This is a genomic window from Rhodohalobacter sp. 8-1 (genome assembly GCF_038150125.1).
Lineage (GTDB): Bacteria > Bacteroidota > Rhodothermia > Balneolales > Balneolaceae > SW132.
Genome location: NZ_JBBVMF010000010.1, coordinates 1 through 57,671 on the forward strand (window position 1 = coordinate 1; position 57,671 = coordinate 57,671).

The following is a 57,671-nucleotide window of genomic DNA, read 5'->3' on the forward strand; positions in this document are numbered from 1 at the left end:
CTTGAAAGCTAAGAAATTCAGGGCGTCCTCTTTTTTATAATACCTACAGGAAAGTTTGTGGGTACATAACATAAACCAGTTTACAGCTTTTCATGCAGTCTCATCAAGCCAGTGGAGTCATTCAGCAGATAACACTAGTCATTTATATGATATGATTGGACAAAGTTTGTTGCTTTTAAAGATTCTTCACAAAACGGGAAAACACCGTTTTATTCAGAATGACCATAATTCGGCTTGAGGGCAGGGCGGCGTGACGACAAGACAATACAAAAGATATGAATGTATCCACGCCGCCCACTTATTACCCTATGAGCCAGTCATCCTGATCAAGCCATTGTAGTTGATGGCGCAGAGAAGGATCTGTAAAAGCAAGAACCTGTTCTTTGGTACAAATTGAACATGTTCTAAACGATTCTCCACGATTTTTGCCATCCACCCACAAACTTTCCCGTAGAACCGATATTTAAGATATCATAGAAACAGTTTTAAAAGCGGGCCCGCTTTTTGTACCAAGCTGATTTAACAACAAAAAACTATGATTGCCCCTCAGGTAACACTTTATTCGCCGGATCGTCACCCACAACAGTCATCCAGGGACGCACTGTCCAGCTTTCAACGATACCGTTTTTTACATAGGGATCTTGTTTTGCAAATTCTTCTGCGCTATGAGGCGAGTCACTCTTGAAGAGTAGATAGGCCTGGTCGGGCGGATCCTGGAGCGCCCCGCCAAGTACAAGATCTCCATTTTCGTGCGACTCCCACGCAAGTTTGAGATGTTCGTCTCTGTGTTCTTCCCTTTTTTTGAGGTAATCGGGTGACAAGTCGTAAATTAATAAAAAGTGCATATCAGGTTGTTTTAGTTTGATGTGAGTTCGTTCTTTCATAATAAACTTAAGCATTGAAAAGGGATAAAAACGAATTTAAACCGGATCTTTTACTGAAGATCAGCATTTAATTGAATACATTTGTTGCTTCCGAAAATTAAAGAAATTCAGATTATGCAGGTTTATTTAAACGGGTCATACGTTGAGCACACTGAGGCTAAAGTATCTGTCGGGGACAGGGCGTTTGTATTTGGGGATGGAATTTATGAGGTCATCCGGGTGGTCAACGGGCGCTTTATTATGGAAGACGAGCATATGGACCGGCTGGATGAAGGACTCGCGGGATTGAAGATCGACCTAAGTAAAGAGCAGCGTGATCAGGTTGCTGATATTGGCCGCAAGCTGGTTTCAATAAACGGACTGGAAAATGGACAGGCAAAAGTCTATATCCAGGTCACCCGGGGATCGGCATGGCCACGAACGCATACATTTCCTGATTCGCCTGTTGAACCTACAGTATATCTCGCGGCAGAACCTTTTACACCCCACAAAAAACTCCATGAAGAGGGCGTCGATGCCATCACGGTATCTGATGTGCGCTGGAGCCGCTGTAACCTTAAGACCGTGAACCTGCTGCCAAACACACTTGCCAAGCAACAGGCGAGAGATGCCGGCGTAAACAGCGCCGTGATGATTCGCGATGGCGTGATTACAGAGAGTCCAAACGCAAATATTTTTGGAGTGAAGGATGGGGTTCTGAGAACCTATCCCGCATCAAATTATATTCTGAGCGGAATCACGCGGCAAGCAGTGATTGCCATTGCAAAAGAAGAAAATATTGAGGTGAATTTACAGCCGATAGGAGAGCATGAACTCTACGAACTGGATGAGCTCTTTTTTACCGGTACTACTACTGATATTCAGCCGATAAACAGGGTTAATAACCGTGCAATTGGCCCCGGAAAACCCGGGCCGGTTGTTCAAAGAATTCAGACGATTTATAATGCGAAATTGGCGGGTGGTTAATAGATATATATCGATGTGAATATATTTGCCCCATAGTAGACATGGTATTTTTAGTTGCTGAACCAAGTTTGAAAGCAATCATTTGTGTTATTAGATAGGACAACATGTTTTGCTTTTACAGATTCTTCATAAACCGGAAAATCACCGTTTTATTCAGAATGACCATAATTGGGCAAAGATGGAGGGCGGCGCGAAGAAATAGCGAGTTAAAAAAGCTACGACTCAACCCACGCCGCCCGCTTGTTATACCATGAACCTGTCATCCTGATCAAGCCATTGTAGTTGATGGCGCAGAGAAGGATCTGCAAAAGCAATGGCTTACCACTTGAATTATTATTTAATCATGTTCAGTGCGCATGTTCACTAATTTTGCTGTGAACAAGGCGAAGGGGAAATTGTGGGGAAGGGTACTGAGGTACCCTGAGTAAACCATTTTTGCTTCCACGCAGTGCACAGCTAAATTTCGCAGCCATAAGAGACACTTAAATTTGAGCTATAATCAAGTTTCAATACGTGCATTATTATTTACTAAACCCTTATGTTATTCCTTTTCGTGAATGATCCGGGTTAACACACCTTCCCCGATTCCGGATCAATATAGCACCCGTCCCCACTCAGGCTGCGCTGCCATTTGAGATCCGCTTCGAGCTCCTGAAGCCAGCTTTCGATCTCGTCTTCTCCTGAAATAATCGTATCGCCATCTTTTATTTTCGGAAGGTCATCATCATCTTCGTCGGAAATTTCAGTTTTGTAAGAGAGAATCAAATCCCCAAACCGGGATTCTATCTCGCCTGCTTTCGGATCGTCAGGTTTTCTGATAAGCTTGATCATAGTGATAGTACCTTAACAATTATTTGTTCACATGCTTAACATTTGTCTGAATAACAACGTTACAACCTGAGTTCAATTATCAACAAATGAAGGGGGTCTCACTTATATTCTGAAGATTTAAATAACTTATGCCCCGGGAAAGTTATTGGTTACGTATCATAATTCTTTGTGCAATTTCTCATAAAGTCTCATCATGAAAGTTGGGTCATTCAGTAGATAATATTAGTCATTTATGTCCATTCGATAGAACAAAATATGTTGCTTTTACAGATTCTTCACAAAACGGGAAACCACCGTTTTATTCAGAATGACAATGATTCGATTAAGAAGTAGGGCGGCGTGATGACAAGTCGATATTGAAAACCGACTAATGAGCCAACGCCGCCCATATTCCTCCCAATGAATTCGTCATCCTGATCGAGCCATTGTTTTTAATGGCGTAGAGAAGGATCTGTAAAAGCAATTGTCCTACATGCTGTCATATTTTTTTCGTGTTCTAAGGGAGTGTTCATAAATCTTTTCATCAGCCAACTAAATTTCATGTAAAACAAAAATGATTAATCGAACTGAAGTCTGCAAACCTCACTCCATCAAATAATAAATCCCTTCCCCTGGCCCGACCGGCATGCCAAACCCAAATATGAGCAGGTAGAAGAGAATGATCCACCCAATCAAAAAGAAGATACTGTAGGGCAGCATCATAGCAATAATGGTTCCGATGCCAAGATTTTTATCGTATTTATTGGCGAACGCGAGGATCAGCCCAAAATAGCTCATCATTGGGGTGATGATATTGGTAACCGAATCGCCGATGCGGTAGGCGGCCTGGATCACTTCGGGGCTGTATCCGATCAGCATCAGCATGGGGACAAAAATGGGCGCTGTAACCGCCCACTGGGCCGAGGCTGACCCAAGCATCAGGTTTACGGAACCGGATATGAAAATAAATCCAATGAAAATGATCGGGCCGGTCGCTCCCATGGTTTGTAAAAACTCCGCGCCTTTCACGGCGAAGATCTGCCCGAGGTTGCTCCATCCAAAATAGGCGACAAACTGGGCGGCAAAAAAGACAATCACGATATACAGGCCGAGTGTTGACATCGACTGGGCCATGCCTTCTATGATATCGCGGTCATCTTTCATCGTTCCCACAACTTTACCGTATATAAATCCCGGAATGAGGAAACAGATAAAAATCAGGGCGACGACACCATTTAAAAATGGGGAATCTTTCCAGTCGCCCGTTTCGGGATTTCGCAGAACACCATTTTCCGGGACGATGGTCAGCGCCAGGATGCCGAACATCACCAGGATAGAGACGCCGGTCCACTTGAGCGCCCGTACTTCTCTGGGTTGCAACGGTTCCATGGAAGCCTCATCAGATACATCCTCCATTGCCATGCTTTCGTCGTAAGTTCCGAGCTTGGGTTCAACAATCTTTAGCGTGACAAAGGCTCCCAGTGCAGTAATTAGAAACGTGCTTGCGAACATGAAATAGTAGTTGGCGGTTGCCACTACCGAGTATTCAGGATCTATGAGCCTGGCTGCCTCCTGTGTGAGACCGGCAAGCAGCGGGTCGATGGTCCCCAGCAGGAGGTTGGCACTGTAGCCCCCGGAAACGCAGGCAAATGCACAGGCAAGTCCGGCCAGGGGATGACGCCCCATTGAGTGGAAAATAACGGCAGCCAGCGGTACAAGCACGACATACCCCATTTCCGACGCCGTATTAGAGATGACCGCTGAAAAGCAGATCGCAATCGTGACGAGATTTTTTGGGGTTACAATGAACCGGTAGATTCGCATGGGAATTGCCGTCAACCCCGTGCCAATTTCTCCTTCAGGTTTGAAAGATGCAGCTTTCAGAACAATGCCCCGAATAACGGCGCTGATCAATCCTGAATGTTCCGCCACCCCTACACCGAGCAGTGCGACCAGAACCACTCCGAGCGGGGCGAAATTCGTAAAATTATCAACCATATTCTCCACGATCATCCGCAACCCTTCGGCATTGAGTAAACTAACGGGACGAATAATACCATCAGGTGCCCGGCCTGATGAACCTTCCGGACGCGGATCGGCAGCGCTCCAGTCGAGCCATTCGGCAAGGCCGCTGAGCAGTATTACGCCAAACGCAAAGAGTGCAAATAGGGTGACCGGGTGCGGGAGCAGGTTGCCCAGCCATTCAACAAAATCAAGAAATCGCGTAAAGAGTGTTTTTTTGTCTTTCGGCCCGGGCGGATTGGGATCCTTAATTTTGGGGTATTCACTCATTGGGTGTCTGGTTATTAGGGAATACGGTTGGTTTATTGGTTGTTTGGGGGGGGGGGGGGTAACTTGATATGGCCTTAGCTATCGCGTAATTAATATGCTCTGTTTTGTTGCAAGCAGGAGGTTAATATCAGTCGTCATCCATTCAAATTTTGCTTCAGTTATTTCACGGTGATCATTTAAGAAAAATATCTAAATTGGGATGAGACGTTATGCTGCGCGAGAGCTGCGAGCATCCCCGGGTTGAAGCAGCAGCCGTATTTGAGCCCCGAGAAGTGTTCCCATGCCGCCAATGAGGCCGCCGATGAGGGCTGTAATTAATATGACAAGCCAGCTTTGGCCGACGCCGAGCATCTCGGCCATTCTGCCGGAGAGGATCGATTCATTTGCAATATCAATGTAGAGGGCCTGTACGGCCCAGGCTGCGGAAAGTGATATAAATCCTGTAAAGAAAGCAATGGCCGACGATTCGAAAAGCGTGGCGCCCAGGAGAACGGCAGGAATGAGGAGAGTCCACCAGGGAAGAAAAAGGGTGACAATCCAGAAAGAAAAAAACAGGAGTGTGAAGTTGCGCATGATTGATACCTGGTTTTGTAGCTGTTTCGAACCTAATGAGTATAACGGATTGCCGGCATTTCTGAAATAAAAATTATGTTGTCGCGGCCGATTTAATTTTAGCAGCACCTGTCTGATCGAATTTGTAGCACACTAATAAAAATCAAAATTTTTTCAGAAATCGTAAACGAAACCGGGTGTTGACTGGTTGTTTAAAGTGAAATAGTTTTATATCAAACAATAAATAAAAATAAGAAGCAGAATGAGTGTAATCGAGAAAATAACTGACGTATACGATCACGTTCAAAATGGAACTGCAATGGATGCATTTGAAAAGTATTATGCAGATGATGTTGTAATGACTCTTGAAGACGGAACTGAAGTGAAGGGCAAAGATGCCAACCGTGACCGTGAAAACGAATTCTTTGGAAGTGTTGAATCATTTAACGGAATGGAAGTTGTGGCGATCACGTCGAATGAAGATGATGAAACAACAGCTGTCGAAAGCTGGATGGATATCACCTTTAAAGGCGCGGATGAACCTACGAAACTTGAACAGGTAGCCACCCAGCAGTGGAAAGATGGTAAAATTGTGGAAGAACGATTTTACGGAACACAGCAAGGGTAACGGCTGCTGAAATCAAAAATAAATCAGAGCCCTTCGGAGACGGAGGGCTTTTTTTATGTCCGGTCTCTGGCAAGTCTGTATGCACGATGTATTTAAAAACAAAAGTCATCACAATACTTAAAACCACTAATTGAGTGAAAAAGCCTGAAGTGCCCCTGCAGACAATAAAGGCTACGTGCATCGATATGGGGGGAGATATCATGTCGTGTTCAAAAAATGATCGGACCGTATCCCGCGCGATGGTTTTAAAAGCATTGTTTATAATTTACCCGATAAAGGTGTTCTTTTTAACTATATGAAGTAATAAGATCACGAAATAGATCCTGCATAAATTATTGTTTTTAATTACTAAATCAATCATTTTAAACTGGCAATTACGTCTGATAAGAAGAACAATGTAGAGCAAACCCTCTGGTGAGTTTCTTCGAATGTTATTGTGCTTCAATTCATTAGCATATATGATTTTAATCAAAAAAGTAATCTTAAGAGAATAAAATAATATGGAAGCGATACAGGACATGGATCTAATAGAAATTGTGACGACATATGGAATGAATCTGGTCTGGGCAATTCTAACGCTTGTTATTGGATTATGGGCGGTGAAAATTGTGGTTCGGGGTTTCCGCAAGGGACTTGATAAAGGTGAGACGGAGGAGACGCTGAAGACGTTTTTAGCCAGTATTATTTCAATCTTTCTGAAAGTTATGGTTTACATTACCGCACTTGGTATGCTGGGTGTGGAGATGACGTCATTTATCGCCATTCTAGGTGCCGCGGGCCTGGCCGTAGGACTTGCCTTGTCGGGTGCGCTGCAAAACTTTGCGGGCGGCGTTATGATTCTGCTTTTCAAGCCGTTTAAAGCCGGTCATTATATAGAGGCCCAGGGCCATTCAGGTACGGTTCGAGAGATTCAGATTTTTTCCACTATACTTAAAACACCCGACAACAAAACGATTCTGATTCCAAATGGAAAGCTTGCCAATGATTCCATGATCAACTACTCGGTAGAGGAAAAACGCCGGGTTGAGTGGACTGTTGGGATTGGGTACGGAGATGACATTGATAAAGCATATGACGTGATTGAGCGGCTCTTATCAGAAGATGATCGCATTTTGAATGATCCTGAACCGTTTATGGCCCTCAGGGAGCTGGCGGATAGTTCTGTAAATATTGTGGTTCGGGCATGGGTAAATGCAGGCGATTTCTGGCCCGTAAATTTCAGGCTCAATGAGCAGGTGTACCGAACGTTTGAAGATGAAGGACTTAACATTCCATATCCTCAGCACGATGTTCATCTTCATAAGGAAGAGTAAGCCGCTGATATAAATATTCCTCCGGCGCAGTGCGGCATCCGCCGGGGAAATAATGTCTTTTTTTGGGAATGGTAAATTCATATAGAATAAACCGGAGCTTTTAAGAACACTAACCGATTTCAATATGTCCGCATCTCAGTTAAATTGTGGCAGTGAACTTTGGCAGATAAATATTAATTTGCGTTGGTTGCATTAATCAACCCCTGAAGGTTTACAATCTGATGTTTACTTAACGATAAAATGTCGGGCTGCACATTGGCATGTCACATTATAAGCGGGAAGTACTTTTGGGCTGAATAACACCAGATAAATTCAGTAAAATCTAAACGATCCTAAACACACGACTATAATGGACTTTTTGAACGATCTAACCGGTAATTCTGATGCGCTAACCGCATTTTTTATCACACGGGGAATGAGCCTGATAGGCGCTGTTATTATTCTGATAATCGGGTTTACGATAGCCGGGTGGGCTGCGAAGCGTGTAAGAAATTCGGTCTTTAAATCTGAAAATTTCGACGATACGCTTGCTCCCGTCTTTGGACAGACAGTAAAAGCCGTGATTTTAATTGTGACACTGCTTGCGGTGCTCGGGCAGTTTGGGGTTGAAACCGCAAGTATCATCGCCATTTTGGGTGCCGCCGGTTTAGCGGTTGGCCTTGCGCTACAGGGAACCCTGAGCAATGTAGCTTCCGGTATGATGCTGCTCATCCTCAGGCCGTTCAAGGTAGGTGATGTCATTGAGGTAGCAGGGACGTTTGGGGTTGTTGATGAGGTCGGACTTTTTACGACTGAAATGCACTCGTTTGATAATATCGGAATAGTGGTGCCAAACTCACGCGTATGGGGAAGTGAAATTCAAAACTTAACACAGTTCGACACCCGCAGGTGCGATCTTGAATTTGACATTTCTTACACGGTCGATATGGATAAAGCCATTGGACTCATTAAAGATATACTTGATGCTGACGATCGGATTCTGGACGAGCCGGAGCCGCTTATTGCCATATCGGCACTAGATGACAGCTCTGTGGTGATACGGGTTCGCCCGTGGACTGCAACATCCGATCTCTGGCCGCTGCGATATGATCTCATCAAACGGGTAAAAGAAGTGTTTGATGAGAATGATATCAGCATTCCGTTCCCGCAGCGCGATGTTCACCTGTTTCAAAATAATTGATTGGAGCCCTTCAAGGGTTTTTGCAAAGCGATCCATTCCGGGCGAACCTTTGGTTGCTTGGTGGGTTATGAGCCGATTGCCTTCATTAGTCATTTTGAATAGAGAATCATACATCACAATCGTCGTCATCATGCTACACCCGGGCGTTGCATCTCCCAATCTTGCCCGATCTGTAGACACTCCATTGGCAAACCCAGACCATTGCAAATATGGCCGATCGTGGGTCTAAGCCCGCGATGACGAGTCGTGGTTGGATTCCAGCATACATCGTTCTCAAAAGCTTTATACTTGAACTATATCACTTTCTTTTTATAGAAATTACAAGCTCATAGAAAGTTGATGAATTGACTACATTTTTTATACTACCGATTACAGATTGGAAAAAGTGTTTTTTTGAGCAGCTTTCAAGGATTTAAAAGCTCGGCTTCAACCAATATACCTCCAATTGTTCTGTCACTGCTTAAATGGTGTTTCCCCGCTCAACTACGTTAAAACTTCGTAGAGCAGGCTTTTGAGGCAAGATTAGCGGCTACCGAAGACAGTTTTTAAAATGCTGTTTTCAGGCTAAAATAGACGTTTTCAGTTTTATGAACACATGACTTATCGTCTGCCCAAATACATCCGGTTTCGCGCTTGCGCGTAACAAAAAGTCCCGACAGGGGCGGTCGCTCAGTAGCCCGTACCCGAAGGATCACTATGTGACAAGCGCCGTGGTTTTTCCCAAAGTAGGGATGCCTCCGGCGTCGGCGCGCAGTGCGGGGTTAAGACGAGCAGATAAACCAAGCGCCCCGAGGCGGATGATTCTGCAGAAGAAATGGATTCAATCGAAGGGGCCAAGAGAAATCTAATCCGTGGATTCATCATGGTCTGAGTACGTACTTTTGAGATTTAAAATTACCTGGTGCGCCGTACATAGCCCTCTACCCCCCAAAACACATGCTACCCGTGGTCAGGAAAACGTATCCTGTCACCTCCAAAATGATGTTGCCCCGCTTTTTGGGGTAAAATTAGCGGCAACCAGTGACAGATGCCTAACGTGGCGTTTTCTCCTCATACTTTCCCCTACTATTGTGGGGACAAGTGGACCGCCACCCCGCAGGAGCGGGACTAAAAGAAGAAAGTATGCATGCCGAAGGCATCCCTACGGTAAAACTCCCGCCTGCCTACCGCTGCTTTAGCGCAGGTTGGCTGTGATGGCTTCTGGGCACGGTTTGCCCGCACGGGTACACTTTGAGAATGCTCACCTTGTGAGCGCCCAAAGTGATTTCTCCCGTGCCTGTGCCCTCCGAAGCCTTGGCGCAGTAAGGGCTGTGGTGCACCATAGGCACAGGCAACCCATGCTAATCCTCCACCCATCAAGGCCGGAGGCCCTTTTCCTGATCGGATCACCGGAGTAGTAAAATGAATTATTTCTGGATTCTCAAAATAGAGTCGTCTGTTTTGGGAATTAAAAATCGCTTAAGATGACATTTTTGAGTGTCACAATGTCGAACTCAGGTGCGAGTTATGTCGCCGTTTTTGGACAGCCTTGGTTGAAATTCGGTTGCCATTTTGGGCGCACTTTCATTCACATCTCCATCAATCAAGAATAAAAGAGTGCCCAAATACGTATGGAAATGAAACGCATTTATAGAAAAGTTGCTTCCATACTGAATGTTGATTAAACTTCTGTTCTTAAACGCAGGCGATACGCCGTAAAGTGCAACCCTAAAAGACACGTCTATTTTGTCTGAAGAAAAACAAACGCCCGAATCTGAATCATCACATCTGTTTGAATCTCCCTTTGCGTACGTAAACCAGCAGGGAGACATTATGCTGAAGGAAACACCCTTCTTCAAAGAGAGAAAAATTACAACAGTTGATCCCGACTCTGTTGAAGACCAGGTTAAAGCCCTCGAAAATGCCTTTGAGAATGTAGAGGCTAAAGCAGATAATTTTTTTGAGCAGCTAAGTGAGGCGGAAAATCTTGATGCTGATGAGGTCCGGCAGTCGTTTAGCAAGCTTAAGGAGGACATCCTGGAGTCTGATGCCATTGGAGATTTTGAAACCCTTATTAAAGAATCGCAAGAGCGGCTGGAAAACTTGTTGAAAGAACTCGAAGATTCCGGTGAGGCTGAGGACGAGCCCACCACACAAGAGGATACAGAAGAGACTGAAGTTACGGCCGCAGCGTCTGATGTTTCTGTGGATGAAACAGAAGAAGAGGTTACCGAGCCCGAAGCAGTTTCAAAAAAATCGGACATTGTTGATGCAAAACCGGGTGAAGAAGAGCCGGCCGAAGAAGAAACGACCTTGGAAAAAACGGCTGTGGAAGACACCGAAGAGATTTCTGAAACAGAAGCCTATTATAAAGAATTGGCTGAAAAAGCAGAACAGCTGGTAGACGTCAGCGACTGGGCATATGTGTCGATGGAGTTCGATAATATAGATACGAAATGGGAAGAAGGGCCCGATCCTGAAGGTGTTGATATTGACGCCTACCGGAAAACCATTGATGAGAAGCGCGAGGAGTTTGAAGAGAAAAAGCGCGCTCATTATGAAGAGAAAAAACGCCAGCGTGAAGAGAATCTCAAAAAGAAAGAGAGCATTCTCGATTCACTGGAGAAGATTGTTAATGAAAAACAGTGGACGGCCACACGTGAAGTCGGGAAGCTGAAAGGCCAGTGGGACAGGGTAAAGTCAGTACCGGCTGAAAAAGAGGAAGAACTCGAAAAGAAATTTAATAAGCTTTTAAGCACGTTCGACGATCATAAAGTAGATCGCCTGGTGAAGAAAAAGCAGAAAGAGGAAGATAACCTCACCGGCAAGCTTGTGATCCTGGAAAAAATGGAGGCATTCGTTAAGGGACTTGACGAAACGTCGGACTGGGACGAGATGGAGAAAGAGTTTGAACGGCTCGCTAAACAGTTCCGGAAAATAGGACGCGTGCCTGTCGAAAAAAACCAGGAAATCTGGAGCCAGTATCATGAACTTCAGGACACATTTCACTCCATGCGCTTCAAGCACGACAAGGAGTATCGCGAGGAAATCGAGAAGTACCTGACGCGGAAGCGTAAGCTGATTGATGAAGCGGAAGCGCTGATTGACTCGGATGACCTTGCTGATGCGGCCAGGAAAGTGAATAAACTTCACCGGCGCTGGAAAAAAGCGGGAAATCTTCCTCAAAAAGATGAAAATGACTTGTGGGACCGGTTCAAAGCAGCCACAGACGCATTTAATGAGATGAAGTCTGAGAATATAGATCAGCTCCGGGAACAGGAGCAGGAGAATCTTGAGGAGAAACAGAAGCTGATTGAGAAAGCTGAAGAGCTCAAAGATTCCGAGGACTGGGAGCAGACCCACCGTGACCTGCAAAGCCTGATGGACAAATGGAAGAACATCGGGCCTGTGCCCAAGCGTAGTTCAGGCAAGATCTGGAAGAAATTTAAAGGTGCGATGGATCATTTTTACGACCGTCGCCGGGATCACTTCAAAGAGGTGAAAGAAGAGCGCAAGGATAATCTTAAAGAGAAGGAAGAGGTGCTGGGTAAACTTCGTGAATTGAGAGATCATGAAGATCCGATTGAAGCGGTGAATCTGGCAAAGCCGCTGCAGGAAGAGTTCAAAAAAGCCGGTTATGTCCCCATCAAGCATAAAAACAGAATGTGGAAGGAGTACCGCGAAATTTGTGATGTGATTTACGACCGGTTCAGGGCAGCTAAAGCGGCCGTTGATGTGGTTGGCCGGGAGAACGTGGAGAGTTTTTCGGCTGATGATATTGCCGATATCAGGAAACTGAACAGTAAAGCGGCAAGCCTTCGAAAAGAGATTAAAAAAATGGAGCAGGAACTAATCCAGCAAAAAGAGTCATTAAGCTATTTCAAGCCGCGTGGGGGAAGTAATCCACTGCTTGACCAAGTGAAGGAAAAGGTCGATAAAGCAGAAGAAGAGATTATAAAAAAGGAAGAAAGGCTGGCAGAGCTTGAAAAAGAAATAGACTTAATAAAGAAGGATGGAGCATAGTCTGCGCGTCGGTATACTGCGCAGGTTCACTGCCTGAAAAAGGAGCTGCGTTTGTCAACAGATAGTTTGCGAAAAATTTTTATAACCGGCGGCACTCAATCGCACGGCTTTAGCGAGGCGTGCGAAGCAGTAGGGAGATCAAATGTGCAGCTGTGTTCTGATGGTGATCAGCTCGACAGAAAGCTTTCAACCGAACTGCCTGCAGCCATTATTATTCATGAGTCGCAAATCCGGAATCTGCCGGTTTATCTGGATGAAGTACTTACCCAAAAAACCGGGCGTCGTTTTATACCAACAGTTGTTCTGAGCAACGATGTTACATCATCAGCTGAGCGGTTTGATCAATGCCTCTTTCCTGCCAAAATTATTGATGAGAACGACGGAACTGAACTATCGGAGTTTCTAACTAAAGCTGTTCAGCCTTCTGTGAAGGTGAAATTTTGGGGTGTCAGGGGATCCACGCCGTGTCCAAACAGTGAAAACATCCGGTACGGCGGCAACACAAGCTGTGTGGAGATAGAAATTCCCGGCTACGACAGGAAACTTATCCTGGATTCGGGGACAGGCATCAGGAATTTGGGCAATTACCTCGAAACGTATACAGAGGGACCTATCAACGCAGACCTGTTTATAACGCACCCTCACTGGGACCACATTCAGGGATTTCCATTCTTTTCGCCCATTTATAAAAAAAATAACTCGTTCCGCATTCGAATGCCGGAGCAGTACCGCGGAGGGGCAAAGGAAATATTGGCGGGTCATCTCACGAAAACATTTTTCCCGGTCACACTTAGCATGTTTGATTCAGACCTGGAGTATATCACCCAGGAAGAAGAGCCGGTTACGTTTGGCTCCGTACAGGTTGATTACCTGGTAGCGAATCATCCCACAAAAACAGCGATGTACCGCTTTAAGATTGCCGGCTACACCATTATTTATGCCCCCGACAACGAGCTCCCGATGGATACATCACCGCTTCGATATGTTGATCGGTTTTGCGACTTCATCCGTGATTGTGATCTGTTGATACACGATGCCCAGTATGACCTCGATCTGCTGAAAAACCGTGAGGGATGGGGACATTCAGCCTGGGAACGGGTACTGGAACTGGCAAAAGAGAGTGGCGTAAAGCGACTCTACCTGACACATCATGATCCGGATTCATCAGACAAAAAACTGAAACAGCTTTCAGAGCGACTGAATTTGTACAAAGAAGATACGTTCCGTGAGCTTGAGCTGGCCCGGGAAGGCTTAGCGGTTAGTCTGCCGGTGGATATAAAATCATTTAGTTGAAAAAACTTCCTCATATTTTGATCAAATACAGCCATTCTGACCCACCCCAGCCCTCCCTGTTGCGCCCTGACGGGACTTGACAAGGAGGGAGCTAATATGAATCATTCTGACTGAATGCTTAGAATGGATCAATTTTATATCACAAATTCTAACAGTCTAATGGGGCAGACTTGTAATACAAGTTGTCGAATAAGAGTATAGTTCGTGCCAGATTTAAAGATAAATCCGTATGCCAAGACCACCATTCACGTCAAAAGACGTTTCTGGGACGAGGTCGAGTAGCGGGGCCACTTCAAAAAAGGTCGCAAGTCGGGTATCAGGAATATTATATTGAAGCCCGATCGGAATTCTTGCTCCGAGACGCGGATCGTCTGCTACCTGAAGTCGTGCGCCAAGCCCGTAATAGAGCGCGAGGCTGCCGCTCTCGACATCCATCCAGTTGTGAAACAGATAATCGGCATGAAGGTGAAGCGAGCCGTTATCGCCAAACGACCATGCAAATCCTGCATCAAACGCTGTTCTGTCTGACTGCCATGCCTTCAGGCTGATACCGGTTGGTTCACCCAGAATTACTCCAAGTTCCGTGTTGCTGTATCGGCTTTGAGCGTCGGCAGTGGAAGAGAGTGAAAAAGCCAGGATTATTGTCAGAAGTAATGAAATCAGAACTGTTTTTTTCATGAAAATATATATGATGGAATTTAATTATCAGTTTAAAAGTCTTGTATGCAGAATATACTATGTTTGTTCCATTTAACGACATTTAGGTTGTAAGAATTCAGACCTGACAGCATTTCCGCGCTTTTTGCGGACTTCTGTCAGCGTCGCCACGTAGCTCGGGTCGCTGACCCCGAGAAGGGTTGTAAGTCAAAAAAAACCAAGATTTCAATTTCCTCTTGGGGATAGTTGATATCCACAGTGGCAGATGGGTTTTGATCGTTTTTAAAAAGCTTAATTTACGCACGGGTTCTGTAGAAACATTGCATGTCTGTTCTTAACTGTGCGAGGATTTGGTTCGGGGTGAATTCACGAAATCGGTCTGAGAATTGATATCAAATAGACATGCCATGTTTATATCTCTGAATAAAATTGGGAACCACAACTCAACGCTGACAGATCCAGTAGGTGCTCAGGTTGTTTGATACAATCGTGACGATTTCCGGGAATTTTCTGTTGATATTGGTGCAGGATTACCTGATTGTAAGCCATGGAAAAAAATCTGTTGATGATATTTATTAAGAACCCGGTAGAGGGAAAAGTGAAAACCCGTCTTGCGGCATCCGTCGGGAGTACCAATGCGCTTCAAGTCTATAAAAAGCTCCTCAGACACACACAGGATGTTGCCATACAAGTAGATTGTGATCGCCAGGTATGGTACTCCTCCATGATTGACCGGCGCGATTCGTGGAATACCGATCTGTTTGACAAAAAATTGCAGCAGGGTGATGACCTGGGCGAGCGAATGTCGGTTGCATTTCGGAAAGGGTTTGAAACCGGGTATAAAAATGTTGTCATTATCGGGAGCGATTGCCCTGATCTTACGCCGCAACACATCGATAAAGCGTTTGAAGAACTTGAATCTAACGACGCGGTGATCGGCCCGTCAAAAGATGGCGGATACTATCTGCTGGGGCTGACAGGTGTTCGTCCCGAGCTATTTAATGATATCGCCTGGAGTACGCCGGAAGTTTATGAGAAAACAACAGAGCTTTTCGGCCGGCTCGAAATGTCATTTTCTACCCTTGAGATACTAAATGATATCGACACGCTTGAGGATCTTAAAAAAAGCGGACTCACGCTGCCATGAACCAGTTCCAGTTAGTGAAAGAAGAGCAGGGTGAACAGGTGAAAATCAGTATTGTGATACCGGCTTTGAATGAAGAGAGCAGGATCGGCAGGCTGGTTGAAGAACTACGCCGATTGGAGAGCCCCCGCTGCTATTTTCATGAAATTATTGTGGCAGATGGAGGCAGCACAGATGCTACACGAAGGGAGGCGGAGCTGGCCGGAGCCGTTGTCATTAAGTGTAAACGAAAGGGCCGCGCTGTTCAGATGAATGAAGGGGCTGCAAAAGCCACGGGTGATATTCTCTATTTTCTTCATGCCGATACCGTTCCGCCCGAAAAATTTGATACCTTAATTGCTGAAGCAATTGAAAATGGAGCCGGAGCGGGATGTTTTCAGCTTAGGTTCTCTAACAATCACCCGGTGCTGCGATTTTATGGATGGTGCACACGGTTTAAAACAACAGTTGTTCGTTTCGGAGACCAGTCACTGTTTGTTACATCCGAAAATTTTCGGAAAGTTGGCGGGTATGATAGCCGCCTGATCGTGATGGAAGATCAAAAAATAGTCAGTGATTTAAAGAAACAAGCCAGCTTTGTTGTCCTCGATGAGGCTGTAAACACATCAGCCCGCACCTACGAAAAAAATGGAGTGATTCGACTGCAATTTATTTTCGGAATGATTGTGATACTCTATTATTTTGGAGCGAAACAGGATACGCTGGTTCATCTCTATAATTCCTTGATAGAACTGTAGAATTCCGCGTTACCGAATTGTAAAATCACGCGGACACAGGAAGAAGTTCTCTTTTTTTATTTGTACTTTCTTGCCTGTCAAAAAATAAATGCTTTAGCCCTGTATATGGTCACCATCCGATACGGATTCGCAATAATAGTTCTCTCTTTGCTCGTTCCAACTCTCAATGCCCAGTTTCTTTTTGAGCGGGATGCTACAGATATTAATCAGCTTGGTCTGTCAATCACAAATGTTGGGATTGTCGGGAAAGCCGATGTTCGAAATAACCCCGATGCCGGGCCATCGATGCGCTTTCCTATCAATTCCGGTACGGAGCACCTGTTTGAGGCAGGGTTGTGGATTGGCGCACAAGTAGAAGGCGGCCTGAGGCTTACAACAGCTTCAGTTACGAATCCATCAGGTTACACAAGGGGTCAGGCGGGTTATGAATTTACGCCCGATGGTACGCTTCGGTTTGAAGGCCCTGAAACCGGGCTGGGAATTAGTGATCAGGATATCATTGCAAATTATACCGACAGAAACATAATCATCCCCGGAACAAATCAAACCATTGCCGGACACAACGATCCGCTATACGCAGATGTGACACAAACAAGCCTGAATTGGGCGTTTCCGTTTACAGAGAATTTTTCAATTATCCGAGTCGACATCACCAATAATAGCCAGATTCATTCCGGTGATCCTGAAGGTTTTACATGGGACAGTGTGTATGTGGGTCAGTACGCCGATCTTGTAGTCAGAAACGTATTTACCACACAGGACCAGGGCTCTGCTTTCTTCAATAAAGGCGGTCTCGGCTACCTCGATAATCTTTATACAACATATGCGTTTGATGCCGGTTCAAACGACAGCCCGAGTATTAATACATATGGAGGCATTACGGTTCTTGGTTCTGAAGTGACCAATTCTGATACTGGTGAGACCGTATTTTACCACCCTATGAATCCCGAAGTTGAAGATTTTGGACTTGGGTCGCCGTTGGTTGACCCAAGCTATTGGCTGTTCAGTGCGGGAACCGGTGTTTTTCAGGGCCCAAATTCGGATCAGCTGCGATATGACAGGATGAGCCGCAAATTTCCGCTGGATGAAACAGAGCCGGCGGCCAGTGAGACAAATCGCGAGCGACTTCGTACCGACGGGCAGCAGTCGCAGGGTAACTATATTTCAATGATTTCCATCGGGCCGTTTAGTGATGTTGCCCCGGGTGAGACCATTTCTGTTTATTTTGGATTTGTTGCTGCAGAAAAACCATCAGACTTTCAAGGTATATCAGGAAAGCCGGTTGATAATGAGGAGTCGCGCGCACCACTTGTGGAAAGCATTAACTCTATGTTTCGGGTGTTCCTCGGCGAAGATACCGACAGTACAGGCGTGTATACCGATGAGAAAGATGTGAACGACAACGGCCGGCTCGACCGCTTTCGGTTCCCCACACCACCAAATGCCCCCAATTTCAGGGTGGAGCTCGAGGCGAGTACAGCAACAGTTTACTGGGATAGAAGCGCAGAGGAATCTGTGGATCCCGTGACAAACGAACAGGATTTTGAAGGATATAAAATTTACAGAACCGACCTGGGCGATGATCTCAATCCCACACCGCGTGTGATTCGGGAGTATGATACGCCCGGTAATGATGTAGGGTTTAATACCGGCTTTAGTGAAGTTAGGCTTGATGACCCGGTTACGTTCCCCGGAGACGATACTGAGTATTGGTACCGGTTTGAGGTAGACGGTCTTTTGAGCGGCTGGCAGTACCAGTTTTCGGTGACGTCATTCGATTTTGGGAGCGATCAGTTTGCTATTGAGTCACTCGAAACAAGTGCAAATCAAAACGCGGTGCGGGTGTTTCCGGGCACACCGGCTAATCAAAATTTCCAGGATGATGACAACAGGGACCATAAAGTGGGGGTTTATCCCAATCCTTACCGCGTGAACGCAGCCTGGGATGGTGGTACGGAGCAGACCCGAAAAATAATGTTTTTTAATCTGCCCGAAAGAGCCCAGCTTCGCGTGTATACGCTAGCAGGTGAAATAGTGGCGGAAAAAAATCACACCAGCGATGGCATAGGAGATATTGAGTGGTACAACCAGTTTAGTTCTGAAGACCGCGTGCTGTCGGGCGGAGAACTTGCGTGGGACTTGCTGTCCGAAGCAAATCAAAACTTAACAACAGGGTTATATCTCTACTCTGTGAAAGACTTAGATTCAGGCCACGTGCAAACCGGTAAGTTTGCAATTATTAAATAATCTTTTAACTCTAATTCAAACCAATACAACATGAAAAAAGCGTTACAACTACTACTTAGTATGCTGTTACTGATCGGCTTTTTGTCGATTGGCAATGCAGCAGCACAGGATGCGGAGCCACAAGATGTGACTATCCGTGATTTGAATACATATGACAATCTCGAGAGCATTGATCAGATCGAAGACCACCCACTGGGAGGCGAACTTGTAAGATTCACGGCAGTTGTGGTGAGTTATCCAAAAACATCTGGTTTAGCATCATATACCCCTCCTACCGGCGATGAGACCGTTGGCAGTATATCAAGAATACATATATTTGTGACTGATACAACTGCACTGAATGATCCTCAGGGCCGCGATGGAATGTCGATGCAGATTGTTCAGGGAAGTGGTACGGACGCATATGCATCTGTAGAAAATCTGAATCGCGGAGATGTAATTACCGTAACAGGCCAACTTTCTTTTTTCAGCAATGTAGCCCAGTTTGTTGTGTCTGAAATTGAACAGAATTTAGGAAACGCAGGTAATCAAATTGACAATCTGCAAGAGTATGCAACTCTCCTCGACCCAATTGAAGTGTCACCAGCTGATTTCCACACGTTAACCGGACCAAATGAAGTTGCCTTAAATTTTGACGCGTATCAAAAATATCAAGGCGCTTATGTGCGCATCTCAGACGGCACTATGGCGAACTATGGTGGATCTTTAATAGATGGTACCGATATCGTTGGCCGCCCAAGCTACACTGTAAACAAAGATGGTGCTTTTGTAGCAAACAGAGATATCGGGTTGCGATATCGAAATGATACTGCGGATGAGCAGGAGGGATACAAGCAAGGATTTAATTTCATTCGGGTTCAGGAAGATGGATACTTTCGCCGTCCACCCTTAGGCTCTGCTGTAAACATTAGTGGCTTCCTGGTCATTGATGATTTTACTGATGGGTTCTCTTACTCTACAGGGGGTGGATTAAATATCTCACCTATGGAAGACGGTATTCTATGGCTTACCAATCCTACAACAGGTGACGCAACCAGGCTTGAAAACGGTGTGTCTGACGGTGGGAACTTCACATGGCCCGTTGATTTTGAATTTATAGCAGCTCCTCCACAAGTTGTAGACGTTTCGCTGACTCCAGAATCAACAGGCGGTTCTTACACCTCTGATCAAACCGTTACGGTTACCGCTATTGTTGCAGCACCTGAAGATAATCCAAGTGTTACAATCGACTCAGTGATTGTAAATTATACAACAGCCTCTGCAGGAACGCAGCGATTGGAAATGACCGACACAGGTGGAGGCAACTACACAGTAGATCTGCCGCAGCTGGTTGATTTTGAAGCACCGTCGCTTTTCGTGCAGGCATATGGAAGCAACGACCTTGTAGGACGCTTTCCTCTATCAGGTTCAATAAGTTTCTTTGTAGATGGTGGAGCTATTACATCTATTGAGACTATACAGAAAACAGGGGACGAGCTCGATGGGCCGAGCCCAATTGCCGGCATATTGGACCTTACCTATAACATTACCGCAACAGTTGTATCAACAGCAGCGGACGGGGTGATTTCAGTTCAGGATGGAACAAGTCCATGGTCAGGGGTTTTCCTTGCACTTGAGTCATCAACAGCGGGTCTTCAGAGAGGGGACGTTGTAAATATTACAGGTGGAACTGTGCAGGAGGCCACTGTAGCTAACAACTCTATTACCTACACCTACCTCGAAGACGTAGAGCTGTCAGTAACTAGCTCCGGAGCCGATTTAACAGCAGTAGTTCCCAATATTACAACTAATGAATTCAATGCTCCGGTTGATCCCGGTGAAGCATGGGAAGGAATGCTGATTCGATTTGAAAATGTGCGAATGACAGATGACCTTGGCTTTGGTGAAGTTGAGCTAACAACTGTAGAAAACGGCATTCTTCAGCAAGAAACAATAGCGCTGAATGATGATACCCGTGCAGGCGCAATTGGTGAGACGGACTTCCCTAACGATTTCAATCTGCACGCCCGCCTTGGTAAAGACCTTGCTTCAGTAACAGGTATCATAACCTATACATTTGGAGCGGCGAAAGTGATTCCGAGAGAACTCGAGGATATTACCGGAGACAATTATACTATTCCCCGGCCCGAATTCAACCTGGTTTCACCAGCAGACAGTGCTGAGGTAAATGTTCTTGACGTATCTGAAATCGTTGTTGACTGGCAGTCTCTGAACCCACGGGATTACGACTTTGATACGGTCACATTCGAATGGGTGCTTTATGATGAAGATTTAATTGAATTGGATGCTTTTACGTCAGACAATGATGGATCGGATTCACAAATAACACTCTCGGCTGCTGAAGTTGAGGGCGTACTTGATGTTCTTGGCGTAATGCAGGGCGAAGGCATTACCGTGAACTGGAATGTAAGAGCCATCGATGCCACGGATACAGTGGCTGTTGCATCTGGATTCGATTTCGACACGCGTGAGACGAATACAATTTACCGTGCACTAACTCTTAACCGTGGTGAAGTGACATCCAATGAAGAACTTGGCGGTTTGCCGCGAACATTTGACCTTGAGCAAAACTACCCGAATCCATTTAACCCAACTACACAAATCAATTACGCTGTACCTGAGCAGTCTGATGTCCGGATTGAGGTGTACAATGTGATCGGGCGACGGGTAGCTACACTTGTTGACCGCGAAATGGCACCAGGCAATTACACCGTAAACTTTAATGCGTCGTCGCTGTCAAGTGGTATGTATTTCTATCGTCTGAAAGCAGGAAGTACGCTTCTGACAAAGAAAATGACGCTGATTAAATAAAAGTTTGATTGACCTGACAGCGTCGCCGCGAGCAGCGGTGTCCTGTCAGCGTCAATGATACGATGACATAGTGAACCGGAATAGGAGTCATCCCGCACTTGATGCGGGATCTCCCAACTTTGTTCGAGATATATATCTTGCTAAAGAATTAAATCCTTTCACAAGGAATAGCAGATCGCGGGTCTTCCGAAGGGATTTCTTGGGGGAAAGCCCGCGGTTACCTAAGAATAAAATTATGAACCGACGCTGACAGAAATCCGGAAAGGTACCGGGCATGTACTGCTAAAGCTGCACCTGCGGCTGTCAGGTCTTAGAATTATTTTATTTCCTGAATCGGGGACGGATACTCCCCGATTCTATTCTTTTTTATTTTACTTGACCGGATAGATAAATAAACCTGATGCAAACAACTTTACGTGTTCTGATCCTAACGGCCGCCGCCGCACTTTTGCTGAATTCGTGCGATACATCGCTGGATGGAAATCTTAACGAAAATCAGCCTCCGAATACATCTTTAACGGTGGATAATATTGAGGTTGATGAGGAAAACAGGCTGTCGAGTCGTGTGAATATATCCTGGTGGGGAGATGATCCCGATGGCTATGTGGATGGCTATGAATATGCCATTTCAGATGTATCAGAAGATAACTGGCGTTTCACAACCCGAACAGACAGTGTGTTTATCCTGCCAATATCACCCGGTGAAGATATCGAAAATGTTCTATTCGCCGTTCGGGCTATAGATAATGAGGGCAAAAGAGATCCCGATCCGGCATCGATTGAGTTCCCGCTGAGAAATTCAAAACCGGTAACCGAACTAAATACGCTGGAGCTCCCGCCTGATACCACGTTTTCTATCGCAAGCTTTGGCTGGTCAATATCTGATCCGGACGGACTTCCTACCGTTCAGCGAACAGAAATTGCCATTAATGACAGTATAAATGGCTGGGTTGAAATTCCAATTGAGGCTGAAGATCAGCAGGATCTGTTTATCTCCGTTGATATTAATCAGGATGGGGAAAGTGAGGGAACTGCAGATGTTTATCTCGGCCGAAACTATCGCGAAACAAATATTCAGATCAGCGGATTTCAGTTCGATCAGCTTAATACCGTATATGTACGAACCGTAGATGCTGCACTCGCCGAAAGCGAGATACAGAGTTATGAATGGTATCTTAAGCGGCAGACCTCCAATGTCCTTATCCTTAACGATGACGCAAGTTCATCCAGCAACGAAAATTTAGAGTTCACGCTGTCAAAACTTTCCGGAATCAATATAGCAGCCGACGTAATTGATATTAGCGGGGGTGAGGGATTTGGTTCGAATGGTATTGTACCACTCAGTACATCATTTCCAAGGATAGTTAACCCAACTCTGAACCGCGCATTGGCGCAATGGGATCACATTTACTGGGTGTCTAGTTCACTTCAGCGAAATATAAATTACGCTCCTGAAATATTGGGACTCTTCTTTGACAATGGCGGGACGGTCTTTTTCAATGCACTGTCACGGGTTCAAAGCAGCACGAATCCCTTGCTCAATTTCCTGCCAATTCAGCGATATGTATCAATAGATGCAACAAGGGGAGAAACTGGATACCAGATTCGCGACTCTTACGAGGTGAGGCCTTTAGCTGGTGGCCCGTTAATGACGTATCAAGGAGGTTTAAATAACGGAATTTGGCCTTTTATTCCTTTTAATGGTGAAGATGCACTTTATGAGGCTGAACTTTTAAAGAGAGGTTTTTTCCCCGGTGGCCTTGAAAGATATGATGGCCCAAGTACAATTGCAGCCATTAATCCCGAAGGAAACTTAATCTTCTTTGGTATCCCAATCATTGATTTTAAAGATGATGGGCAGGAAGATAATGTTGAAGCGATGCTTCAGGAGCTACTGATTAACCGACTTGGATTTACGACACAACAGTAAGGATCGGACTATGACATTTTTAAAAACCACTCTATTAGTCACATTAAGTATTCTCGCTTTTGCAACGGCGGCTTATGCGCAAGACCGGGGAACGATTGCCGGCACAATTACAGACTCTGAAACAGATGAAACCATACCCGGTGTGAACGTTATTATCAGGGGCACGACATTTGGTGCGTCCACCGACATCGATGGCGAATATACAATCAGTAACATACGCCCGGGCGATTACACAATAGAAGTTAGTTTTATAGGGTATGAACGAACCATATTTACCGGTATTGAGGTGAATGCGGGTGAAACAACGGAGTTGAATGCAGAAATTTCACCGACCACGTACGAAGCCGAAGATGAAATAATCGTGGTTGGTGAAGCTCCCATTTTTGATGTGGAAAAATCAACATCCAGTTCCGTTATGAGCCGGCAGCAAATTGAAGCGGCTCCCGTCAGGCGAATTGACGACGTGGTTGGTATGCAGGCCGGGGTCATTAAAGATCCAACCGGTATTTATATTAAAGGTGGCCGCGCGTATGAAACAGGGTTTGTAGTTGATGGCGTATCGGCACAGGATCCGCTGGCCGGTACCGGGTTTGGTCTCGATCTCGGCTCGAATGCATTCAGTAGTGTTGAAGTAACAACAGGTGGTGTCGGGGCCGAATATGGTGATGTGACATCGGGTGTGGTATCGGTTCAAACACGGGATGGCTCTGAAGACTATGAGGGTTCCATCAGCCACAAACGCGATAATTTTTTTGAAGATAATAACCGCCAAAGCAATTTCTACACGGATAATTACGAATTAACACTTGGCGGCCCGGAACCCATCACCTCAGAAATTCTTCCGCTTGCTGGTCTTGATATACCCGGAAATCTCTATTTCTACTTTACCGGCCAGATATCATTATCGAACGAATTTACTAAAACATCGGCCGACCAGGTTCAGAGTTCAATCGTAGGGACCAACCGGCTTTCTCCGCGGCAAGACAACCGCTGGAACGGGATGATGAAACTGACTTATCGCATTAAGCCCGGCATGAGGCTTGAAGGAGCCTACCAGCGGTCGCTGACGGTGAATCAGAATACACGGATGCTTCAAATTACGGGAAGCGATGTACAAATCCGGCCGGGATACCAGTTTCCATTTCAGGAAGATCTGGATAACGCAAACACCTACACGCACGACAGCAACCTGTCGTACCTGAAATGGACGCAAACCATAGATCAGTCATCATTTTATGACATCCAGGTCAGCCGGCTGTTCACACGTCTGCGAGCCGATGCCAACGGCCGCGACTGGCGCCCTGAAATTGTGGACGGCGAATTTGATCCGGAAAGTATTCGGACGTTTCCGGCGCAGGAATTTGAGGGTACCGACGGATATACCTACACTCTGCCTGGTTCAGGATTCATCAATAATGGCGGAATAGCAACGCTCTGGCACGATCACTTTGCTGAAGAAATAACGGTTCAGGGTTCATATAACAAGTTTTTTGCCGATCGATCGAACCAGATCACCATCGGTTTTCAATCAAAGTTTAACGATTACCAGTGGATTGATATCACACGGCCGTGGATTGGGGCCCCGATTGAAATTGCTCCCGGTGAATTTTCAGAAACATCTCGTGTAGGTGAACGGTTTGATGCATGGCGTGTGAAACCTAAACGCGGTGCAATTTATGTAAACGATAAGATTCGCTATCGAGGCCTTATAGCCGATATTGGTGCTCGATTTGAATACTGGGCTCCGGGAAAGTATGTGGATGATCTGGTTGATAACCCACAAGCACCGATCCCGGACTTTATTCGTGAAGGGTACAAAGAAGACACCCAAAAGCTGTTTGGTCAGCGATTTAAGTTTCGTGTGTTGCCAAAAATCAGCGTGAGTTTTCCGGTGCGTGAAAACCAGGTCCTGTTCTTCAATTATGGTCACTCATCACGTATTCCCCACCCTTCATATGTGTACACAAGCCTGGACCCGTTCTATCAAAACCAGGCAACATTTGCCGATTTGGGAAATCCGAACCTGAATCCCGAAGTAGACATCTCCTATGAAATTGGTCTCCGATACCAGATTACGCAGGATGATGCGCTGAATGTGACGGCATTCTGGAACGATAAATATGATTTTGTGACGACCCAGCAGATACGTGTTGAGGATCCGACCGGGCGTCCTGTAAACCGTGCATTTCGAGTGAATGGAGATTATGCACGATCACGCGGTTTAGAGGGAACTTATATCAAACGTCTGGGCAACTGGTTCCAGGGGCAGCTCGCAGTTACCTATTCACGTGCCGAAGGATTGAGTTCTACCAACAATGATAACTTGCTTGCCATCAGCGGTCAGCAGAACATCGGCGCAAATGTAGAAACTCCGCTTGCTTGGGACCGTCCGTGGGATGTGAAAGCGAATACCACATTTACCTATGACAGGGCTGAAGGCATGTTTGGTGTGGACGCACTAAATCAGCTCCGCCTGTTTTTATCTGCTGTATGGAGAAGCGGCATACGATACACGCCTTATGAATTCCAGGGATTTACCAGTAACCCGGTGACAGGTGCCAACGACTGGCGTCCCAATTACCAGCAGGTTCAGGATCCTGCGGCACGTTTTAGCGAAGTAGGCCCATCGTGGTTTTACATGGATTTAAATCTTCAAAAGTGGTTTACAATTAGCGATGTGCGAGTCAGTGGTTTTCTTGAAATCACCAACTTATTCAATAATGATAATTCAGCTATTGTAAATCCTGTGACCGGAGAAGCGTATAAAACGGACTATCCCGAATCGCAGGAAGCGTTGATTGCGCTCAGAGATGATCGTTCGTACGATCTTCCAAATACGGCCCGTGATCCAAGATATCAGGATCCGAGAAATGGCGGTATCCCGGCCTACTTAAACCCGGCAAACTTTCTACAGCAGCGACAGATCATGTTTGGCCTGTCCGTGAATTTCTAAACGATTGTTCATGAATAATTTTTCAAAACAGATAACAAAAATAGCGACAGTTCTGATTGTCATTGCATCTGTATCGCTTACGGAATCTATGGCTCAGAGCCTTATTCCCAGTTTTGGCGGTGCGAGATCGGGTACATCAGGATTCCAGTTTACAAAAATTGCCGCTGATGCACGGAGTTCAGGCATGGGCCTTTCAAATGTGGCCGATGCCATGGATGCATCAAGCCTCTACTGGAATCCCGGGCTTGCCGGCCAGATAGATTCGCCGGAACTGATGCTGGGTCACACAGAGTATTTTGCTGATATCTCCATGGAATATATGGCGTATGTTCACCGCGTTCGTTCGTTCACGTTTGGAGCAGCAGTTCAATACCTCAACTCGGGTGAAATGGTTGAGACTACCGAATTTGACCAGTTTGGGACCGGCCGGACATTCAGAACCGTCCATGCAGCCATCGGCCTGACGGCAGCCCATGAAGTTACAGAGCTCTTCAGCTACGGACTCACAGTACGCTACTTAACCGAACGGATTGAGGAAGTTGAAGTAAACACAGGCTCGATTGATTTTGGATTCTTCTACCGAGTGGGTGATACCGGCCTCAGGTTTGCAGTTGGGCTGAATAATTTTGGGTTTGACGGAACACCTTTTGGCTCTACCCGGCGCCTGACGCTGGAGGGTGAACAAACGGAAGATGAGTTTGAAGATGTATCACTGCCTACCCGTTTTATTCTTGGGGCGGCTTATGATGTGTACGAATCAGATAACCTAAAAGCTGTGATTACGGGACAGATTACCAACCCAAGTGATAATGCCGAGCAGCTCAGTGTTGGCGGTGAACTTGGGTATATGGATCAGTTTTTTATAAGAGGCGGATACCAGTTTGGGTTTGAAGAGATTCAGCTGCCGAGTGCAGGGGCTGGAGTAAAGGTGCCATTTGCCGGACGCCTGATTGCTGCTGATTACTCCTTTAGCCCATACGAACGACTCGGGAATCTGCACAGAGTTGCACTGCGAATTTTGTTATAGAATATCATGATTATGATTGGAAGGAAAACCATCGTTATTAGTTTATTTTTGTTGATTGCACTCGGGTTTTACGGGTGTGACAATATTTTTGGGTCAAAAGATAACTCAACTACTGAAGAAATTTTCGAAGAGGGGAGAATTGATCCAACCCTCGAGCAGACCGACGGATACGCTGCCCTCACACCCTTTTGGGGGGATTTCAATGCGCCCACGGATGTGTTTGTAGGGTTTGATGGATTCGTTTACGTAACAGATGCCGAAGGTGTTCACGCTCTTGATCGCGCCGACCTGGCTCCGCGCCGAACGATTGAACTGCCCGGAGCTGTATCTGTGACTCAAGACAGGCTGCTAAACCTTTACGTGACTGCCCGCTATGACACTGTTGTATCAGAGCTTCCTGGTGAACGTGGTGATCAGACCTGGAATTTACCGGCCGTCTATAAAATTAAAAATCTGAATGGTGCAGGCGAGATTACGTATGTTGATACGCTTATTCATCCGTTTGCTGATAACAGCCGAAATACTACGGCACTGGAACAGTTTAGGCTGGACCGTTCGAGGGGCGATAATGATGAGCTTGTTGAATTTACAGGTGTTGGCGTACTCAGAAACAATAATATCTACATTTCAAGGCGCGGTCCCCGAAATAATCTGAATGTTATTGAAGCACCTGACAACACTGTTTTAGAATTTGTTCCGCAACTCGAAAATGGCGAACCAACAGGCAAAATGAACAACAGTAACCAGTTCCAGGCACTGAATCCCGGAACACCGTCGCTGACAAGCGCTATTAACCTGAGTGATATCACAACATTTGTGAATCCACCACAACGGGATGTCTTTCCGGAAAACAAGAATTTCCTGATGTCACAAGGTGCATCCAATCAGAGTATTGCATTTCGGGTATTGCAGGTTAATGTTGTTGAAACACCCAGTGGAACTGAATTCCAGCCAAATCAAAGCTTCCTGGAGCGGGATACCTCAAGGACTGATGGGTTTTTGTATGAAGAGGGAAAGTTTGAAGACCCTGCAGGCCTTGCCGTAGCAGGTGATCAAACAGGGTATATTTTTGTTGTAGACAAAGCTCAGCACAGACTATACCAGTTTAAGCCGAATGGGCAGGAAGGAATAGATCCCCCGCCGGCTGCCGTTGATAGAAGCCGTAACCTCATCGTCTCGTTTGGAAGTTTGGGCAACGGTCCGCGCCAATTCAACTCTCCCAGTGGCGTGGCCTACTATGATGAAATATTATATGTAGCAGACACCGGTAACAACCGGATTGCACGTTACAAGCTTACGACCGATTTCGAGTAAGCCGCGCTAAGAACATTTGATGATATTCTAAAACCCAATCGTTATCAACGGTTGGGGTTTTTTGTTGATAGTGTTGATTATATGTTAATCCCTGAAAATTCTCTTGCGGCCGGGTAATGGAAAGTTTAGAACTGTTTTAGTACATTCTTGAAATAATCTTCAGAATAAGCTTTCAGTCATGAGATTCTATTTTACTGTTTTCTTTGTGGTCTTCATATACCTGGCTGGCTGCTCGCCGGTTGACAAACTTCAAAAATATAAAGAAGGAGAAAGCGCCTGTACAGCAACTCTTGAAGGTCATTTGTTTGAAACGGATAAATGGATTGGCGATGCCCCTCTGCTTGTTGAGCGATCCGTTGGGCGTAATTTTGAATACAGAAAAGGGAGAATTCTTGAGCTTTCCGAAGAGGGCGTTATGTTTGATGAAGACCGCAGGAGTATGGCAAATAATCCGGAACCTGAGTTTTACAAGTATGATGATTTACACAGCCTGATTGACTCAACAGGCACGGTGATTCAAGGAGAATATCCCGATTCAAGGCTACGTACGGATTACTATGAGTTTTATCTAAGCGAGATCGGTTCAGGCAATGATCCGGTTATGTTCAGGATTGAACCTGACAAGCCATTCCGCTACTGCATTGATTCCGGTGAATATGGCCTTCAAACTGTGGTTTGGAGGAGACAGGACGGGACCTCAGATATCTCATCACCGTTTTATATGCCGGGGCATTCAATCGTAGTTGAAAAGGGCATGGCAAATTACATTGGCAACATCTACGTAAACCATTCAGAGCAGCATGAGTTTGCCAATCACTATAAATTCCATATGGAAGCACATGAACGGCCAAACAGTGGATTTTATATTTATGGTCAGGGTAGTAACGCATTGTTTCTTGGAATTGCCAGCACTATATTTTCTGAGTTAATGAGAGAGCGGGGCATAGTTTCAGTCCTTGACGTACAGATTGTTGATGACCTGGGTTATGAATCAACCACAGGGTATCCCGTCAGGTTTACTGAGTTGTATTGAGCCACCTTTCTAGTTCTCTCCTCCCTGCATCGAAATGTACTCCGCCTGTAGGCGATAGGCGTTAGATCTACATCGAATATCAAATATCGGAAATCACAAATCATTAAATCATAGAGAGCAGCCATTCACGCCGGATGCCACAGGACCCACCTCTGCGAAATCGCTGGACGCGATTGTCGCTGTCCCCTTCGCCGAATGGGAGTAATTCAGATCAAAAATACGCACATCGAAACACTTACAAATCGTTAAATCATGGGAGAAATAAAATACATCGCATGTTTGGACGGGGCAGAGGTATAAGCGCTCACTTAAAAATGATGAACAATATAATTATTGTTTCAATGTGTCTGGGACTGCCCAAAAGGAGCGCGGTATTGCGAAAAGTTATCCATAACGTCATCCCGGATCCGAGATCTTCTGATTTCAATGAATGGATATCCCGTCCCTCTGCTTCGGAATGACGCTCTTATTGGACAGTCTAATTCTGCGAAGTTTCTCAACTATCATTACAGTAAGCACTTATGGAGGGAGGCGTTAGATCTACATCGAATATCGAATATCGGAAATCACAAATCTTTAAATTATAGAGAGCAGCCATTCACGCCGGATGCCGCGGGACCCACCCCTGCGAAATCGCTGGACGCGATTGTCGCTGTCCCCTTCGCCGAATGGGAGTAATTCAGATCAAAAATACGCACATCGAAACACTTACAAATCGTTAAATCATGGGAGAAATAAAATACATCGCATGTTTGGACGGGGCAGAGGTATAAGCGCTCACTTAAAAATGATGAACAATGTAATTATTGTTTCAATGTGTCTGGGACTGCCCAAAAAGAGCGCGGTATTGCGAAAAGTTATCCATGACGTCATTCCGGACCCGAGACCTCCTGATTTTAATGACTATATATCCCGTCCCTCTACTTCGGAATGAGCTCTTATTGGACAGTCTAATTCTGCGAAGTTTCTCAACTATCATTACAGTTAGCACTTATGGAGAGAGGCGTTAGATCTACATCGAATATCAAATATCGGAAATCACAAATCATTAAATCATAGAGAGCAGCCATTCACGCCGGATGCCGCGGGACCCACCCCTGCGAAATCGCTGGGCGCGATTGTCGCTGTCCCCTTCGCCGAATGGGAGAAATAAAATACCTCGCATATTGGGTCGAGGCAGAAGTGGGGGCCGAAGATTCTCACAACATCCGAAATGAAATAGTATCTTAAGATGTTTTCGGGCCGTGTGCGTATCTTGTGCATGATTCAACATCAAACAGAACTATTTTGATAAAAACAGATATCCTGGTTATCGGTTCCGGTATTGCCGGTTTAAGTTTTGCCGTGAAAATGGCTCTCTCCAAACCTGAAAAATCAATTACCATCATTACAAAAGATGTGCTCATCGAAAGTAACACCAAGTATGCGCAGGGCGGTATTGCGGTGGTAACCGATTTTCTGAATGATGATTTTGAAAAGCATCGCCAGGACACACTCATTGCGGGTGATGGACTGTGCGATGAGGAAGTGGTGAAGATTGTGGTAGAAGAAGGACCGGAACGCCTGCGTGAAATTGTGGATATGGGTGTCAGGTTCGATAAAGATCCGGATGGTGAGTACCAGCTTGGAGTTGAAGGTGCACATTCGGCGAAGCGGATCCTGCATCACAGGGATATGACCGGCTATGAAATTCAGCGATCACTCGTCAAGAAAATCAGGACGCTTGATAATGTAGAGATCCTGGAGCACCATTTTGCGGTTGACCTGATCACACAGCATCATTTTGGTGAAAAAGTAACCCGCAGACGGAAAGACACAAAATGTTTTGGCGTGTACGTGATGAACCTGAAAAATAACCAGGTGATGAAAATCTCGGCGGGTGCTACCATTCTTGCATCAGGCGGGGCCGGGCAGGTTTATGACCTCACAACCAATCCACAGGTTGCCACCGGCGACGGGGTGGCGATGGCATACCGAGCCAAAGCAGAAGTGAGCCACATGCAGTTTATCCAGTTTCACCCTACAGCGCTTTACGGCAGCAAAGGGGATCGTGCCTTTCTGATTTCAGAGGCGGTCCGGGGCTTCGGGGCAATTCTGAAAACCGGCGACAGCAAACCGTTTATGAAAAAGTATGATGAACGCGGATCACTGGCATCACGGGATATTGTGGCGCGTGCCATAGATACCGAAATGAAAGCCCGCGGAAAGGAGCATGTCTATCTCGATTGTCGCGATCTGGATATGGAAGAGTTTAAATCACACTTTCCTACGATTTACGATACATGCAACGAGTATGGTATTGATGTTGCTGAAGACATGATTCCCGTAGCTCCCGCCGCTCACTATATGTGTGGCGGGGTTGAATCCGACGAGTGGGGCAGAAGCACAATCAGCCGGTTGTATTGCTGCGGCGAAGTGGCACAGACCGGACTGCACGGAGCAAACCGCCTTGCATCGAACTCGCTGCTTGAGGCACTGGTGTTTGCCGATCGATGTTTTAAAGATATTATTAAAAACCTGGACATTTACGAGCCTCTGCCTGACTTGCCCGACTGGAAAACCGAAGGCACCACCGCCCCTAAAGAGTGGGTGCTGATCAATCATAACCAAAAAGAAGTTAAGCGGCTGATGAATAACTACATCGGAATTGTTCGCTCAAACGAACGTCTGAAGAGGGCTGAAAAGCGCCTTAAGGTTATTTATGAAGAGACTGAAGAGCTCTACAGAACGACTACGCTGTCTCCGCAGCTTGGTGAATTACGCAATATGATCAACGTATCCTGGCTGATTATACGACAGTCGATGGAGCAGAAAGAGAATCGTGGCACGTTTTATAATATTGATTTAACCCACCACTCTCGCTCTCCTCTCCCTCCGTCGTAAACCACTCCGCATGGAGGGGAGAGGCGTTAGTTCGAAAATCAAAAATCGGAAATCTTACAAATCGTTAAATCAGGGAGAATTCGATGGTTGCCTTGTAGAATGATCTTGGATGTATAGCCATAACGATTTTTGATTTTACGATTTTGTTTGGGATGGGTGTTGTATTGATAGAGCATTGGAATAAAGTAAATTGGACTGGTATAGACAAGACGTTTAAAATTGTAAATGTGCTATTCGATGAACCCGGCGAACCCACCCCTCTGTGTCTCCCCTCCCTACCGCGCAACTGCACGCGCCATGGATGGGAGAGGCGTTAGATCGGAAATCAAAAATCGGAAATCGTACAATTCTTTAAATCAGTGTATCTCACTGGTCCGCCACAGAAATAGTCACAGTCAGTGGTTCGGAACCGCCGAGAGATTTTACGAATAAAGTGGCCTCGGAACTGCCGGTACTGCTGCTATTCCGGGTTATTTCTATCGGAATTTGATGTCCGGGAGTTAGTACGAATGGCGTTTTCATCGGTAAATTAATAGTAAAATCGCTTGTATTATCTAATTGAATGTACTCGATTAAACTGGCCTGATTCCCGTTTTGGCTGCTGAGTGTGAGTTCTTGACTGCCAGAACTATTTTCAGAAAAAACGATCTTTTCGGATGTAATAGTGAGTTCGGCTTTTGTAAGCGGATTATCAGGAATATCGGGGTTTTCTTCAGACGAGAAAATTTCAAATGACGTTAGTTCGGGGCCCCCACCGCGATCACCGCTACCTGCGCCGGTAACGATCATATTATCGAAATAGATGGCCTGGGTACCATGACGCCCACGCTGTAAAGAGGGCAGGGATTCCCATGTTTCAGTCGACAAATCCAGAATCTCCACTTCGTTGTGTGCAGTTTGCTGAATTCCGCTTTCACCACCAATAATCAAAACATGTCCGTTGTGAACAGCTGCCGCAATACCAGCCCGTTCTGTTGGAATATCACCTTCGGGTGATGAGAGTTCAGTCCATTCTCCGGTTTCAAAATCATAGACATTTGTCTGCTTAACCGTTGTTTCAAATCCACCTCCTTCATATCCTGAACGACGTCCGCCTGCTACGACTAATTTGTTATCTGCGACTGCTGCGTGAAGATGATCACGTGCTCTTGGAGCGTTTGGAAGTTTTCTCCACTCGTTTGTTTTAGGATTAAATTCATCGAACCAGTTTACCCAGCCGGATGTATGACCGTTAATGATGCCGCACACCAGATAAATCTTGTCGTTATATACAACCGCTCCGGCTCCTCCTCTTCTCCGTTCGGCTGGAATTTCCGGCCCGATGGCCCATTCATCCAGAACAGGATCATAAATAAGAATATGCGAAAGCGATGTTTCATATGGCCAGCCGCCGGTCATTGCTCCAACTACGTATACAAGACCATCTAATTCCACCACCTGGATATGATGAATTTCAAATGGTGGTTGAGTGCCTTCCGTCCACTCTTTTGCTTGGGTATCGTAGATATCAATCGCTTTCAATCCTCGGCCGCCTATCAGAATAATTTTATTGCCGGCTTTTACAAGGGCATTTTCATGACGCTCGGTTGCATTTCCTTCAGCTTCAAGCGGATGCCAGTTATAGGTTTGTGCATTTAACTCATGGGTGAATGTGAGTATAAAAACGAAAATGAGTGGCAGAGAGATAAATAAAAATTTCCGGGACATAAGTATATGGGTCAATGGTGTTTATCAGAGTATAGTCATTTAAAAGAGCAGCTTAAAATCTGGGTCGATTTTAAAATTGAGGTTCTACCGGAAAGTTTGTGGGTTGATGGCAAATATGTGAATAATTGCTAAGAACATGTTCAAAATTTCCCCATAATATCGGCTATTGCTTTTCAAGATCCTTCTCTTCGCCATCAACTACAATGGCTCGATCAGGATGACACGCTCGTTGGTTCGTGCGGGGGCGGCGTGAGCACATTCGTCATTTTCAATATCGCATTGTCATCACGCCGCCCGACATCCCCTGCCGAATCATTGTCATTCTGAATAAAACGGTGGTTTTCCGTTTTATGAAGAATCTGTAAAAGCAACATATTTTGTTCTATCAGATACTTGGGTTATCCTTCTGAATAACTCATTTAGTCTATTGAAACTGTGCTTCGGATTATTTCATGTACCCACAAACTTTTCGGTAGAACCAAAATTGAGTTAACAAGTATCTGATATAAATGAAGACTAAGGTAATTCTCTCCCAATAATTTAACTGGCAATGAAGATCACAATTTTACATGTTCCAGGTGAGATTTCAGCACATCGGCCAGCACCTCTGCGGCTTTATTGACCTCATCGGCGGTGGTGGCCGGGTCGAAGGAGATGCGTATGAATTGTTTGGCTTCTTCCGGTTCATATCCCATAGCCAGCATAGTGGCAGAGGGTTGTTGTTCGTTTATCTGGCAGGCGCTTCCTGTAGAGATGCCGACACCTTTTTGGCTGCACTGCAGCATCGCAAACTGGCCTTCCATGCCCTGTACCCTTAAACCGCAAATATAGGGCGAGGATTGTTCAGGGTCTCCTTCAAACCGGGCGGCATCACCACAGTGGCTGCGCAGCTGTGTGATGAACCGCTGCTTCAACCTATGCACATGTTCTAAGTTTTCTTCGCGCTGCTGATCAAGTTCCCGAGCGGCAGCTGCAAATGATACAACAGCAGGCACATCCACCGTACCAGGGCGAAACCCATGCTCCTGGTTAGTCTCCGGAATAAATGGAGTCCACCGAACCCGGGGATGAATGTAAGCGGCTCCGAGACCTTTGGGCCCATGAATTTTATGGGCGGAAAGACTGATGGCATCAAGTCCCCATTCTGCGGGTGACACACCGAGCTTACAAAAACTTTGTACGCAGTCGCTGTGAAATGCAGCGGGGTGGTTGCAAAGACGCTCTCCGATTTCCGACAGAGGGTTGATCGCTCCGGTCTCGGAATTTACGTGCTGAACAGATACAAGCACCGTGTCAGGGCGAATTTCATTCTCCAGTTCATCCATGTTGATGACACCGTTGCCGGTACTCGAAATAAACGAAACTTCAAACCCATGATGCTCTTTCAGCCAATTGAAGCTGTTTCTTATACAGCTGTGCTCGGCCCGTGAAGTAATAATGTGCCTGCCCTTTTCACGGTTTGCCATCACGAGGCCGTAAATTGCCAGGAATGCGGCTTCACTGCCGCTGCCGGTGAAATGGAGTCCGGTTGGCGAAACACCAATAATAGAAGCCAGCAGTTTTCGTGACCCTTCCAGCGCACCTGAAGCGTTTGACCCCTCATCATGCAGGCTGTTGGAATTCGCAAAAAATTTCTCTGCAGCTAGTTGGTAGGCGTCGATAGCGGTGGAACTCATCGGGGTGGTAGCGGCGTAATCAAGATAGATCATCAGTAGAGTTGAAATTAATCTAAAGTGGTTTAATTTCCCGACCCTCTGGGTTGGAAAGATAAAAGTCCCCCTTTGAAGGGGGAAGCGAACGGAGTGAGCTGGGGGATGACTTTCTGAGACTTAAAATTGACCATGGGTTGATTCTAAAGTATAAATGATCATCCCCCATTGCCCCCTTCGAAGGGGGACACTCCAAAATAAGCTTTGTATTTGTCAAAAAGTTATGTGTTAATTGGAAATAAAAGAGCGATCGACAGAATGTGTCAGGCCAAGTGTTGCCGATATTAAAATCAGGTAAAATTTACGTAACTTTAGTATCAATCTCATTTAACAACATGCATGAAGCATCGCTTTGATTACTCATAACAACAGTAGTTTTAATCCGCCCATTCTCTCTCTGAAACAAACTCTTCAGTCAGGTTTTGAAGAGGATTTTGGCTTTGGTGATATCAGCAGCACTATTTTGCCGGATAAGCTCATCAAAGGTGAATTTATAGCGAAAGCGGACGGGGTGATCTCTGGTGTTGATTCGATCCTGCTGGGATATCAGATCCTCGATGAAACTGTGGAAGTACAGCACATGGTGCATGATGGTGATCATGTTGAACAGGGAGACTGTATCGCAAGGGTCGATGGATCGGTCCGCGCACTGCTGACCAGTGAGAGAGTGATTCTAAATATTTTGCAGCATCTCAGTGGAATTGCTACAAAAACGTCTCTTGCAGTAAAAGAATTAGAGGGCAGCAGAACCCGTGTGTGCGATACACGTAAAACATTGCCGGGTTTACGTGCTCTTCAAAAATATGCCGTACGTTGTGGGGGTGGATTCAATCACCGGATGCGGTTGGATGACGGGGTGATGATTAAAGATAATCATATTGCGGCGGCTGGATCGATCTCGAAAGCGGTTGAACTGGCCCGAAAACAGGCTGGATTAATGGTGAAAGTTGAAGTGGAGTGTGAAACGGAGGCCCAGGTAATGGAAGCGATTGATTCAGGCGCAGATATCATTATGCTGGACAACCAAACGCCGGAATCGGCGAAGAAACTTACCGCGCTAATACCGGATCGTATAATCATAGAGCTGAGTGGCGGAATGACCTCCGAAACCATTGGAAAATTTAAGAATTGCGGTGCGCACTATATCTCCATCGGATCTGTTACACATTCCGTATCCGCTCTTGATATTAGCTTTATGCTTAGCGGGACGATAAAGAATGTGAATGGATGAACTAAATAATATTATATGAGTTACTCTCCCCTAACAAGGGGAGATTGAGAGGGGTGTTCATTGCCCTTGGAAAATTCGTGTGTACATCCCCCTCAGTCCCCCTTTTCTAAGGGGGAGTTGACCACTCAAAGATTCAATTAAATTCGTAAAAAGATACTTATCAATAACTCTATCAAACCACAATGGAAGCTCTTGACTTCTTAGAAAAAGAACAAACATTTACTCTGCCCGAACGCTACAGCATTCTTTCTGAAGAAGAGATGCGGGCGCGGATAATCGAGATCAAAGAAGCATTTGGCGACCGGCTGTTTATGCCGGGCCATCACTATCAAAAAGATGAGGTGATTGATTTTGCCGACGCCCGGGGCGATTCGCTAAAGCTGGCTCGGATCTGTACCGCCATGGATGAGGCGGAATTTATCGTGTTTTGCGGTGTTCATTTCATGGCCGAAACAGCAGATATGCTCACGTCCGACCATCAAAAGGTAATTTTGCCCGATATGCGTGCCGGCTGCTCCATGGCGGATATGGCGGATATCGATCAAACCGAACAGGGCTGGCAGACGATGCAGGACACATTCGGGGATACGATTTTGCCTCTCACTTATGTAAACTCCACCGCTGCAATTAAATCATTTGTAGGCAAAAATGGTGGTGCCACGGTTACATCATCCAACGCAAAAAAAATGCTGGAGTGGGCGTTTACCCAAAAAGAGCGGATTCTATTTCTGCCCGATCAGCACCTGGGCCGAAACACGGCATTCGATCTCGGTCTTTCGCTCGATGAGATGGCGGTCTGGGATCCAATAGGCCACCGGTTTGAATTTGAAGGAGAAGATCTTCAGGATGTAAAAGTAATCCTGTGGAAAGGTCACTGCTCAGTTCATGAGAAATTCAACATCAAGCATATCGAAAACCTGAAAAAGAAAGATCCGGAGATAACGGTGCTGGTCCACCCGGAATGTACGTATGATGTGGTTCAGGCGTCTGATATGGACGGCTCCACGTCGTTTATCATCGATACGATTGAGAATGCCCCGGCCGGCAGTAAATGGGCCATCGGTACAGAGATGAACCTGGTGAACCGGCTGATCAAAGAGAATCCCGATAAAGAGATTGTGTCGCTGAATCCATTCCTTTGCCCCTGCCTTACCATGAACCGTATCGACCTTCCGCACCTTCTGTGGTCTCTCGAAATGCTGGAGAAAGGCGAGGTAGTGAACCAAATAAAGGTGCCGGAGGAGATCCGCGAACACGCGGTGCTGGCCCTGAACCGGATGCTGGAACGGTCATGACCCCCGGCTGAATGCTGCAGTTGCCATCTGTCGGGTAGGTTGCCAGTCAAACATGGCATCATGTCTCGAGAGGAACCTGAACTCAGTTGCCTAATCAAATTTAGGGATGGCTTTACACGTCTCGATGGCAATAGACATGCCATGTTTTTGAGAAGCCGTTGGATTAGTGATTACGAGTTACTTTCGAGTCACACCCGCTCGTCAGCCCGCCCCGTGAGGGACTCCTTCGGAGCGGAAGCAGTGTGCAGACGAGGTCCCCGGCTGACGGCTGTTGTTGCCGTCTGTCGGGTAGATTAAGGTCCATTGGTTTGATGAGGGAGATCTCCTGAACTAGGTTTCAAGCCATATCTACTCGTCAGCCTGCAGAAGCAGCGTGCAGACGAGTAAGTTCCCAGCCAAACATGGCATGTCTCGAGGTGGATCTGAACTAAGTTGCCTAAACAAATTTTATGACTGTATCCATGCCTCTCGATGCCAATAGACATGCCATATTTATGAAAAACCGCTGGTATGATGAGGAATCCCGCAGATCGATTCCGTGAATTCTAGCACAGGAATTTTAGAGTGACTGAAGAAAAATCACCGTGAATTTGTGAATAATTGTCTGAATGTTCAGCATAACTTCTTGCGCATAATTGGGTTGCGCTTAATCAATATCCAATAGACTTAGCTGCCAAGAGAAATTAAAGATTGGCATGGATAATTTTTAGTTAATATTGGCCTGTTATTTTGGGGACTTCAATTGAAGAAAACAAAATGTTTATAACCCCAAACTAAATTTGTGCTATGTTTCGAAGACTACTTATCTATCTGATCCCATTATTCTTTTTGCCTGTCCTCGGTTTGGCACAGGGCGTAACCTCATCCTCAATGAAAGGTACGGTGACAGACACCAATGGAGAACCGCTGCCAGGTGCAAGTGTCCAGGTAACTCACACACCATCCGGTAGCCAGTACGGTAATGCCACAGACCCGAATGGGAACTTTACGATTCGCAATATGCGTGTGGGCGGCCCATATGCGGTAAGGATTACCTTTATAGGTTATGCCCCTTTTGAAAGAGAGGATATTTTTCTTGAATTGGGTGAGACATACACACTTAACGTAGAGATGGCGGAAGATGCTGCAGAACTTGGTGAAGTTCAGGTGGTAGCTTCCGGCGATGTGTTTGACCGCAGAAAAACCGGCGTTGGCCGAAATGTTCGTCAGCAGGAAATAGACGCTGCACCTACGGTAGGCCGTGATCTTGCAGATTTTACGCGTTTAACTCCCCAGGCCTTTGTTGGAAATGATGACGATGATGGCCCTTCGATCTCCATAGCAGGACAAAACAACCGCTACAATTCTATCTTTATTGATGGTGCTGTTAGTAACGATGTTTTCGGTTTGTCAGCACAGGGAACGAACGGGGGACAGACAGGATCCACGCCGATCAGTATGGATGCGATTGAACAATTTCAGATCAATCTCTCGCCATACAGTGTAACACAGGGTGGATTTACCGGCGGAGCGATTAACGCGATTACTCGAAGCGGAACCAACCAGTATGAAGGTTCAATCTACTACTTCAATCGGAATGAAGGACTGGCGGGTAAAACACCCAGTGCAATTATCGATGGCTTTGAAAATCTAGACGACAGCGACAGGGAACGTCTGCCTGAGTTCTCCAATAATCGTTACGGTCTCCGTCTTGGAGGGCCCATCGTAAAGAATAAACTATTTTTCTTTGCTAATATTGAACTTCTCCGGTCGGAAACACCACAGCCGTTTGTAGGAACCTATGCAGGACAGGCCGGGATTGACGGTGCAGAAGATCTGCGCCAATTTTTGGTTAACCAGGTAAACTATGATCCGGGTACGTTTGGCGATAAGAATTCACAGCTGGATGATGAAAAAGTACTCCTCAAAATTGACTGGAATATCAGCAAGGATCATAAGCTTGTTGCTCGTCACAGCTACTCAAATGCAGAAAATACGGATGCGTTTCGAAGTACAAATAGAAGCCTGAATTACGCTGGTCGCAACGAAGTATTTCCCAGTACAACCAACTCTTCCTCTGTTGAACTTCGCAGTACGTTTGGCAATAACTATGCAAATAAGTTGCTCTTCGGATACACGAGAGTTCGTGATGACCGGAATGTAAACGGAGAGCGGTTTCCGACGGTGAATATTGAAGACGGCGATGGTGATATCTTTCTCGGTAATGAACCTTTCTCAACGGCTAATATCTTAGAGCAGGATATATTCTCGATTACGAATGATTTCAACATTTTCGCGGGAGACCATACACTTACGATTGGAACGCACAATGAGTTCTATGACATTGCAAACCTTTTTATTCCGTTTAATTTCGGCTGGTACTTTTTTGAAGACAGGAATGGAGACGGTTCAGGTGTTGATGAATTCAAGGATGCCGTTCGCGCCGTGAATGATCCGAATATTGAGCCGCCACTATCTTTCGTACTGCGAGGTTTTTCATTAGTAGGTGACGAATCTAATGTTGGGGATAATTCCGAGAATATCGGGGCATTTAAAGCGTTTCAGTTTGGACTGTATGTAGAAGATGAATGGCAGGTGAACCCAAACCTGCGTGTGTCAAGCGGTCTTCGATTTGATGTTCCCGGTCTTGCCACAAGCCCCCGTTTTGCTCCTGATGTGTTTGAAACCACAATTCCTGATCTCGAACAGTTTTACGATTTGAAAGGAGCCAAGCCAGGTGAACCGCCATCAGCTCAGCTTTATATCTCCCCACGCGTTGGTTTCAACTGGGATGTTTTTGACAACGAGCAAACCCAGGTACGGGGCGGTTCCGGATTATTTTTAGGACGTGTGCCGTTTGTATGGCCCGGTGGAATGTATCTGAATAATGGTGCAAACACCGGAATCCTTTCACAGTTTGGGAGAAATGAATTTCGGCCTGACCCGCAGAACGGTCTTACACTAGAAGATTACGGAAGATCTGAGGATGAGCTTATTCCAAGCGGTCGCCTGGAAATCTTTGAAGAAGATTTTAAATATCCACGCGTGTGGAGGTCAAGCCTTGGCGTTGATCAAGTACTGCCGTATGGTATAGTTGGGTCACTCGAAGCGCAGTTCACTAAGAATGTGAGCAATATCAACATTACAAATATAAACCTGCGTCCCGCAAATGAAACCTTAGATGGGCCAGATAATCGTCCTGTCTATGCGTATGGATTTGATGATAATGAAGTTGTCGATAACAGTGCTACTTTGATTGACGACCGATATCAAAATATTCACCGCGTAGGTAATACCAGCAAAGGCTACAGTTTTGATATATCAACAACTTTGCGCAAGCAGTTCGGTCAGTCGCTTATTACAAGCGTTTCTTATACGTATGGGGACTCATATGCCCTGAACGACGGTACATCTTCTCAACTGAATTCCATCTGGGAAGGGATTGAAAACGTGAATGGATCCAATAACCTGGAAGTTTCCCGGTCGGACTTTTCGCTGGGCCACAGGTTGATCAGTTCTATAAACTACAGGAAAGAGTTCCTTGGCAACCTTGCCACATCCGTGTCGCTCTTTATGGAAGCCAGCTCAGGCCGTCCGTTTTCCTACGCCATTGCAAGCAGTGACGATATGATAGGCGAAAATGGAGGTAGTACAGCACTTTTTTATGTGCCAAACGACGCCTCTGAACTTGCGTTTACAGGTACTCCCGCCGAGCAGCAGGCGAAAGCTGAAGAGCTGGATCGTTATATCAGCAGCAGTGACTATTTGGACGGCCGCAGAGGTAAGTATGCAGAACGAAATGGAAGCCGCACTCCGATGGAGTTTGTGATTGACTTAAAAATACGTCAGGAGTTGTTCGCAGACGTATTCAATCGTCGCCAAAAAGTTGAACTCACGCTTGACTTTTTTAACCTTACCAACCTGCTTGGTGAAATATTTGATGCTAACTGGGGTAAACGATCCGATTTCGGTACGAGAAGATCACTGGTGCGGTTTGAACGGTTCCGTAATCCCGAAGCCGGAGATTTGACGCCGGTTTATGATGTGATCATACCAGACGGTGTGGAAACAGAAGAGGATTATTTTGACCAGAATCTGCAGGATTCAAGCACCTACAGTTCACGCTGGCTGGCACAGGTTGGAGTTCGGTATAGTTTCTAATCCACACAATTTAATCTGACCTTTCAAAAGGGAGGTGCTCGTTCGGGCATCTCCTTTTTTTTATTGATATAGATTTTGAAATCTAAACAACCTGGTTCGTAATGATCATTTTGCTATGAAAATCTCACGATTTGTTATCCCCATACTCATTCCATTAGTCAGCCTTGTATTTTTTTCTGGCTGTCAACCGGCTGAGAAGTCCCCATCAACAGAAAAAGTACTCCTCATTTCCATTGATGGATTCCGTCATGATTACCGGCAAATGTATCACACGCCAAACCTGGACCAGTTTGCGGATGAGGGCTCACAGGCTGAGTTCCTGATCCCTGTTTTCCCGACGAAAACCTTTCCGAATCACTACTCGATTGCAACGGGCCTGTATACGGAGAATACGGGCCTTGTGTCGAACAACATGTATGATCCGGAGTTCGATGCCTATTACAGCCTTGCGGACAGGGAAGCCGTACAGGATGCGCGCTGGTATGAAGGTGAGCCGATCTGGTTGACGGCAGAAAAACAGGAAATTCCGGCGGCACCTCTTTTCTGGCCGGGATCGGAAGCTCCGATTGGCGGAAAGTATGCGAGCTATTGGAGTCCGTATGATGAAGATCTTCCCTACAAGGCACGGGTAGATTCTGTGATTCACTGGCTGCAGATGGAAGGCGAGACCGCCCCCGGTTTTATGACGCTCTATTTCAGCAAGGTGGATACATACGGCCATTGGTATGGGCCTGATTCAGATTCTGTTGCTGTGGCCCTGAAGGAAGTGGATGAGCATCTGGGGTATCTTATTGAGGAGTTGAATCGGATTGGCAAACAAGATATACTCAATATTCTTATCGTCTCTGATCACGGGATGATGGAGGTATCAGAAGAAAGGGTGATTCTGCTGGATGAGTTGATTGACCTCAGAGATGTTGAAATAACAGACTGGGCTCCGGTGGCCGCCATCCGGCCGAAGCCGGGAGAGAAGGAGTACGTATTCGGAAAGCTGAAGGCATCAGAGAAAAATTACACGGTGTACCTTAAAGATGATCTGCCGGATCGTTACGGCTACAAGAATCACCGGCGGGTGTCGGACATTGTGTTGATTGCAGATCCCGGATACACGATTACATCACATAAACGGCTGATTAGTGCAGATATCTCCGGGGGAACCCACGGTTACGACAACCGGGAGCCTGAGATGCGCGGGATCTTTATGGCACGCGGGCCTTCAATAAAACGAGATCAGAAGATCGGGCCCGTTCAGAATATTCATCTCTATGAGCTAATGTCACACCTGCTAAATATTGAACCGGCATTTAACGACGGTTCTCTGGATTCTTTAAGGCAGATATTAAAATGATGCCGGCTGTTTAGTTTGCTCTGTTGTCTGTTACTATTTTGAATTGACTTTGTAACCTGTTTTTGATTAGCATTTTATTTCAAAGTTTAAAATAAAGGTCTCTCATCGAGAGGCTGTAAGAAGATTGATTTCCAAATAAATGCTGCCCAATTAAACAAGATTAAGGTTTCCATTATATTCAAAACTTCATCTTCCTGAATCATATGCCACTCTTCCCAAAGTGACCCAATTGGGCCTGTTGGATCAAAAGCGGATTGTCAGAGAAGGGGGAGCTTCCGAAAGAGTTTATCAGCGTGATTATTTCAAGAGCGCGAATTACTATTTATGAATACTCTCCAAAGTTCTTCAATATGAGAGCTTTTATATATTCCCTTTAGGAAAGGGGGCTCCTTCATCTTTAATTTTATAACCAAACTAATGTTTGGGGCATATCCCTAACTCGGTGTATTTGGTTTTAAGGCAAAGAATTAAAAAAAGCCGAATAACAATTACTTTAGAAATTTGATCGAATTTTAAAGATGCTTTTCAAGTTATAGCTATATAGATGTGCTGCAATCATGAGTGAGTATCGCAAAGGTCTCTAAAAGCCATCCATCGTCTCTTAAGAGAGGAGACGTTTTGATGGAGATGTCTTTGTCAGAATTAATAAGCTTCTACTCTTTTGGCACATCATTAAATAGATCGATCGATTCTCAAGTTCAACAAAAAAGCCAATACTATGACACGTCAAATACTATTGATACTAATTCTCATGCTACTGCCGATTTTAGCTTTCGCACAAGGTACTACAACCGGGTCGATTGAAGGGCAGATTACAGATGTAATGGGTGAACCATTACCAGGGGCTAATGTGGTTGCCGTTCATATGCCTACCGGATCGGAATATGGAACTTCCACCCGTGTAGATGGACGCTACACACTCAGAAACGTGCGTGTTGGCGGACCGTACGAAGTGCGCGTTTCTTTCATCGGGTTCAATCCGCAAATTAAAGAGATAGGCCGGATTGAATTGGGCGAGCGTGTAACAAGAAATTTTGAATTGGAGGAGGGATCGCTTGAGCTCGGTGAAATATCTGTCACTGCAGTAGCGGATCAAACTTTCAATGCCGACAGAACAGGCGCCCGCACTAATATTTCAAGCCAGGAGATTTCAAGAACTCCGACGATTTCCAGATCTCTGGGAGACTTTACTCGTTTAACTCCGCAGGCTACCGGCGGTAATAGTTTTGGCGGGGCAAACGACCGTTACAACAACATCCTTGTTGATGGTGCTACGCTGAACGATGTGTTTGGTCTCGGTGATGCAACTCCCGGATCGCAGGCTGGTGTATCCTCACCCTTGAGTATCGATGCGATAGCGGAATTTAATGTTGACATCGCCCCTTTTGAGGTGACCAACAATGGTTTCACCGGAGGACAGGTTAATGCAATTACCAAGAGTGGTACCAATAACTACACCGGTTCAGTTTATTTCCAGACCAGAAATCAGAATTTGATAGGAAACTATGTAATTGATGATGAAACGTCGAGCGACTTTCCTGATTTTACCGAGCGCTACATCGGGTTGAATGTTGGCGGGCCGATTGTTCAGGATAAATTATTTTTCTTTGTGAATGCTGAATTCAAGCGTGAAACAGCACCAATTACGACTGGCATTGCAGGTAGCGGTGCTGCAAATATATTCAACGTCGCTCCTTCAACGTTCAATGAAATTCAAGATGTATTTATAAATCAGTACAGTTACGATCCGGGCGGATTTACGTCACCTATTGACCAGGAACAGGATAATAATAAAGCGTTGGTGAAACTTGATTACAACATCAATCAGAACCACAACCTATCACTGCGTTATAATTATGTTGATGCAGTGGATGAGGATGGTATTGGTCGCGGGCGGTTTGAATATGACTTCAGTAACCGACAATATGAGTTTAACAGTACTCAAAATTCTATTGTAGCTCAGCTAAATAGTTCATTCGGAAATAATGCATACAATGAATTTCGTGCTGTATATACCAGAATTCGTGACTCTCGTGATGTGGTAGCTGATCCATTTCCAGAAGTGGAAATTGAGGTGTTGCCCCAGGGCGCGGAGCAGGGCGACAGACCCGTAAGTATTGTCGCAGGAATTGACAGATTTTCACAGGCTAATTCTCTGGATCAGGATCTTATTGAGATCACTAACAACTTCACCTATATCTCCGGTGATCACGAACTAACATTTGGTACCAGTAACCAAATTTTTACGTTCGATAATACATTCGTACAGGATGCTTTTGGGTCCTATACCTTTGAGAGTATTGATGATCTCAGAAATGGAACACCGGATGCCTATCGATATAGTTATTTACTTCCCGGCGGTAGCCCAACTGCAAACTTTACCGGTATACAGTTTGGTCTTTATGCGCAGGATAAATGGCAAGTTTATCAGGATTTGGTTCTTACATACGGTTTGAGAATTGATATTCCGGTACTACCAGATAGTCCCACATTCAATCCACTTGTTCCGGACGCCTTCCCGGGATATTCTACTGATAAGGTCGCATCAGGTAATATTCTGTGGGCACCAAGGCTCGGGTTTAACTGGGATGCCAGTGGTGGTGAGCGTACGACACAGGTTCGAGGTGGCGTAGGTATCTTTTCAGGAACACCTCCATTTGTATGGATTTCGAACCAATATAGTAATACAGGAGCCGATTATGGCCGGGTAGAAGTGTTTGGTGGTCAAATACCGAATGATTTCAGGTTTACTCCCGATCCAAACGATCAGCCGAGCCCTTTGGATCCCGGATCAGCATTGGAGGGAAATGATACCTCAGAGATAAATCTGATTGCAGATGGCTTCAAGTATCCGCAGTCATTAAAAGTAAACTTGGCGGTTGATCAGGAGTTTCCGCTCGGCATTCGCGGTACACTCGAAGGTGTTTACTCAAAAGGCATAAATGACGTCGTATTCGAAAATTTGAATATCGCACAAAATGGACAGTCTAAATATGGCCGGCCTTTTTATGGAGATTGGTTTGGCTTTAGCCGGGCACCTGTAAACCGTGTGGATGAAAACTTCACAAATGCACTTTTACTGAAGAACACCAGTGAAAATTATCAGTATAGTATTACAGGTTCGCTTGAGAAGCGATTCTACTTCGGGCTTTCAGCCGATCTTTCCTATACCTATAATCGTGCACTGAATGTAAATAACGGGACTTCCAGTCGAGCGATTTCAAACTGGCAGTTCAATGAAAATGTGGATGTTAACAATCCGGAAATTGGAACTGCTGACTTTGAAAGAAGACATCGAATATTGGGTATCGTATCCTACGAATTTGCATGGGCAGAACGATTTGCCACGACGTTATCACTTATATACGATGGTCGATCCGGTACTCCTTACAGTTGGATCTATGCTGGAAACGCAAATGGTGACACTCAACAATTCAATGACCTCATTTACGTACCGGCAAACGAAGGTGACGTCGTATTGTTAAGCAATAACTGGAATGAACTTGACGAATGGATTAGAAGTGAGGATTCAGTGAATGACTTCCGTGGTGGTTTTGTAGACAGAAACACAGCCAAGGAGCCATGGACTAATTTCCTTGATTTCCGTGTGAGCCAACAGGTTCAAACTATTGCAGGTCAATCTGTAGAGTTTAGCGCCAGTATGTTTAATGTCCTGAATTTCCTAAATGATGAATGGGGAATTAGAAAAGCCACAAGTTTCAACAACTATGCTGTCATGTCTATCAGCGGTTATGTTGATCAGGAGTTCATTAATGAAAATCCCGGTCGTGGCTTGGATAGCAATGATATAGGGGAGCCAATCATCAGTTTTGACCCTGAGGACACCACTGAAGATGAAATATTCAATATCAGTGACTTAGGTTCCAGATGGCAAATGCAATTTACGGTCAGATATAACTTTTAATTCTGTCGGAATACACAATTTTTAAGATAAGGAGTCCATTTTCGGGCTCCTTTTTTTATATCCATCCATCAGACAACCATTGAATGGCCCTCCTCAAATAGCGGTTGTAACGTTTTATACAATTTCTAACTGGTATACTATTTTCTATATTTTATCCACTACTCCAAAACCCTCTGTTAGAACAAGTATTTATGAAAAAAAGCATTCTTTTTATAACAGTACTCATTTTGATTATTTCAGCATGCGATTCGGACAGATCGCCTGAAGAATCAACTCATCAAAAAGTACTGCTCGTTTCGTTCGATGGATTCATGAATGACTATCTTGATCGCAATCCAACCCCGAATTTTGATCGAATGATCGCCAGCGGTGTCAAAGCCGAGCATATGATCCCGGTATTTCCTACTAAGACGTTTCCGAATCATTACTCGCAGGTTACCGGACTCTATGTTGAGAATCACGGCATTATTTCCAATAGCTTTCCGGATGATAGCTTAAATGCGCGATTCAGCTACGGCCCGCCGGAAGACAGCCCCAATGATGAACGCTGGTGGGGTGGCGAGCCGATCTGGACAACAGTGGAGAAACAAGGTAAAACCGCTGCAACAATGTTCTGGCCAGGGTCTGAAGCGTCAATCAATGGTATTCGGCCGACCAAATGGAAGGCGTATGACGGGGCAGTTGAAAATTATTCCAGGATCGATTCGATGATGAACTGGCTGGATCCGGCCGGTGATGTTAATGCCGATTTTGCCACGCTCTATTTCAGTGATGTGGACAGCCAGGGGCATTCGTACGGCCCGAATTCGCCGGAAGTGGATGGAGCGGTGATGCAGGCCGACAGCCTGCTTGGTTACTTGTGGGAGCAAATTGAAGACAATGGACTTCGCGAAAAGCTGAACGTTATCATAGTGTCGGATCACGGAATGGCGGAGCTATCCGAAGAAAAAGTCATTTTTTTGGATGATATGATAGACCTCGATAATGTTGAAATGATAGACTGGAGTCCGGTTGCCATGATAGAACCCGATGAGGGCATGGAGGATGAGATCTATCAAGCGCTCAAACAGAATGAAGAAAACTACCGTGTGTTTCTGAAGGAGGATTTGCCGGATGAGTATGGATTTACGGATCACTACCGCATTCCGGAAATTATTATGATTGCAGATGTACCCTATACCATTTCAAGCCGGGACTATTTTGACCCGGGTAGACTGCCGGCAGGCATGCATGGTTATGATCATCAGGCGCCTGAGATGGCCACCATTTTTATGGCAAGCGGCCCTGCATTTCCATCAGGCGAAACCGTTCCGGCATTTAGTGCGCTGAATTTGTATGAGCTGATGGCGCACCTGCTCGGGCTGGAGCCCGCGAAGAATGATGGGGAACTCATAGATTTTAGATAAAAGATGATAGATAATAGAGGAAAAAAACATGAGAACATTCAGGGATCTTGAGGTTTACAAAAAGTCGTTCAGGCTACATATTGAAATTCATGAACTTTCAATGACATTTCCTAAATTTGAGATGTATGAACTTGGATCACAAATAAGAAGATCCTCAAATTCGGTTCCTGCCAATATTGATGAAGGCTACAATAATCAACATACAAATATTTATCTTGAAGGCTTGAACAGGGCGGTTGGGGAAGCTCAGGAAACGCAGCATCACTTAGATGCAGCACGTGTAAAAGGGTATTTAGATCAATCAAATTTTGATGAGCTTGATACAAGTTATACAGAGTGTATCAAAATGCTGTTCGGCCTGAGAATAGCATTGCTTAAAAAGCATCGTTAATTCGTAAGTTTATTTACATTCGCCCTATAATCTGTTATCTACTATCTGTTATCTTAAGCCGGTAGGCAAGTTGCATCTTAGTATAATTTCAGATACAATACTTAACTAAAACAAAACTATCTCAACTCATAACATTATCTTTTCATGGCATACATTGTAACTGAACCTTGTATAAACTGTAAATACACAAATTGTGCTGCTGTCTGTCCTGTAGACGCGTTTCGTGAAGGCCCGAATTTTTTAACGATCGATCCCCTGGAATGTATTGATTGCGATGCCTGTGTGTCTGAATGCCCTGTGGAAGCCATTTATCCTGATGATGAAGTGCCTGAAGAATGGGAGCATTACATCGACTTGAACGAGCGTCTGGCCGAAAACTGGGAAGATAAGATTATTAATGAAACACAGGACGCCTATCCGGATGCTGATGAATGGGCCGAGAAAACAGATAAATTAGATCTGTTGCAGGAGGAGTGGGATTAATCCGAGATCTTCACGACTATGACTGACAAGCACTCCGGCGGTATACCACCGTCATCAAGAACTCTATCCTGCAGAGATAAGAACCTCGACCTGAGTAAGCCCGTTGTGATGGGAATTCTTAATACAACGCCGGATTCTTTTTCGGATGGCGGTAAGTTTATTAGTACAGACGCCGCCCTTGCCCGGGTTTCTGAAATGGCGGGGCAGGGCGCTTCAATTATCGATATTGGCGGTGAGTCAACCCGCCCGGGGTCAGATCCTGTATCAGTTGAGGAGGAAATATCAAGAACCTTTCCAATTCTTACACGGGCAATAGATACCTATCCTGAGCTCCTTTTTTCAATTGATACAACCAAATATGAAGTCGCCAAAAAAGCACTGTCGGCGGGTGTGCATATTATCAACGACGTGAGTGGTTTGAAAAAAGAGCCACGCTTTGCCGGGCTTTGTGTCGATACAGGCGCTGCTTACGTTTGTATGCATTCCCAGGGAGACCCGAAAACCATGCAGAACAATCCGACCTACAAAAATGTTGTAGAGAATGTTCTGAGTGAGCTGATGACAACCAAGCTTGAGTTGAATAAGCATGGAGTCGATAACATTATTATGGATCCCGGTATAGGGTTTGGTAAAACCACCGAGCACAATCTTAGCCTGATCGCAAATCTACCACATTTTTTGCAGCTTAATTGTCCTTTAATGATAGGGGCCTCCAGAAAATCCTTAATTGGGAAGCTGCTGAATGGCCGGGCAGTTGATGATCGGTTAGCCGGAACAATTGCTCTGCATTATCACTGCCTGATGCAGGGAGCCCTTATACTCAGAGTTCACGACGTTCAGGAAGCTGCAGATTCAATAGATATTTTTAACGCTATACAAGCCGAGATAAACAGGACCCCATGATGGCAATACCTATTGGATTTTTAGAATTTGGTATCCGCGACCTGTTTGAGACACTGGTTATCGCCTTTGTGTTATACTATCTCTACCGGTGGATTCGCGGCACATTTGCCATTCAGGCAGCCGTTGGCTTACTGTTTATTATTTTCATAAATCTTTTAGTGAGCCTGCTTGGCTTTACTACGCTGAATTTTATACTTCGAAGTATTCTTGATGTGGGAGTGCTGGCCGTATTTATTATCTTTCAGCCCGAGATACGAAAGCTTCTTTACAGCCTGGGCCAAAATACGACATTCGACCGTTTCGTGGGCCGATCGGGCTCCGATACTACGATTGATGAGGTTATAAATGCAGTTCGAAACATGGCGCACACAAAAACCGGTGCGTTAATCGTATTTGCCCGCCGGTCGTCGCTGCAGGATTTAGTCGATTTTGGCGTAAAGCTGGACGCTACCGTGAAAGCTGAAATGCTGGAGACGATCTTCCAGAAAGATACACCTCTCCACGACGGTGCAGTCGTGATCCGTAACAACAGGATTGTGGCCGCAAGCTGCTATTTACCGATATCGCAGAACCCCAATATTTCATCGGTCTTTGGCACACGTCACCGGGCTGCGGTCGGGATCAGTGAAACTAATAATGTGTTTGTAATAATTGTTTCTGAAGAGACCGGGCGTATATCCATTGCCCGAAATGGCGACCTAACCAGTGGCCTCTCCATCCAAAAGCTCCGCTCAGAGATGGAAAAAGCACTTGGCGTCGTAGACGAAGAAGACGTTGGCTTCAGCAGCGAGAAAGCTGAGCTTGAGATGAAGTGATTCAGAGAACGGGAAGATAAATCAACGGACTGTTATTATACTCGATCAATTGACAGGAAAAGTGAGTTGACTTCTGCTAAGATATTGTTTAAATACTTTTTCCAGAAAAACATAATCTGCTTGTATCAACTTCATTTTGAGAATCTCATTTCCTTTTCTGATCAATCTGCTTTTAATTTTTTTCATTGGAATTTCCACCGAATCTGCAGCCGCATTTCAGTCAGGAGAAGGAGAAGAAGCTGCAAGCGATACCCTCTCTCAACAAGTCGGTTCTATTCTTTTTAAGGTAGATCCCGATACTGCATATGTCTATCTCGATGCAGATTACAATCAAGTGATTAGAATAAAGGACGGCGATAAACTGACGTTGCCTGTAAAAAAGTACAGGCTGCTGGTTTTTGGAAAAAATGTACCGGAAAGGCGAATCTCTGTGGACATAGAAAATACAGTGACCGATACTGTAAAAGTAATATATCCACGATCGCGGTTATCGGATGATAAGTATGCGTCCTATGCGGCTTATCGATGGGATGCCAACCTGATGATTTTAACTGACCCGGAAACGTCGATTTCAGTAATAGGATCTAATTATTTCTCAATTGGAACACTTCGGGCAAAGCTGCCGCCGGGTGTTCACAAAGTCAGGTTTGAACTCCCATCAGGTAAAATGCATGAGAAATTTATCGAATTAAACTCTTACCAGTTAAAGACAGTAGAAGAATATTTTAAGCCTTCCAAGCCAAATGCCATAGTTGCCGGTATCATCCCGGGGGTCAGCCAGCTTTATAAAGGGCAGCAGTTAAAAGGTATTACTGCGCTTTCTCTGATGGGAATTACCACGGGTTTGACGATTCACTACAATACAAAAATCGGAACCGCCAAAGAGGATTTCAATATTATCAGGTTGCGATACGATCTGGCTAATACTGAACAAACTGCACTCATGCTTGGCAATCAGCTTGATGAGATCGGCAGCGAGGTGAAAGGAATAAGAAACCGGCGAAATATATTCAGAGTTGCTGCAATTTTGGTGTATGCTGCAAATATAGTGGATGCGTTTCGCGAACCTAAAAACGGGTTTGCTAACCCACGGATGTTTAATCCCTACCGGGATTTCTCTGTCGACTTTAACCAAGAGTTCGTGGAGGCACGGGTGCAAATAAACTTCTGACCTATGATTGACACATCAAGTGCCAGTAGAGCTTTGGCAATATTCATAGCGGGCATAAGCCTCATGGCGGGTTGTAGCACCTTTGATGCCGATTATGAACGTGATAATCCAAGTGATCCGAAAAGCACAAATTTTACCCATTCAAAACCAGGGCAATTTACCGTAGAGATTGAAGAGGGTGTAATCGATATACGCTGGGAAGACGTAAGCCAGTATAACAGCGGATATATTGTTGAAAAAGCAATTGATGACTCAACAGAGTTTGAACGAGTGGCAAAACTTCCTGAAGATGCGGAACACTTCAGAGATTCAGGCAAACAGATTGGTTTAACCGTTTATTATAAGATTTCATCATTTGTTGATGAAGATGATGATGAGAAAATCGTGCATTCTGAGACGCTTGAGCTGTCAGTACAAGCGATTGAAACATATGATGGATTTTCCTCCGATTCAAATCTGATTAAACTAAGCTGGCAAACGGAGCAAGAGTTTTCGGATGGTGTGATCATTCAGCAAAAAAGTCAGGGACAGTCGGAGTTCACAACAGTAGAGGTCATTGATTTTGCAGATCAGGAATCGCCGGGTGGAAACTACGAGTACAGATCCGATTTGGAAACGTTCAACCTGGATGTGAGACTTACAACATTTCAATATCAGGAGGGCGAGATTGTACCCATTCAGCATTTAGATAAATCATTTAGTATCAACGATCCCGAGAATTTCAATATCACGTTCATTAACGAGCTGGAAACCCAGGTGGAATGGGAGAATAGCATCGATTTTGCGGATCATTATTTGCTGACAGTGAAGCATGAGCAAAGTGGTACAGTTCAAAGGTATGAGTTTCAGCCGGACGAATTTTCCCAGGTGGTGGATATGGAAATGAAAAGAGGGTGGAGCCGGTATACATTGTTCGGAGTTCTGGAGGACGAACAAAGCAGCCCGATATATGCGAGGAAGTCATTTTATGTCAGTGTACCAAGGCTCTCTTATTCCAGTACAAGTCTCAGCGCTATCACGCTTACTTTTGAAGATAATTCCGATGCTCCACCCAGATATTCAGCAATTATTGTTGAGCGATCGGTAAATGAGGCAGAATTTGAAACATACGCAGAACTTCCGGCAACGCAATCTGAGTTTACGGATAAGGATTTACAAGTATCCAATAGCTATTCTTACCGGCTTCGAACTTTAACGAGAGTGGGAAATCAAGTTATAGACTTGACAGGTGAAAACCGGCTTATACCTGTAGAAGAATCAAACATTTCCTATACGGGATCAGTTGATGTGACCAGAGATGAAATTGTTCATTTTATAGATTCAAACAGGCTCGTGTTCTATAAGAATAGTCGCTATGGAGAGAGTAACTCAAGCCTGGAAATCATCAATACTAACAACCTGAATGAACGGACTGAGTTTGAATCCGGCAAGCAATTTTATGTTGCCAGGGTATCGCCTTCAGGCAATAAAGTGGCAGAATTTGTGGATGGCGAGGCATTCGGTGATTTTGCCCTGAACATATGGGATATGAACACCAGGTCGATTATTCAAACCATTCCGCAGGCTCATAATGAAACCGGTGTTACATCAGTAATTCCTGTCCTTAGAATTGGCGGTGAAGAAGATTTAGTTGCGAGTTCAATAATCAATTCGGAGGAGCCAGAAATTAAAATGTGGAATATTCAATCCGGTAACCTTATTCATAAGATTGAAATTCCTAATGAACGTATTCGAGCCTTTGAGTTTCATCCGACCAAAAAAGAGCTGATTGTATCATCAAACAAAAGTATTTACATCTACGACACAGATACATTCCAGTTACTGAATGAATTTACAAACCTTTTTGGTAATGATGATTTTATTGCAACACTATCAGGGAACGGTGAGCATCTGTTTGCATTCTCCTACCGAAACTTAAAACAGATAAACCTCAATACATACGACATCTCAAATCAAAAAGAATTTGATCACGGCATTGAGAGACTGTCAGCTAATTACGATGGCTCAGAACTTTTCATAAAAATATACGAGTGGTCAGGCATTTTTGATACCAAAATATTTGAGCTAAACTATCGGCTGGAGTGGCATTATAACAGCTCATTTAACTCATATATGATGTTAAATCCAAAAAGCCAAAACACTGCATTTTCATTCAACCGGGTCCTGCAGCCGTATGTCCATACAGACATCATGCGGTGGGAAAAAAGGGATGTATGGTATGAAGAACCCATAAGACAGTAAACCCCAGAAATGGATACAACCTATGGTATTAGATTTAATGTTTCGAACTACTAAGTTTACATCTATGAATCAAATGGGCTTTAAATCAATGGGTCTTTTAGTTTTTTTGTTCGCTGTTACCGGTAACAGCAATGCGCAGAATACAGATTCCCTGCAGGCGGATGGCGTTCAAAAAACAGGGTATTTGAAAATTTCTGTTTCGGATATAGAGAAATTCCATGTTGTTCTTAATAACAGGTTTGAAGATGCAAAAGAGGTGGCTTCAGGCGACTCGATTGAAATAGAGGCCGGGCGCCATCATTACAGAATTGTAAAACAGTATTACATGGATGTACAGCGGTTTGTGAATATTGAGGCAGACAGTGTGTTCCATGTTTCTACGCGACTGCTTTCATCTCGTGGGAATGAACTGTTAAGCAGGCGCAGCAGCTATCCAAGACTATTCTGGGAGAGTGAGAATTTTATTCTAACCGACCCGGAAACGGACATTTACGTGAATGGTGAATATGCAGGAACTCATTATGCAACCGTCGATACAGCGGGATCTTTCGATGTAAGGATGTCCCATCCTTCAGGACGGGAAGCAACTGCACAGTTCACGCCGGCTGGTGGTGTGCCGTTTAATTTTTTTGAGAATCACCTTAAGCCTTCAAAATCAAAAGCCAGATACCTGAGTTTTATTCCGGGCGGGAGTCAGTTTTATAAAAAACAGCCGCTAAAGGCAATCGCGTTTTTAGCAGCTACAGTTGGCACAGCGGCTTTGGCATATTCAGCTGAAAACCGATACCAGAACAGAATAAGTGATTTTAACCGTCTGAGTAGAGAGTATAAAGCGGCCGGAAATCCACAGGAGGCTTACCTGCTGGGCAATGAAGCGGAAGGTGCATTTAACGAGTCTGTGAGCATAGCAAAAACCAGAAATCGAATTATTTATGGTACAGCACTTATCTACCTTACAAATATTGTGGACGGCTTTTTGGCTCCATCCATAGGATTCCGGGATAATAGCAGAACCATTGATCCCTATCTGGATTTTGATCCGGCATATAAGCAGCCAATGATTGGTGTTAAATCTACTTTTTGACGAATGATCAACAAAAAGTCATATTATCAACCTGCAATTATTGTTTGTTTATTTCTAAGCATCATTATTGCAGCATGCGACAGCCCATCAGATAGTTTTGAAAGGTTAAACAGAAGCGATCCGGGATCTGTCCTGTTTGAAGGTGAAAAAGAGGGAGACTATGATTTGAAGCTGGAGTTCGATAGCGAACGTAATATGACGCTTTCCTGGGGAGAGCTGGAAGATTTTATCGACAAAGTGGTCATAAAAAAATCGCTTGGCGACAGTCTGAGTTATTCTATGGTTGCCGAACTTGAATCACCTGGAACAGAGTGGCAGGATACAAGCGGCGCAATTGACCGGCTTATTTATTATAAGATTGAGACCTACTACATCCGTAATAGCGTAGAATATAAGTATGGAGAAGCGATGCTTAAAGAGCAATTAGGTGAGTTTCTCGATTTTTCTTTCGTTATTAATAACGAAAATGAATCACTTGACATAAGGTGGGAAGTGGATACCCCATTTTTTGATTCGTTTGTATTAGAGTCCGATCACATGATCAATGAAAACGGAGATAAACGCGTGGAAATACCGTTTTCAACACTCGTAACAGAAATTTCAATCAAGGATCCGGATATTTCATTCTCTCAGAGAAACTATACGCTGACCGGTGTGATCGAGGGTGTAAACGGGCAAGAAGATATCGTCGTAAAAAGAGAGTTGACTGCAGATCTGAAATCTGCCTACAAGCCTCAAAACCTTAAGGTCGATATCATAGATGAACAGGATTGGCTTTTATCGTGGGAAGGAGCCCCATATTTTGCAGACAAAGTGGTGGTGAGAAGAAATGGATATAACAGTAATTGGTATGACAGAGAGTTTCAATCTAATAAAGAAAGTTTATTAGATACGGTGTTGTCGGTACCTGAAACTCGACTCGTAGAAATGAATAGGCGTTACAGAGTATTGTTTAAAGATGGTGGGTTTGAGTCTGATACTTCATTCATAGATGACTGGCTTGAACTCACACAACCCGAACTAATCGAGACACCGTCAGAGGATCCTTCGAATCAGGCCATTACTATTGCTTGGGAAATAACAGGGCGGGATGTCGATAAAATTAAAGAGTTCATTATTGAGAAACGAATTGAAGATGATTTTAAAGAGATTGGGCGAGTGCCGGC

Annotated in this window: 37 protein-coding genes (1 of these 37 running past the window's edge); 30 read left to right on the forward strand and 7 right to left on the reverse strand. The window is 45.0% G+C overall.

The genetic code is table 11. The annotated features are described in order from the left end of the window. Window positions 1-533 precede the first annotated feature (533 nt). Window positions 534-884, reverse strand: coding sequence for a YciI-like protein (locus AABW11_RS11450; protein ID WP_340105233.1), 351 nt, complete (start codon window positions 882-884; stop codon window positions 534-536). Window positions 885-998: 114 nt separating this feature from the next. Here AABW11_RS11450 and AABW11_RS11455 point away from each other — a divergent pair, with 114 nt between their 5' ends. Further along, the gene (locus AABW11_RS11455) at window positions 999-1,850 is read left to right on the forward strand and encodes an aminotransferase class IV (protein ID WP_340105234.1); all 852 of its coding nucleotides are present in this window, start codon (window positions 999-1,001) and stop codon (window positions 1,848-1,850) included. A 567-nt stretch (window positions 1,851-2,417) separates the two neighbouring features. On the opposite strand, the gene AABW11_RS11460 is transcribed toward AABW11_RS11455, so the two are convergent. The 3 genes from AABW11_RS11460 to AABW11_RS11470 form a co-directional block, all read right to left on the reverse strand. After that, window positions 2,418-2,681, reverse strand: a complete 264-nt coding sequence (locus AABW11_RS11460; RefSeq protein WP_340105235.1) for a hypothetical protein — start codon at window positions 2,679-2,681, stop codon at window positions 2,418-2,420. 582 nt (window positions 2,682-3,263) lie between these two features. Continuing rightward, on the reverse strand, window positions 3,264-4,952 hold the full coding sequence (locus tag AABW11_RS11465) for an AbgT family transporter (RefSeq protein WP_340105236.1): 1,689 nt from the start codon (window positions 4,950-4,952) through the stop codon (window positions 3,264-3,266). Window positions 4,953-5,159: 207 nt separating this feature from the next. Continuing rightward, the gene (locus AABW11_RS11470) at window positions 5,160-5,525 is read right to left on the reverse strand and encodes a hypothetical protein (RefSeq protein ID WP_340105237.1); all 366 of its coding nucleotides are present in this window, start codon (window positions 5,523-5,525) and stop codon (window positions 5,160-5,162) included. Window positions 5,526-5,766: 241 nt separating this feature from the next. On the opposite strand from AABW11_RS11470, the gene AABW11_RS11475 reads away from it, so the two are divergent. The 5 genes from AABW11_RS11475 to AABW11_RS11495 all read left to right on the forward strand — a co-directional run bounded on the left by AABW11_RS11475 (window position 5,767) and on the right by AABW11_RS11495 (window position 13,920). Continuing rightward, window positions 5,767-6,132: a nuclear transport factor 2 family protein gene (locus AABW11_RS11475; RefSeq protein ID WP_340105238.1), complete on the forward strand. Its 366-nt coding sequence runs from the start codon at window positions 5,767-5,769 to the stop codon at window positions 6,130-6,132. A 500-nt stretch (window positions 6,133-6,632) separates the two neighbouring features. Beyond that, a complete protein-coding gene (locus tag AABW11_RS11480; protein ID WP_340105240.1) occupies window positions 6,633-7,445 on the forward strand; it encodes a mechanosensitive ion channel family protein in 813 nt (270 codons plus the stop codon). A gap of 349 nt (window positions 7,446-7,794) precedes the next feature. Further along, the gene (locus AABW11_RS11485) at window positions 7,795-8,625 is read left to right on the forward strand and encodes a mechanosensitive ion channel family protein (RefSeq protein WP_340105241.1); all 831 of its coding nucleotides are present in this window, start codon (window positions 7,795-7,797) and stop codon (window positions 8,623-8,625) included. Window positions 8,626-10,350: 1,725 nt separating this feature from the next. After that, a complete protein-coding gene (locus AABW11_RS11490) occupies window positions 10,351-12,627 on the forward strand; it encodes a DUF349 domain-containing protein (RefSeq protein WP_340105242.1) in 2,277 nt (758 codons plus the stop codon). A gap of 66 nt (window positions 12,628-12,693) precedes the next feature. Continuing rightward, window positions 12,694-13,920, forward strand: a complete 1,227-nt coding sequence (locus tag AABW11_RS11495) for an MBL fold metallo-hydrolase (protein WP_340105243.1) — start codon at window positions 12,694-12,696, stop codon at window positions 13,918-13,920. A gap of 213 nt (window positions 13,921-14,133) precedes the next feature. On the opposite strand, the gene AABW11_RS11500 is transcribed toward AABW11_RS11495, so the two are convergent. Next, entirely contained in the window at window positions 14,134-14,598 is a 465-nt protein-coding gene (locus tag AABW11_RS11500; protein WP_340105244.1) for a hypothetical protein, read from the reverse strand. A 544-nt stretch (window positions 14,599-15,142) separates the two neighbouring features. Here AABW11_RS11500 and AABW11_RS11505 point away from each other — a divergent pair. The 10 genes from AABW11_RS11505 to nadB all read left to right on the forward strand — a co-directional run bounded on the left by AABW11_RS11505 (window position 15,143) and on the right by nadB (window position 32,656). After that, window positions 15,143-15,724 (forward strand): TIGR04282 family arsenosugar biosynthesis glycosyltransferase, encoded by a 582-nt coding sequence (locus AABW11_RS11505; RefSeq protein ID WP_340105245.1) that lies wholly within the window; start codon window positions 15,143-15,145, stop codon window positions 15,722-15,724. Beyond that, window positions 15,721-16,458, forward strand: coding sequence for a TIGR04283 family arsenosugar biosynthesis glycosyltransferase (locus AABW11_RS11510; RefSeq protein WP_340105246.1), 738 nt, complete (start codon window positions 15,721-15,723; stop codon window positions 16,456-16,458). Before AABW11_RS11505 ends, AABW11_RS11510 begins: the two co-directional genes overlap by 4 nt. 147 nt (window positions 16,459-16,605) lie before the next feature. After that, on the forward strand, window positions 16,606-18,705 hold the full coding sequence (locus AABW11_RS11515; RefSeq protein ID WP_340105247.1) for a hypothetical protein: 2,100 nt from the start codon (window positions 16,606-16,608) through the stop codon (window positions 18,703-18,705). 30 nt (window positions 18,706-18,735) lie between these two features. Further along, window positions 18,736-21,516 carry a T9SS type A sorting domain-containing protein gene (locus tag AABW11_RS11520; protein ID WP_340105248.1) on the forward strand — a complete coding sequence of 927 codons (2,781 nt, stop codon included), beginning with the start codon at window positions 18,736-18,738 and terminating at the stop codon, window positions 21,514-21,516. 400 nt (window positions 21,517-21,916) lie between these two features. Continuing rightward, the gene (locus AABW11_RS11525; protein WP_340105249.1) at window positions 21,917-23,446 is read left to right on the forward strand and encodes a hypothetical protein; all 1,530 of its coding nucleotides are present in this window, start codon (window positions 21,917-21,919) and stop codon (window positions 23,444-23,446) included. Window positions 23,447-23,456: 10 nt separating this feature from the next. Then, complete coding sequence (locus AABW11_RS11530) at window positions 23,457-26,399, forward strand: TonB-dependent receptor (RefSeq protein ID WP_340105250.1); 2,943 nt, start codon at window positions 23,457-23,459, stop codon at window positions 26,397-26,399. 10 nt (window positions 26,400-26,409) lie between these two features. Beyond that, window positions 26,410-27,426 (forward strand): PorV/PorQ family protein, encoded by a 1,017-nt coding sequence (locus AABW11_RS11535; RefSeq protein WP_340105251.1) that lies wholly within the window; start codon window positions 26,410-26,412, stop codon window positions 27,424-27,426. Between the two features lie 12 nt (window positions 27,427-27,438). Further along, a complete protein-coding gene (locus tag AABW11_RS11540; RefSeq protein ID WP_340105252.1) occupies window positions 27,439-28,740 on the forward strand; it encodes a hypothetical protein in 1,302 nt (433 codons plus the stop codon). Between the two features lie 178 nt (window positions 28,741-28,918). Continuing rightward, window positions 28,919-29,773 carry a hypothetical protein gene (locus AABW11_RS11545; protein WP_340105253.1) on the forward strand — a complete coding sequence of 285 codons (855 nt, stop codon included), beginning with the start codon at window positions 28,919-28,921 and terminating at the stop codon, window positions 29,771-29,773. 1,287 nt (window positions 29,774-31,060) lie between these two features. Beyond that, entirely contained in the window at window positions 31,061-32,656 is a 1,596-nt protein-coding gene (gene nadB / locus AABW11_RS11550) for an L-aspartate oxidase (protein WP_340105254.1), read from the forward strand. A gap of 366 nt (window positions 32,657-33,022) precedes the next feature. Here the strand turns inward: nadB and AABW11_RS11555 are convergent, their stop codons facing one another. Continuing rightward, a complete protein-coding gene (locus tag AABW11_RS11555; protein WP_340105255.1) occupies window positions 33,023-34,363 on the reverse strand; it encodes a Kelch repeat-containing protein in 1,341 nt (446 codons plus the stop codon). 557 nt (window positions 34,364-34,920) lie between these two features. Further along, complete coding sequence (locus AABW11_RS11560) at window positions 34,921-36,072, reverse strand: cysteine desulfurase family protein (protein ID WP_340105256.1); 1,152 nt, start codon at window positions 36,070-36,072, stop codon at window positions 34,921-34,923. Window positions 36,073-36,424: 352 nt separating this feature from the next. Between AABW11_RS11560 and nadC the strand changes: the two genes are divergently transcribed. From nadC to AABW11_RS11630, 14 genes are all read left to right on the forward strand, one after another. Next, window positions 36,425-37,303: a carboxylating nicotinate-nucleotide diphosphorylase gene (gene nadC / locus AABW11_RS11565; RefSeq protein WP_340105257.1), complete on the forward strand. Its 879-nt coding sequence runs from the start codon at window positions 36,425-36,427 to the stop codon at window positions 37,301-37,303. Between the two features lie 182 nt (window positions 37,304-37,485). After that, window positions 37,486-38,598 (forward strand): quinolinate synthase NadA, encoded by a 1,113-nt coding sequence (gene nadA, locus AABW11_RS11570; protein WP_340105258.1) that lies wholly within the window; start codon window positions 37,486-37,488, stop codon window positions 38,596-38,598. Between the two features lie 786 nt (window positions 38,599-39,384). Next, window positions 39,385-42,738 (forward strand): TonB-dependent receptor, encoded by a 3,354-nt coding sequence (locus AABW11_RS11575; protein WP_340105259.1) that lies wholly within the window; start codon window positions 39,385-39,387, stop codon window positions 42,736-42,738. Between the two features lie 115 nt (window positions 42,739-42,853). Continuing rightward, complete coding sequence (locus AABW11_RS11580) at window positions 42,854-44,086, forward strand: alkaline phosphatase family protein (protein ID WP_340105260.1); 1,233 nt, start codon at window positions 42,854-42,856, stop codon at window positions 44,084-44,086. A gap of 718 nt (window positions 44,087-44,804) precedes the next feature. Next, window positions 44,805-48,011 (forward strand): TonB-dependent receptor, encoded by a 3,207-nt coding sequence (locus tag AABW11_RS11585; protein WP_340105261.1) that lies wholly within the window; start codon window positions 44,805-44,807, stop codon window positions 48,009-48,011. Between the two features lie 191 nt (window positions 48,012-48,202). Then, window positions 48,203-49,417, forward strand: a complete 1,215-nt coding sequence (locus tag AABW11_RS11590) for an alkaline phosphatase family protein (RefSeq protein ID WP_340105262.1) — start codon at window positions 48,203-48,205, stop codon at window positions 49,415-49,417. A 28-nt stretch (window positions 49,418-49,445) separates the two neighbouring features. Continuing rightward, the gene (locus tag AABW11_RS11595; RefSeq protein ID WP_340105263.1) at window positions 49,446-49,808 is read left to right on the forward strand and encodes a four helix bundle protein; all 363 of its coding nucleotides are present in this window, start codon (window positions 49,446-49,448) and stop codon (window positions 49,806-49,808) included. 144 nt (window positions 49,809-49,952) lie between these two features. Further along, the gene (locus AABW11_RS11600) at window positions 49,953-50,291 is read left to right on the forward strand and encodes a DUF3470 domain-containing protein (RefSeq protein WP_340105264.1); all 339 of its coding nucleotides are present in this window, start codon (window positions 49,953-49,955) and stop codon (window positions 50,289-50,291) included. Between the two features lie 18 nt (window positions 50,292-50,309). Next, entirely contained in the window at window positions 50,310-51,194 is an 885-nt protein-coding gene (gene folP / locus AABW11_RS11605; protein WP_340105265.1) for a dihydropteroate synthase, read from the forward strand. After that, the gene (cdaA, locus tag AABW11_RS11610) at window positions 51,191-52,009 is read left to right on the forward strand and encodes a diadenylate cyclase CdaA (protein ID WP_340105266.1); all 819 of its coding nucleotides are present in this window, start codon (window positions 51,191-51,193) and stop codon (window positions 52,007-52,009) included. The genes folP and cdaA overlap by 4 nt, the downstream gene beginning before the upstream one ends. A gap of 136 nt (window positions 52,010-52,145) precedes the next feature. Continuing rightward, entirely contained in the window at window positions 52,146-53,180 is a 1,035-nt protein-coding gene (locus AABW11_RS11615; RefSeq protein ID WP_340105267.1) for a DUF5683 domain-containing protein, read from the forward strand. Window positions 53,181-53,183: 3 nt separating this feature from the next. Next, window positions 53,184-55,421: a hypothetical protein gene (locus AABW11_RS11620; RefSeq protein WP_340105268.1), complete on the forward strand. Its 2,238-nt coding sequence runs from the start codon at window positions 53,184-53,186 to the stop codon at window positions 55,419-55,421. A gap of 88 nt (window positions 55,422-55,509) precedes the next feature. After that, on the forward strand, window positions 55,510-56,505 hold the full coding sequence (locus AABW11_RS11625; protein WP_340105269.1) for a DUF5683 domain-containing protein: 996 nt from the start codon (window positions 55,510-55,512) through the stop codon (window positions 56,503-56,505). Between the two features lie 3 nt (window positions 56,506-56,508). Further along, window positions 56,509-57,671: the 5' portion of a hypothetical protein gene (locus tag AABW11_RS11630; protein ID WP_340105270.1), read on the forward strand. 1,087 nt of this gene lie beyond the right edge of the window; 1,163 of the gene's 2,250 nt are visible here — the first part of the coding sequence; the start codon lies at window positions 56,509-56,511; its stop codon lies beyond the right edge, outside the window.

Coding starts and splice junctions, on each gene's coding strand:
- nadA (WP_340105258.1), top strand. CDS start 37,486: ATGGAAGCTCTTGACTTCTTAGAAAAAGAACAAACATTTACTCTGCCC.
- AABW11_RS11560 (WP_340105256.1), bottom strand. CDS start 36,072: ATGATCTATCTTGATTACGCCGCTACCACCCCGATGAGTTCCACCGCT.
- AABW11_RS11600 (WP_340105264.1), top strand. CDS start 49,953: ATGGCATACATTGTAACTGAACCTTGTATAAACTGTAAATACACAAAT.
- AABW11_RS11590 (WP_340105262.1), top strand. CDS start 48,203: ATGAAAAAAAGCATTCTTTTTATAACAGTACTCATTTTGATTATTTCA.
- AABW11_RS11585 (WP_340105261.1), top strand. CDS start 44,805: ATGACACGTCAAATACTATTGATACTAATTCTCATGCTACTGCCGATT.
- AABW11_RS11510 (WP_340105246.1), top strand. CDS start 15,721: ATGAACCAGTTCCAGTTAGTGAAAGAAGAGCAGGGTGAACAGGTGAAA.
- AABW11_RS11485 (WP_340105241.1), top strand. CDS start 7,795: ATGGACTTTTTGAACGATCTAACCGGTAATTCTGATGCGCTAACCGCA.
- AABW11_RS11480 (WP_340105240.1), top strand. CDS start 6,633: ATGGAAGCGATACAGGACATGGATCTAATAGAAATTGTGACGACATAT.
- AABW11_RS11470 (WP_340105237.1), bottom strand. CDS start 5,525: ATGCGCAACTTCACACTCCTGTTTTTTTCTTTCTGGATTGTCACCCTT.
- AABW11_RS11620 (WP_340105268.1), top strand. CDS start 53,184: ATGATTGACACATCAAGTGCCAGTAGAGCTTTGGCAATATTCATAGCG.
- AABW11_RS11545 (WP_340105253.1), top strand. CDS start 28,919: ATGAGATTCTATTTTACTGTTTTCTTTGTGGTCTTCATATACCTGGCT.
- AABW11_RS11625 (WP_340105269.1), top strand. CDS start 55,510: ATGGGTCTTTTAGTTTTTTTGTTCGCTGTTACCGGTAACAGCAATGCG.
- AABW11_RS11580 (WP_340105260.1), top strand. CDS start 42,854: ATGAAAATCTCACGATTTGTTATCCCCATACTCATTCCATTAGTCAGC.
- folP (WP_340105265.1), top strand. CDS start 50,310: ATGACTGACAAGCACTCCGGCGGTATACCACCGTCATCAAGAACTCTA.
- AABW11_RS11530 (WP_340105250.1), top strand. CDS start 23,457: ATGACATTTTTAAAAACCACTCTATTAGTCACATTAAGTATTCTCGCT.
- cdaA (WP_340105266.1), top strand. CDS start 51,191: ATGATGGCAATACCTATTGGATTTTTAGAATTTGGTATCCGCGACCTG.
- AABW11_RS11555 (WP_340105255.1), bottom strand. CDS start 34,363: ATGTCCCGGAAATTTTTATTTATCTCTCTGCCACTCATTTTCGTTTTT.
- AABW11_RS11540 (WP_340105252.1), top strand. CDS start 27,439: ATGATTGGAAGGAAAACCATCGTTATTAGTTTATTTTTGTTGATTGCA.
- AABW11_RS11455 (WP_340105234.1), top strand. CDS start 999: ATGCAGGTTTATTTAAACGGGTCATACGTTGAGCACACTGAGGCTAAA.
- AABW11_RS11525 (WP_340105249.1), top strand. CDS start 21,917: ATGCAAACAACTTTACGTGTTCTGATCCTAACGGCCGCCGCCGCACTT.
- AABW11_RS11475 (WP_340105238.1), top strand. CDS start 5,767: ATGAGTGTAATCGAGAAAATAACTGACGTATACGATCACGTTCAAAAT.
- AABW11_RS11595 (WP_340105263.1), top strand. CDS start 49,446: ATGAGAACATTCAGGGATCTTGAGGTTTACAAAAAGTCGTTCAGGCTA.
- AABW11_RS11460 (WP_340105235.1), bottom strand. CDS start 2,681: ATGATCAAGCTTATCAGAAAACCTGACGATCCGAAAGCAGGCGAGATA.
- AABW11_RS11505 (WP_340105245.1), top strand. CDS start 15,143: ATGATATTTATTAAGAACCCGGTAGAGGGAAAAGTGAAAACCCGTCTT.
- AABW11_RS11465 (WP_340105236.1), bottom strand. CDS start 4,952: ATGAGTGAATACCCCAAAATTAAGGATCCCAATCCGCCCGGGCCGAAA.
- AABW11_RS11575 (WP_340105259.1), top strand. CDS start 39,385: ATGTTTCGAAGACTACTTATCTATCTGATCCCATTATTCTTTTTGCCT.
- AABW11_RS11520 (WP_340105248.1), top strand. CDS start 18,736: ATGAAAAAAGCGTTACAACTACTACTTAGTATGCTGTTACTGATCGGC.
- AABW11_RS11535 (WP_340105251.1), top strand. CDS start 26,410: ATGAATAATTTTTCAAAACAGATAACAAAAATAGCGACAGTTCTGATT.
- AABW11_RS11500 (WP_340105244.1), bottom strand. CDS start 14,598: ATGAAAAAAACAGTTCTGATTTCATTACTTCTGACAATAATCCTGGCT.
- AABW11_RS11450 (WP_340105233.1), bottom strand. CDS start 884: ATGAAAGAACGAACTCACATCAAACTAAAACAACCTGATATGCACTTT.